Genomic DNA, 57,671 nt, shown 5'->3' with positions numbered 1-57,671 from the left:
AGCTCGATGTCGTCCTGCGTGAAGCTTAACGGCAGGCCGGCCGCAACGCGGATTTGCTCCAGCACAAGGTCCGTGCCTGTGACCATCTCCGTTACAGGATGTTCGACCTGCAACCGGGTGTTCATTTCGATGAAGTAGAATTCGCCGTCCTCGAACAGGAACTCCACGGTGCCGGCGCCGCGATATTTCAGCTTGCGCATCGCATCCGCAACGGTCGAGCCGATCTTCTGGCGCTGAGCCGCATTGAGAGCAGGCGAGGGGCTTTCTTCGAACACCTTTTGATGCCGCCGCTGCAGTGAGCAATCGCGCTCGCCCAGATGCACGGCATTGCCCTTGCCATCGCCGAACACTTGGATCTCGATGTGGCGCGGCTTCTGCAGATATTTCTCGATGTAGACGGAATCGTCGTTGAAGGCCGCCTTCGCTTCGGACCGCGCCGTCGAAAGCGCGACACCAAGGTCGGCCGCGGTCAACGCGACCTTCATGCCCCGCCCGCCGCCGCCAGCAGCGGCCTTGATGAGCACGGGAAAGCCCATCTCCTTGGCGACCTTCATCGCCTCGGTCTCACTCGTCACGGCGCCCGCGGATCCCGGAACAACCGGAATGCCGAGCTTCTTCGCGGTCTCTTTCGCCTCGATCTTGTCGCCCATGATCCGGATGTGTTCGGACGTCGGACCGATGAACGTGATCTTGTGCTCTTCGAGAATTTCCGCGAAGCGCGCATTCTCAGATAGAAAGCCATAGCCCGGATGCACAGCGTCCGCGCCGGTGATTTCACACGCCGTCACCAGCGCCGGAATGTTGAGATAGCTGTCGCGCGCAGGCGGCGGACCGATGCACACGCTCTCGTCGGCCAGACGGACGTGCATGGCGTCGGCATCTGCGGTCGAGTGGACGGCGACCGTTGCAATTCCAAGCTCGCGGCAAGCGCGCTGGACGCGAAGCGCGATTTCTCCTCGGTTGGCAATCAGGATTTTATCGAACATTTGGACTCCGGGCGCTTTTCACCGCCGTATGCGGTGCGCGCTCTATTCTATGATGATCAGCGGCTCGCCATACTCGACCGGTTGCGCGTTCTCGACGAGGATGGCTTTGACCGTGCCGGCGCGCGGCGCGGGGATCTGGTTCATGGTCTTCATCGCCTCGATGATCAGCAGCGTGTCGCCCTGATTGACCTTGGATCCGACTTCGCAGAATGCCGGTGCACCGGGCTCCGGCGAGCGATAGGCCGTGCCGACCATCGGCGATTTCACCGCGCCCGGATGCTTTGAAAAATCACTCGCACCCGTCGCCGGTTTCGCTTCGCTCGGCGTCGACGCTGCGGCTGCAACCGGCGCAGACATGTAAGCCTGCGGCGCCGCGGCCGTGATCGAGATTTTCTTGGCGACGCGGATCTTGAGGCCGCTTTTCTCGATTTCGATTTCCGTCAGACCCGTATCGTTCAAAAGCTCGGCGAGCTCGCGGATCATCTGACCTTCGGCGCTTCCCATTTTCGGCCCTTGGTCTTTTGCGCTCATCAGTCCCATGTCCTCGATATTTAGTTGGCGTGCGTCTTATAGCCTAAGCTCTGGCCGCAACGTCACGCTTTGCCTGTGGATTTGTGCAGAATGTCGGCCATTGCCTCAATCGCGAGTTCATAGCCCTTGGCACCGAGCCCGCAGATCACCCCCGTCGCTGCAAGCGAGATGTAGGAGTGCTGGCGAAACTCGTCGCGCCGGAAGATGTTGGAAAGGTGCACCTCGACGACCGGCAGGCTGACGGCCTGCAACGCATCGAGAATGGCGACCGACGTGTGCGTATAGCCCCCGGCATTGATGATGATGCCCTTGGCCTTTCCGCGCGCCTCCTGCACCCAATTGACTATTTCGCCCTCGATATTCGATTGCCGGAAGTCGATGGCGAGCCCGTTCGCCGCTGCCGCTTTTTGGGTGCGCACGCGCAGGTCGTCGAGTGTCTCGCGGCCATAGACTTCGGGCTCGCGGACGCCGAGCATATTGAGATTGGGGCCGTTAAGAACGTAAACGAGGGAGGTCATGTCAGGAGGCCGATAAGGCACCGAGCTGATGCCCGACGCCGATTGTGAAGGCCCAGGGTCTATCAGCTTTCGTCGAATGCGCAAAGTGCGCGGCGATGGCCGCGCACTGCAATGTGTCTTTGATGTTAAATGTCTGGTATGGCACGAGAATTTCCGGCCACCCTCAGCACATGTTGCAGCCGGTCTTGCGGTAGCCGCTGACGAGCGCCTCAAGCTGGTCGTGCAGGTCATCCGGCGCGCCGGGCACCGACTTGTCGCCGACCAGGAAGTGCGGGGTGCCGTTGACGCCAAGCTGCTTGGCAAGCAGTAGATCGCTCTGCAACTCGTTCTTGACGTCGTCGCCTGCCATGTCGGCCTTGACCTTATCCATGTCGAGACCGAGGGATTCCGCGATCTTCAGCGCTGAAGCTTCGTTGGCAACGCCCTTGGAGCCCAGCATCGCTTGATGGAACTCCCAGTACTTGCCCTGGCGCTTGGCGGCCAGCGCGACCTTCGCGGCCTCGATTGAGCCCGTCGACAGGATCGGCAGCTCCTTGAAGACGAAGCGAACCTTCTTGTCGTCGTGGATCAGCTTCTGCACTTCCGGCAGGCCGTGTTTGCAGTAACCGCAGTTGTAATCGAAGAACTCGACGACAGTGACGTCGCCATTGGGATCGCCGGCAACAGAGCTGTCAGGGGCGCGATAGATCTGCTTGGCGTTCTTCGCCATAAAGGCTTTGAGTTTGGATTCCTGCTCTTTTTGGGACTTCTCATCCAGAGCGTTCTGCACCTCGAACATCACTTCGGGGTTCTTGATCAGATAGTCTCGGATGATGTCGCCGAGCGCCTTTTTCTGCTCGTCAGTGAACACCTTGCCGCCCGCGGTGGGCGCAATGGTGTCGGCGCGCGCGGAGCTATTTCCGAAATTCGATGCTGCGAGTGCCGCGAATGCCAGGCACGCAAATCCGAGCGCGATGACAGAGAGCTTTTTGCCGGCGGAAGCCGCGCGCGCTCTGTTACGGTCAGGAGACTTCTGGGTCATGGATTTGATCTCATTTTTCGATAAAGCAGCCGGCTGCTCAGGTTTGCGGCTTGTAGTTAATGATGTCGTCGTTTTTCAACCACTCGGGCGAGCCTGCACGTAATTTCAGTTGGGCTCGTTTAGCGAAGACCTGTGCGTCTTTTATGTTCCCTTCGTTGAAGTAGGCCTGGGCCGTCATGGCGTCGGCTTCCGGACCCCGTCCCTGCTTATAATAGATATTTGCGAGCAGCCTGTAAGCATGGCCATTTTCCGGGTCTTCGATAAGGGATTTCCGCAATAGATCGATAGCCTCTTTTTGCGCATCGCTGCCCTTGAGGCTTTGGACCGCTGTGGCCAGTTCGACCATGATTAAAGGACTGTTAGGCGCCAGTTTCAGGGCTTGCCGCAAGCTCGGGACCGCAGGCGCGAGTTTGCCTGATCGCATAAGGAAATCGGCCCGAAGTTCGTAAAAGTACGGGTAATTTGGGTTTTCCTTGATCATGCTGTCGGTCTGCTGGACCGCCGATTCCAGCGCACCGCCGCCGCCGCGAAAGAATGTCGCGATGGCCCGCGCATAGCGCGCCGGCAGCGTCTTATTTGAGTCAGGATAGCGATTGAACACGGTCGCGGGCGATTCCAGATAGCCCGAAAGCTTCGCCCGCATCAGGTCGTGGCGAAGCTGCAGCGACGGAGGGTCTTTCTTGTTGAAATACGGACTGGTGGTTGCGAGCCTGCTGAGCCGGTCGAGGCGTTCGGCTGACAGAGGATGCGATCGAATGAACGGGTCCTGGAACTGATCTGATAGATATTCCTGTTCCTTGAACCGCTCGAACGTGTCGAGCATGCCTTTGCCCGACTGTTTCGTGGCAGTGAGATACTTGATGCCCGCCTGATCGGCCGCCGACTCCTGTGATCGCCGCTCGGCCAGAAGCCCCTTGAGAATGACGCTGCTGCCGCCCTGCAAGAGAGCAGCGCCGCCTTGTGCCGTCTCGCGTCCTCCGTCTCCGCCTGTGACGCCGCCCGCAACCATGGCGCCAATGCCGAGAACCTGCGTCAACAGAGCGCGTGTTTGATCCTTCGCGATGCGCGAGCGGAGCGCCGCCATGTGGCCGCCCGCGATATGACCGCTTTCATGCGCGATGACGCCGATCACTTCATTCGGCGTCTGGGCCTGCATCAGCGTGCCGGTATTTACGAACACATTCGCGCCGTCGAGAACGAACGCGTTGAAGGCTTCATTGTTGATGATGCGGACGGTCACGCGGCCGCCGCCGAAACCCGCCGCTTCAAAAATCGGTTTGGAATAATCCTGCAGCAACGCTTCGATCTCGGCGTCGCGGATCAGCGGCAGTCCCTGCGCTCGGGCGCCGTTGGCTAATGTCAACAGCGATGCGATGAGCGCAACGATCCAAATCGTCAAACTTCGGGCGTTGGAATGCGCCGGAAGTGACTTCCAAAATATCGGCATTCGCAGTGCCCTGATCTCGACAAGCGTTTCGAGACGCCACGCACAATCAAAGTATGCGCCAACCCTATTTGGGTCAAATGCGTTGCTACGAGGTGCTTATAAACATTCACGAGTTTAGGGCGTCAGCATGGCGGCAAGCGCTGCCGGCGGCGCTAGTCCGAAGCAAGATAGGCAAGTAGCAGCTTTGATTTTGAAAAGGGGGCCGAAGCAAGCGATGCCTCGGCCCTTCGTCTTTTATTCGCCGCCGAACTTGCGCTGCCACCAGCCCTTGCGCTGCGGTGCAGCCTGGGCTTCGGCGTCGGCAGCCGAGCCTTCATCGTCCGGTCGGACAACAACGCGCTCGATTCGCGGCTCGCTGGAGCCGATCTCGTGCCGACGACGCGGTGCCGCCGCAGGGGCTCTGTCCTCGGCGGTGGCCGGAACTTCGGCGGGCATCTCAACAGCCCGCTGAGGTTCTTCCGTCGCAACCTCGGATGCCGTGCCTTCGAGCATCACGACTTCATCCGCGTCTTGCGCCTTTGAGGGAACGTCCCAAAGCCGTTGTTGCCGGGGAACCTTGAGTTCCGGCTGTTCGATAGCCGTTGCCACATCTTCCGACGACAGCGCCTCGGTGATGTGTCCACCGTTTGACCACGTCTCCGGCTGGGCAGCCTCGGTATCGCCGTCGGCGTTCCCGCTCCCGAGTTGTTCGTGATCTTCGCCTTCGGCGACGCCGTTGGCATCATCGGCATGCATCGGGCCGCCTTCACGATTGCGGTCCCGACCGCGACGGCCACCGCGGCGTCCACGCCGGCGCCGCCGGGCGGGCTTTTCGCCGTTGGCGCCGTTTTCGCCGTGCTCACCGAGTTCCCCTTCCTCGGATGCCGGTTGGGCATCGAGGTCGTCCTCGTCAACCGGTCCTTGTTCGCCTTCATCATCGTCGTGCGGCTGCGGACCTGCCGCAAATCCATGATCGTCTTCGCCGCGCGGTTCTGAACTGAAACGCTCGCGGCTTTCGCCACGATCGCGTCCTCCGCGACCGCGACGCCGCCTGCGCCGCCCGCGACGGCCGCCGGCCTCATCGCCCTCGCCACGACCATTCTCACGGGCCACGGTATCTTCGTCGCCGTCATCGACGTGCGATACGGTTTCAATCTCGCCGCCTTCGAATGTCGGTGCTTCTTCCTCACCGTCGAAGCCCCAGTCCATATTGACGGCAGCACGTTCGACACGACGCACCGGAACGGCAGGGCCGCCGCGCTCGATCGTGAAGTTCGCACCCTGCACGCGATCGCTACCGAGTACCGTCACCGAGTAACCGTGGCGATGCTCCATGTCGGTCACGTAGGCGCGCTTGCTGTTCAGAATGTAGAGTGCAACCGGCGGCGTCGTCGTCGCGGTCAGCGGACCTGTAGCACCCGCCGTGATCGCATCCTCAAGGCCACGCAATACGGCGAGCGCGATGCTCTCCGTCGAGCGGATGATGCCAGTGCCCTGGCAGTGCGGACACTGTGACGTCGATCCTTCCAGCACGCCCGTTCTGAGACGCTGGCGCGACATTTCCATCAAGCCGAAATGCGAGATGCGGCCGAGCTGGATTCGCGCCCGGTCGAAACGAAGCGCATCCTTCAGGCGGCGCTCAACGGCGCGGTTGTTGCGCTTCTCCTCCATGTCGATGAAGTCGATCACGATGAGGCCCGCAAGGTCGCGCAACTTCAGCTGGCGCGCGATTTCGTCGGCAGCTTCGAGATTGGTCGCAAGTGCCGTTTCTTCGATCGAGAATTCGCGCGTCGATTTTCCTGAGTTGACGTCGATCGCGACGAGCGCTTCCGTCTGGTTGATGACGATGTAGCCGCCCGAACGCAGCGTCACCTGCGGCTGGAACATGGCGTTGAGCTGCCGTTCGACGCCATAGCGCGTGAACAGGGGCGTCGGCTCACGATAGGCCACGACGTTTCTCGCGTGGCTCGGCATCAGCATCTTCATGAAGTCGGCGGCTTCCTGGTGCCCCGCTTCGCCGGCAACGACGATTTCCTCGACATCCTTGTTATAGAGGTCGCGGATCGAGCGCTTGATGAGGTCGCCTTCTTCGTACACGAGGCTCGGCGCCGTGGACTGCAGCGTGAGATCACGCACGCTCTCCCAAAGGCGCAGCAGATATTCGAAGTCGCGCTTGATTTCCTGCTTCGTGCGCGCCGCACCGGCCGTGCGGATGATGAGGCCCATGCCCTCCGGAACCTCGAGTTCCTGTGCAATGGCCTTCAGGCGGCGACGGTCCTGCGGGTTGGTGATCTTGCGTGAGATGCCGCCACCACGGGCGGTGTTCGGCATCAAAACAGTGTAGCGGCCGGCAAGCGACAAGTACGTCGTCAGCGCTGCGCCCTTGTTGCCGCGCTCCTCTTTGACAACCTGCACCAGAATGATCTGGCGGCGCTTGATAACTTCCTGGATCTTGTAGCTGCGCGGACGGCGACGCTGACGTTGCGGCGCTTCCTCGTGGAACTCCGCGCCCTGCGAGTCGTCAATCTCGCCGCCATGATGGTCGTGATGGTCGTGGACATGCGGCTGCTCGGCATGGTGCTCATGCTCATCATGCTCGGAGCCATGATCGTCGTTGGCATGAACGTCCGAACCGCCTTCGCCCTCGTGGTGATGGTCGTGATCGTTGCTCTCGTCGTGCGCGTGGTCGGCGTCCGCCTCCGCGGCAGGCTCGTCCGCCGATGCGCTTGCTGCAAGATCGGGATTTGACTCGCCGTTATCTGCCGCTTCGGCTTGGACTGGTTCGGAGACGACGTCATCGTCCGGCATCGGAACGGCGACGGCCAAGACCTTGATCGGCTCTTCGTCTTCGTCGCCACCAATCTCTTCGATGTGCTCATCGTCTTCTTCGACATCGACGATGTGCGTGGATTCGCCGTCCTCAGAATCCTCTGAGGACTGTTCCGCGAAATCGTCGTTCGTCGCTTCCCCTTCAGCGTGAGGGGCGGTCGACCCACCGCCGCGTGTCGAATTTCTGCGGGCAAGCGCCTCCGCGCGCCGGTCGGCGGCGGCTTCGAGCTCGGCTTCAGCGGCAGCTTCTTCATCGAGAAGCGCCTGACGGTCGGCGACCGGAATCTGATAGTAGTCAGGATGGATTTCGTTGAAGGCGAGAAAACCGTGCCGGTTGCCGCCGTAATCGACGAAAGCCGCTTGTAGCGACGGCTCAACGCGCGTCACTTTGGCGAGATAGATGTTGCCGCGCAGCAGTTTCCGAGCGGCGCTTTCGAAATCGAATTCCTCTACCCGGCCGTTGCGTTGGACCACGACCCGAGTCTCCTCGGGATGCGTGGCATCGATGAGCATTTTCGTATTGGACATAGGTTATTTTCCTTGGCGCGCCGGGGCGGCGGCTCGCATCTCGAACCGGAATTGCCGGAACGGATCGCGAGGATCGCGCTGTGGCGCGTTCTTTTGGTTGATTGTGCTGATGGAACTGGCGGCCGAGCCGCTGTCTGCACCATCCCGTTCCCCGATGCGCGCGAGTGGCGCGCAGGGACGCATGCGAACGCCGGGTGGATCGAGATCCCGTTGGCGCTGTCTTGGATGATGCAAGCTGTCGTCATGGCCTGTCGTCTATGACCCAGCTGCGTGTCCAGAATTGGGGGACTTCAGGCTGGGGAGAAAAATCCGACACCCTGCGGCGTCGTGGTCGATCAATTTTGGGCCGCCCAGCAATTCGCGCTTTTACCCGACTGACAAACCGGGGCGACCGGCACAAAGTAAGTTCACTCCGACAATGAGCCGCCGGGGGCTCGGAAGTCAAAGCTGCGAAACCTGCTGAGCGACGTTGATACTCCCCGTGCGCTTGCCTCGAGCAGGTGCCATCCGTGCTGGCCCAATTACCTGTGAAAGCAGAGCTTTGCCCCGCAGCAGGCCGACTGGGTTCTGCAGGCGCCTATTCAACCTACGCCACTTAGGCGTGTGTCTCGGGCGCCACCGAATACATTTCAAACTTTACGAGGTCGATCCTTCGCTGGCAAGTGCTATAAAACTGGCGCGGGATCGACAACGTGAGGCGGTAATGGTCCTTTTATATAACGAATGAAAACAAAGATTTAACGGGGTATGGGGATCGGGCAGACAAGACGAGCAAGGGGGAAAATTCGGCAATGCGCCCGCCCGGGAAACCTTTGGTGAACATTCTAGCAGCAGTAGCAACCGTGCTATGCCTGTTGCTTGGGCGGCCCGCTATGGCGGCCGATGCGCTCGAAACCCACCTGACGGTGACCGGCCGCTCGACGATTTTCGAGCTGACGATGAGCGAAGGCGTGACTGCACAGGCTTTTACGCTCGCGAGCCCCTACCGTGTCGTCATAGATCTGCCCGACGTCAGTTTTCGGCTGGACCCTGCGGCAGGACAGAAAGGGGCGGGACTTATCTCGGCGTTCCGCTATGGCCTTTTCGCGTCGCATAAATCGCGCATCGTGATCGATACCAAAGGCCCCGTTGTCATCCATTCCGCCAACATGACGCGGATCAAGGGATCGTCAGCCGTAAAACTCGCCATCGCCCTTATGCCGACCGACGCAAAATCGTTTGGCGGCGGTACGGGCGCGGGAATGGCCGCGGCCTCCCAGGAGCCGAATTTCGAGAGCGCGTTTGAGGCCGCGCCCGATAAGAAGCAGCCCAACGCCAAGCCCGTCATCGTGATTGATCCGGGCCACGGCGGTATCGACCCCGGCGCCATCGGCCCCAACAATGTAAATGAGAAAACGATTGTTCTTGCTGTTGCTATGCAACTCAAGGAGGAGCTGGAGAAAACTGGCCTCTACGACGTCAAGATGACCCGCCACGACGATGTTTTCGTCTCTCTCGACGACCGCCTCAAATTTTCCCGCGCGGCCGGAGCCGATCTCTTTATCTCACTGCACGCCGATTCCATCGAGACGGCCGCCAGCAGCATTCGCGGTGCCACCATCTACACGCTGTCCAGCAAAGCGTCCGACAAAGTGGCGCGGATTGCGGCCGAAAAGGAAAATGCCTCGGATCTTTTGGCCGGCATCGAAAATCTCGACGAAGGCAAAGACGATCAGGTCAAAAGTATCCTCATCGACCTGATGAAACGTGAAACCTCGAACTTTTCCTCAGATTTCTCGCAGCTTCTGGCCAAACACCTGCGCAAAAAGATTACGATGTCGCGTGTGCCCCGCCGCTCAGCTGCGTTCAAGGTGCTGAAGCAGACGGATTCGCCGTCCGTACTCGTGGAACTGGGGTATATCAGCAATCGCAACGATGAGGAGCAGATGCTGACACCGGAATGGCAGTCGAAAGTCGCCGACGCGATCACCGGTGCGGTGCAAATTTACTTCAACAAAAGAACGGCCTCACGCCCTTGAGGATACTCGTCCATCCTCGGACGACGTGCTGCCACATTCAGTGCTAATGTGCGAATGTTCTGAGGGGATTGCCATTGCTGCGGCGCGGCAATAGACGTAACCGCCTCATTCGGAAAAATTTAAGCCAGCGACAGACTGACGGAATCTCGGATTTGATGCGCGCGCCCACGCTGCCGCCACCACCGGCGCCCAGGAGAAGGAAAAAGCGGCGCAGAAGCCTGCTGCTCAATTTTCTTGGGTTTGCGTTCGGTACCTTTGTGCTGGTTTTCATCGCCGGTTCCGCAGGTGCTGGCTTTTTGATCTGGCAGGCCTCGCGGGATCTTCCCGATTACGAGAGCCTGTCGAAATATGAGCCGCCCGTCATGACGCGCATCCACGCGCACGACGGCTCGCTGATTTCCGAGTTCGCGCGCGAGCGGCGAATCTTCGTACCGATCAACAACGTTCCGAAACTCGTGATCGGCGCGTTTCTGTCGGCGGAAGATCGTCGCTTCTACGAGCACGGCGGTATCGACATTCAGGGCGTGCTTCGCGCCGTCTTCGCGGCGGTCGAAGCGAAAATTCACGGTTCCAATCGGCGTACGCAGGGTGCTTCGACCATCACCCAGCAGGTCGCCAAGAACTTCCTGCTGACGAACGAGCGCTCGATCGAGCGTAAGATCAAGGAAGCGATCCTGGCGATCCGCATCGAGGGCGCCTACTCGAAGGACCGCATTCTCGAACTCTATCTCAACGAAATTTTCCTCGGCATGAACTCTTACGGCGTCGGCGCAGCTGCGCTGACCTATTTCAATAAAGAGCTGAAGGACCTTACCATCGAGGAGGCGGCTTATCTTGCCGCGCTTCCGAAGGGGCCGAACAACTATCATCCGTTCCGCCAGAAGGCGAAAGCGACCGAGCGTCGGAACTGGATCATCGGTCAGATGGCCGAAAACGGTTACATCACGAAAGAGCAGGCCGAAGAGGCCAGGAAGAAGCCCCTCGTCGTCAATCTGCGACCCAATACCGTTCGCATCGAGAGCGCCGAATTTTTCGCTGAAGAAGTTCGCCGCACGCTGCTTGCGAAATACGGCGAGGACAAGCTCTACGGCGGCGGCCTGTCGGTGCGCACGACACTCGATCCGCAACTGCAGAAGCTGGCGAGAACAGCTCTCGTCGATGGCCTCGTGAAGTTCGATCGTATCAAGGGGTGGCGCGGGCCGGTCTCGCACATCGATATTTCGGGCGACTGGGGTGTGGCGCTCGGCAAGATTTCGAGCCCCGGGGATATCGACCCCTGGCGTCTCGGGGTCGTCCTTGAAACGCAGAAGAAAAAAGCGATCGTCGGTTTCAAACCGCATCGTCAACAAGATTCCACGCTCGCGAAGGATCGCGAAGCTGTCGAAGTTTCGCTCGACGACATGAAGTGGGCCGCGAAGAAAGCCAACGGCAAGCGCATCACGCCCAAATCGACGGCTGACATTCTGAGCCCCGGCGACGTCGTCTACGTCTCGCCGAATGACCCGAATAACATTCAGGGTGCATGGTCCTTGATGCAGATTCCGCAGATTGGCGGCGGTCTGGTCGCCATGGACCCCTACACGGGCCGCGTGCTCGCGATCGCCGGCGGCTTCTCTTACGATTTGAGCCAGTTCGATCGCGTCACGCAGGCCAAGCGCCAGCCCGGCTCGTCGTTCAAGCCGTTCGTCTATGCATCCGCAATCGATAATGGCTACAAGCCGACGTCGATCGTCCTCGACGCGCCGATCGAGATCGACCAAGGCCCCGGTCAGGACGTCTGGAAGCCGAAGAACTATGAGACCGACGATACGGCAGGTCCGGAAACGCTGCGCTTCGGCATCGAGCATTCGCGCAACCAGATGACGGCGCGTCTCGCGCAGGATCTCGGCATGCCGATCATCACCGAATATGCGAAGCGGTTTGGCATCTACGACGATCTCTTGCCGGTTCTGTCGATGTCGCTTGGCGCTGGCGAAACGACGCTGCTGCGCATGGCGACCGGCTATTGCATGCTGGCGAACGGCGGCAAGGAAGTCACCGCCACTCTGATCGACCGTATCCAGGATCGCTATGGCCATACCATCTGGCGTCACGACGAACGCCAGTGCATGGGCTGCATGGCCGACCGTTGGGCCAATCAACCCGAGCCGCAGCTTGTCGATAGCCGCCGCCAGGTCATTGATCCGCTGACGGCCTATCAAATGACGCACATTATGGAAGGCGTCGTTCAGCGCGGTACCGGTAAGATACTGAGCGCTCTCAATCGCCCGATTGCCGGCAAGACCGGCACGACGAACGAGGAGAAGGACGTCTGGTTCATGGGCTATACGCCGACGATGGTCGTCGGCGTTTACATCGGCTACGACATCCCCAAGCCGCTTGGAAAAGGCAACACCGGTGGCGCGATTGCAGCGCCGATCTTCGGTGAGTTCGTCAAGGATGCGCTGGGTGACACGCCGCCCGCACCGTTCCGCGTTCCGCCTGGCATCAAGTTTGTGCGTGTCGATCTGAAGACCGGGCTGCGTGCCTCGGCTGACGATCCGAACACGATAATGGAAGCGTTTAAGCCCGACGAAGAACCCGACGACGCCTACTCGATGATCGGTGTTAACGGCATGACGGCAGACGCGTCTTCGTCGATGTCACCGCCGCCGGTCAGTGAACGTGTGGCGCGTCCCGCACCGCCGATGAGTCGGCCGGACAGCGGCTCTCTCACGCCGAACGGATTGTGGTAACCAAATGCGCGCCGATTGCCGCGCCGCCGAACGCGCGCGTTTACACGGCGGCGGCGCGTCACTATACGTCCGCACCTGATTTCTGAGATTGATCCACTTTGCCGGCGAGAGCCGGCGTCGGAGGCTGCCATGCGCGCAGAAGCGCAAAAACTTTCGGACGGCATCGAGGAGGCGTTCGCCCTCCTGAGGAGGTCTCTTTGACTGGGAGACGGCCGAAGACCGTCTCGCCTCGCTGAACGCGAAAGCCGAAGACCCCAATCTCTGGAGCGATGCCAAGGCTGCGCAGAAGGTCATGCGCCAGCGCAATTCGCTTGAGCGCTCCGTCTCCGAATTCAAACGTCTGCAGCGCGACTACGAAGATGCATTGACGCTGATCGAGCTTGGCGAAGCCGAGAACGACGAGGCCAGCGTCAGCGAAGGCGAGTCTGCGCTGGAACGCATCGACCACGAAGCGCAGCGCCGCTCGATCGACGCCATGCTGTCGGGCGAAGCCGATGCGATGAACACCTACATCGAAGTGCACGCCGGCGCCGGCGGTACCGAGAGCCAGGATTGGGCGTCGATGCTTGCGCGCATGTACGTGCGCTGGGCGGAGCGGCGCGGCTACAAGGTCAAGCTGATCGACGAAAGCCCGGGTGAAGAAGCCGGCATCAAGTCGGCGACCTACGAGATCGAAGGCGAGAACGCCTATGGTTGGCTGAAGACCGAGGCCGGCGTCCATCGTCTTGTGCGCATCTCGCCATACGACTCGAACGCCCGCCGCCATACGAGCTTCGCGTCGGTCACAGTTTATCCGGTCATCGACGATACGATTGACGTCGATATCAATCCTGCTGACGTCGACATTTCTTACGCGCGTTCGTCCGGCGCTGGCGGTCAGCACGTCAACCGGACGGAATCGGCTGTCCGCCTCGTGCACAAACCGTCGGGCATTGTCATTTTTGCACAGGAGCAGCGGTCGCAGCACCAGAACAAGGACATCGCGTTCAAGCGCCTTAAGGCGCGCCTGTACGAGATGGAATTGAAGCGCCGAGAGGAAAAGGCGAGCGCTGAGCAGGCGGCAAAGACCGACATCGGCTGGGGACACCAGATCCGCTCTTACGTGCTGCAGCCGTATCAGCTCGTGAAGGACCTACGCACCGGCGCCCAGTCTACCAACCCCGATGAAGTTCTGGACGGCGATATTGACCAGTTCATCGAGGCGGCGCTGTCACAGCGCATCAAAGGCGGCGGTGAAGCCGTGACGGTCGAAGATCTGGAATAACCGGATGAGCCGGAAATCCGGCTCAGTTGCGATCGCGAAGAATGGGCGTGTTGAAGGGCGAGGCGGGCTCGGCAGAGGTGCTCTGCGAGCCGGTGAAGCCGAAATTCGGCGATCCCGGTCCGTTCAGCCAATTCGTCCGCGCGCCGTCGGCATTATCCGGTGCGGACCCGGCTGAAAAATTGAAATTGCCGAAGGGTGACGACGAGGACGTCGATGGCGCGAGCGCCGCGCCCAGTTCGTCCGGATCCTTGTAATTGGCGGTCCCTGATCCCGGAGCACCACCGATAGACGTCGTTTCAAAGGCGTTAGCGCCGCTCGTCACCAAGAGCGCCGTGGCAAAAACGGCCGCCGCAATGGAACGATGAAACTGCATCAAGACCTCCGGTAACGTCCCGCCAACGCGCACCATCCTATTGTCGGCTAACGCTGATTTGCGGACGGATCTAGGCGGCGACACACTTTTCTCGAAAGTGTTGCAACCATGCCGCGCGGTGGGCGGCGTCTAGGCGCTCCGCCAGATCGCCGGCAGCCGCCGCTTCAAGCCGATCTTGGCCGCAGCCGCGTGAGAACCGCCCGTCGCCTGCGCGTCGAATTTCGCGCGCGCTGTTTCAACGGTTCGCCGATTCTCGACGGCCCAGTCGCCGAGCGGTTTCAGAATGCAGATTAGCGTCCGGCCAAGCTCGGTCAGCTCGTAATCTACCCGCGGCGGAATGGTCGGATAGACGGTCCGCGTGACGAGGCCATCGCGCTCGAGACCGCGCAGCGTCAGCGTCAGCATCCGTTGCGAGATGCTGCCCACCGCCCGGCGTATCTCATTGAAACGCATAGGACCATTCGAAAGCAGCCCGACGACGTAGACCGTCCACTTGTCGCCGATCCGAGACAGCACGTCGGAGACCGCACGGCAGTGCTCGGTTTCATGTTTGATACCGGCTTCCAAAAATGTGCCTCCTTGCGGGGTTTTTGCCAGTGAACAATTTAGCTCTGGTCACAAAATGTGACTGGCTGAGGCTCGGCTGTCAAATGGCCCGCTCCAGTCTCCGCCCAACCGTCATGGATGGAGATCCTCCTATGAAACTTTTGCATGTCGACTCGAGCATTTTGGGTCCGGGCTCGGTCAGCCGCCAGCTTTCGGCCGAGATCGTCACTGCCGAGCAGCGCTTGCACCCCGGTATCGAGGTCGTCTACCGAGACCTCGCGGTCGCCCCGGTCGGCAATTTGTCCGGTGCGCATCTCGCAGCCGCCCAGGGCGCCGCTCCGGAAACAGTTGATGTTCAACAAGATGTCGCGGCGGGCCAGGCAGCGCTAAACGAGTTCTTGGCGGCCGATATCGTGGTCGTCGGCGCTCCGATGTACAACTTCGCTATTCCGAGCCAGCTCAAGGCCTGGATCGACCGCCTCGCCGTTGCCGGTAAGACCTTCCGCTACTCCGAGAAAGGCGCTGAGGGCCTCGCAGGCGGCAAGAAAGTCATCATCGCGTCGTCGCGCGGCGGCATTTACGGCCCGCAGACACCCATCGCCTTCCTGGACCATCAGGAAACCTATCTCCGCAATATTTTCGGCTTTTTCGGCATCACGGACGTGACGTTCGTTCGCGCCGAGGGCCTGAATCTCGGCCCCGACCAGCGGGCGCAATCGATTGCCGAGGCGCAAAGCGCCATCGCTGGGCTGGCGGCCTGAATTCCCGCGCGGCGGAGGCTGCGACGGTCTCCGCCGATATCCGCCGGACGTTTGATTTCTCGACATAAGCGACAGTCGTGTTAAAGCGCGGACCCGTCTTTCTGTTCGAACCGTCCGCTGCCAATGCCACCGCCCGATCATTTGCACCTCGTCACATCCGAAGGCTTCTCCGACTACGCCCTGCTTGATTGCGGGGCGGGCCGTAAGCTTGAGCGCTTCGGCAAGGTCGTGGTCGATCGCCCCGAGCCGCAGGCGCTCTGGCAGCCAAAGCTCGCGAAGTCCGAATGGGCAAAAGCCAACGCTGTCTTTTCGGCATCCGGAGAAGACGACGAAAAAGGCAAATGGCGCATCGACAAGCCCGTGCCCGATGCGTGGCCGGTCAAACTTGCACTTGGCGATACCAACAAGAGTTCCCCTCCCGCTCGCGGGGAGGGCTTAGGGGCCGGCGGCTCCCAGCCAGTCACTATGCTCTGCAAACTCGCGGGCCTATGGCACTTAGGCCTCTTCCCCGAGCAGGAACCGCACTGGACATGGATGCTCGATCATCTCGCCAAAGTGAAAGGCGAGACGCCGCGCGTCCTGAATCTCTTTGGCTATACGGGCGCCGCGTCGTTACTTGCCGCGAAAGCCGGTGCTGAGGTGACCCACGTCGATGCCTCCAAGAAGGCGATCCAGTGGGGCAAGGAGAATCAGGAAGCCTCCAAGCTCGGCGCCGCGAAAATCCGCTGGCTGCTCGATGACGCCGCGAAGTTCGCAGCCCGCGACGTTCGCCGCGGTAAAACCTATCACATGATCCTCGTCGATCCGCCGAAGTTTGGGCGCGGCCCCGAAGGCGAAATCTGGGACCTGTTCCAGAACTTGCCGTCGCTGCTCGCCGATCTGGCGAAACTGCTCGCACCCGAGCAGGCTGCGATGGTGCTGACGATCTACGCCATTCGCGCCTCATCGCTCGCCTTTGACCAGCTGCTGCGCGAAGCATTGGCGAAGCGCGGCGGCACATTCGACAGCGGCGAGCTTGCCATTCAATCGCGTGCCGGCCCGCTCGTGCCGACATCGCTGTTCGTGCGCTGGGTTCAGACATCATGAAGCCAAACGCCAATACGCCAAAGATCATCACCAGTCTGACGAACGATCGGATCAAGGCGATCCGTGCGCTGGAGATGCGCAAGGTGCGCAAGGAAACGGGCCTGTTCGTAGCCGAAGGCACGTCGCTGCTCGTCACTGCACGCGATCATGGTTTCGCTCCCGAAACGCTCGTCTATCAAGCGGGCGCTGCGGCGGGCGGCGTCGCGCGCGGGCTGGTGAAGCATGCGCTTGAATCGGGCTCGGAAGTTCTCGAAGTCTCCGAAGCCGTGCTCGCGAAACTTGCCTCGAAAGACAATCCGCAGTCGTTGCTTGGCGTCTTCAAGCAACGCTTCGTGCCACCCCCGGATCCCGCCAAGCTCACAAACGCCGACACGTGGCTCGCGCTCGAAGAGATCCGCGATCCCGGCAACCTCGGCACGATCATTCGCACTGCGGATGCCGTCGGCCTGTCCGGCATCATCCTCGTCGGCACGACCTGCGATCCATACGCATTAGAATCTATCCGCGCCACGATGGGCTCGATCTTCGCCGTGCCGCTTGTGAAGCTCGACCGCGAAAGCTTCTTCACGCTTGCGAAGGCATGGCCCGGCGAAGTCATCGGCACGCACCTCGATGCGCGCGAAGATTTCCGTCAGACGCAATATAATGGCCGTGAACTGATCGTCATGGGCAGCGAGGGGCCGGGCCTCTCGGGCGGCGCCGCCGCAGTCTGTTCGACGCTCGTGAAAATTCCGATGGCGGGCGCGCTGGACTCTCTCAACCTCGCGATCGCGACCGCCCTGATTCTCTATCAAGTCCGCGGCCCTAGTCTGAAGCTCTGATCATGCGCATCGAATATCACCGCACACTGATCGCCGATCAGGTCCGCAACGAAGCGTTCTTCGCCGCGCTGAAGGCCGCCATCGTTCCCGGCAAATCCGTCGTCGCGGACATCGGCGCGGGAACGGGCCTGCTCGGGCTCATGGCATCGAAGCTAGGGGCCAAGGAAGTCTTTCTGTTCGAAACCGCTGAAGTCGCGGGCGTCGCCGCCGCCGTGCTCAAAGCCAACAAGGCGAAACGCTGTCATCTGATCCCATGTCACTCTACGGAGTTTCAGGACAGGCTCGCTGTCGACATCATCATCTCGGAAACGCTCGGCAACTACGCGCTCGAAGAAAACATTATCGCGACGCTGGCGGACGCTCGTCAGCGCTTTCTGAAACCGGGCGGCACTGTCATTCCCGACCACATCATTCAATACGTGGCGCCCGTCGTTACGTCACGTATCGACGCCGATCTGCGCGCCTGGGACCGCGTCGGCCACGAGCTCGATCTCTCAGTCGCGCAGACGATGTCGCTGAACAACGCTTACGTCCGCGCGTTGCAGCCCGCCGAAATCCTCGATGGCTGCCGCAGCGCCATGATCTGGGACGAAGTCGATCTGACGACGGAGACGAAATCGAAGCGCCGCGGCGAAGCGGAATGGCGTCTGCCGCGCCCGGCGAAGATCTATGGCTTCGCGACCTGGTGGAAAGTCGAGCTGGTGCCGGGCATCGGTTTTTCGACCGGTCCGCTGTCGCCGCGCACGCATTGGGAGCAGCTCTATTTCCCGCTCTCCGCGCCGATGGACGCCGACGCCAGCGATCTCATCTCTGTCGATCTTCGTTCAAGCTCGTCCGAGGAAGCGGGCACCCATCTCGCGTGGACGGCCATTCACAAGAACGCCGGCGGCAAGGTTCTGGCGCGCCAGGCGCACGATCTCGACAAGGGATATCTGCCCTAGCCGCCCCTAGGCCTTGAGCCTGGCTGGCCGCGGCCCATTTATGATGCTATCGGGGCGAGCAATTTCCAGGGGAGGGCCTATGCCATGATGGTGCTGATCGTCGGTTTGATTTTATTTCTCGGCATTCATCTGTTGCCCACATCACCCGAGCTTCGTGACGGATTGAAGGAACGCCTCGGCGAGACGACTTACAAAATCCTGTTCTCGTTGCTGTCGCTGGCCGGATTGATCGTCATCGTCCTCGGATTTCACAAGCTGCAGCTTCACCCGGGCAAGAACCCGATCCTGTGGTATCCGCCGATCTGGACGCGCCACATCGCCGTTGGATTGATGCTGCCCGCGATGATCCTGCTTGTTGCTTCGCTCATTCCTTCGCGCATTCGTACGGCGACGCGGCACCCGATGTTGATCGCTATTAAGATCTGGGCGCTGGCGCATCTTTTGGCGAACGGCGATCTCGCAGCGCTTCTGATCTTCGGATCGTTCCTCGCGTTCGCGGTTTACGACCGGATCTCGGTGAAGAAGCGCGGCGCGGCGGGTCCGCTCGGTACGGCGCGGCCCACAAGCGCATTGAACGACGTGCTCGTCGTCGTTATCGGTATTGGACTTTATGCAGCGCTACTCTTCGGCGGCCATCAGTGGCTGATCGGCGTCTCGCCGATGCCCGAGCTTGGCTGAACCGGCGCAAAGACTTTCGCTGGTATAATGCGCTTGATGACAAAGCCGATCACAAGCGCAATCCAGGTTCCGCAGCCGATGATCCAGGCGACCGGATCGACGATGTAGTCCCAGAGATTCCTGCTTGCGCCAGCCTCGAGCAGGAACCCCGCAATTCCGACGTTCAGCGCCAAGGCGGTGATGAAATATCCGCGCCATAGCGCATAGGCGATCACAATCGCGACCGCCGTCGGCAACAGATAGCCGCTATAGCCGATGACATACGGGTCCGCATTCAAAAAGCCCGTTGCGCCGGGATAGAGCGCGATGCCTGCCAGCGCCAGCATCAGTGTCGCAAAGCGATATTCCGCTGACGTTGCAACCCGCCTGCCGGTCGTTGCCGAAATCGCGAGCACGGCAAGCAGCACGAAGCCAGGAAACGATGGCCGCTCGATCGCGGAAACCATCCACGCGAAAAGCGAACGCGGCCCGGCCGAAACGCATAAACTTGCCGCGACAACAGCAAGTCCGGCACCAAAACGGAGGGGCGGTGATTTCGTGAACGCGGCGGCAAGCGCAGCCGCAACGGTAAAGAGGATGAGCGCCGCATTGGTGCTGTTCAGCAGCATGTTCAGTGTGTGAGTCATTGTTGCGCCGTGCTCTGCTGTAAGCCGTGTTCGATCCAGGCGCTCGACACGCGCACATGGTTGATCGTCTTTATCGGGCGCGAATACATCACGTCGAATTGCCCCGGTCCGGACTCGATCAGAAACGGATAGGCAACGATGTGGTCTTGTCTATCCGTATCCATGCGCGCAATGACGCCGATGCGGCGGAACGTCTTTCCATCTAGATCGGCAAGTGCCAGCGTGATGTTTCTCTCCATCTTGGCATCGTCGTTGAACGCCATCAGGATATGCGTTGCATCATACCGGATTGCCGAGATTGGGCCGCCGGGGTTGGGAAGGTTGGTGGGCTCGACTGGCGTCCATGTCTGGCCGCCGTCGGTCGTCCGGGTGATGAGAATTTCCCGCGGTCTTCGGCTCTTCAGCGGACGAACGAATGCGATGGCTGTCGACTGTCCGGTGGCCACGATCATCGGTTGGTAACCGATCTTGCCGGCCTTTCCCATGCGTCGCCGGTCGATGACATGGCCATCTGCATCGAGAACGAGCAGAACCGGGAATTTCCGGTTCATCTCCTGGTAGACAGGCAGACCGATGCGTCCGTCCGAAAACAGGAACGGCGTCGATTTCGTGAGGTGAGACATGTTGAAGAACGGCGTCGCATAGAGGCTTTCAGCCGGTCCCCACGTCGCGCCGTTGTCGAAGGAGCGTACCAATCCGATTTCGCAAGTCGCCCAGCCGCTGAGACGCGACGTTGCGAAGAACAGCCAGATTTCTTTTTCGGAACGGCGAAATGGCACAGGGTTGGCGAGCGACTTGATCCTGATTGCCAAATCGTGGCTGACGCGTGCGCTCGTCGTCACGACATGCGTCGGCGACCATTCCTTTCCGTCGAAACGCGCTGACACCAGTTCGGCATCGTTGGCGCCCTCGTAAGGCGCGCGATACCAGAACGCCTGCAAGCCGCCATTTGGCATCGCGACGGCGGAGGCGCCATGTACGAATTCGCTCTCACCCTTCGGCGTTACGATTTCGCTGCTCAGATCGAGCGGTCCTCGGACGGGTTGCTCAGGAATAGAGACGGCAAAGGTCCACGGCTCCGAGCTTGGCCGCATCTTTTGAAACAGCAGAACCATCAACGCTGCCGAGCACAGCAGTATGGCCCAGCCCACGAGGGTGCGCGTTCCGCGATCTAAAATCAAATGTGGTCACCGCCGATTGTGCGTGGCTTCGGTTGAGGGCCAAGCCGTCCCGCTTCAAGTAGCAGGTGGAACGTCGCAAGAGAGGCTGTTCCAGCGCAACTGAAAAAAAGTACCGTGCAAGTGTGGCTAACGGGTCAGCACGACAAATTCAGTACCGCTCCCGTTTTCGTGGAGCGGCAGTTCGCGGTCCGACACGATCAGCGACGAGCCCGGCCGCGCCAGCTCCGAGATTGTCTGCTGAATATCGTCCGGAATTGTAAACGCATTCAGCGCCTCATTCGCCATTTGGACGTCAAGCTGGCGCCCCTGCGCCAGTGCGGTCCGGCGGCGCTTCTTCTTACCCTCGTCGAATGCCTGGCCGGGCGAGGGTGTTTGCGCGCTAACCAGACGCCAATCGAACGTGTTCGGATCGGTGCCGTAGTTCATCGCGGTAAACACGTGTGTTCCGACCTTATGCTTGAGCGGAGCAACCTCGATCGGCGCTTCGAGCAAGGGCTCGAAGCCCTGACGCACATAGATCCTCTGAGCGCGCAGGCTGATGAGCACCGCGACGGGCTTCGAACGCAGCCGCATTTCCTTGTTGACGTCTGTCAGCGCCGCCTTCGCCGACGTCAGATCCGACTGCGCATCGCGCAAAGCATCGGCGGCGCCATCGCGCGCACTCTGTGATGACGAGTAGGCACCTTGCACGCCGGCAAAACTTAGTTCGTTCGCCGCAGCATCGGCCCGCGCCTTGTCGGCTTCGATGGTGGCGTCCAGCAGGGCATCTTCGAGATCGCTCTCCCGGTCCATGTCAGCATTTTCGCCAGCAGACGCGGACTTGCTGTTATCCGCCGCGTCCGCCATGTAGGACTCGAATGCCTTCACCGCCGCCGTCTGCTGGGCTTCTGCCGATTTGACGGCTGCTCTTAACGGTTCAATCGAACGCCGCGCGGTTTCGAATTTCTGGTTCACGTCCGTGAAGTCTTTCGCGGTCTGCTGGGCTTTTTCGTCGGCGGACTTAAGCGCGGCTTCCGCGGTTTTGACGGCCGCCCGCGCGCGATCAAGCTTTTCCTGCATGATCTGATCGGCTTCGGCCCGTGTCGTCGGCCGCCGCTGCAGATCCTTGGGCATGTCCGCGACGGCGCGCAGCAGCGCCGGAGAAATGCCGATCAACCGCACGCCTGCGCCCGCTGCCGAATGATCATCAGGCCGGTCGTTCACCGCGATGAGCTGCGGTTTCGCCAATCCGCCTTGCATCGCCGTTGCGTCGTCGAGCGGCAGCGGCTTGAACAGCTTCGGGCTGTCGAAGGCAATCGGATCGGGATCGTCATACGAAACGACCACGCGGTTGCCGATTTTGGTTAAGCCGTAGAGTTTGCGCGCAAAGCTATAGGGCAGCCGGATGCATCCGTGCGACGCGCGGTAGCCCGGCAGATCGCCGGCGTGAAACGCGATGCCCGACCATGTGATCCGCTCCTGATAAGGCATCGACGCGCCGGAATAGATATTGCTGACGTGATAGACGTTCTTCTCCAGGATCGAAAACACGCCCGTCGGTGTGTCGTGGCCCGGCTTGCCCGACGAAATTTTCGACGATGCGATTTCGCCGTTCATGTCGTACACGCGAAGGCGCTGCTTCTTGATGGAAACGACAATGAGAAGCGGTGATTTCGACTGCGCGGCGGCCGAAGCGGCGGCCTGCGATTGAAGTCTCAGCAGACCGGTTTTTGACTTCGCGTCGGCTGCGAGCGGGTATGCTGTTATCGCAGCTGCGACCGCATAAACCGCGATCGAACGCAACGCCGGAGATATTCTGCCGCTGACATTCTCTGCACGACGCACGCAACCACCCCGACGTTAAAACTAACGAAACCGTCGCAGCGACATGATCAGGCCGGAAACTGGCCCCCGATTTTTGGCGCTGATGATTGGCTAACAGACGCCAGTCAGAGCGCGCAACGAACTACCGCTCAGGCGGAGCATTCGACATTCGCGATGTTGCGCCAATTCAACGCTTTCGCGGGCTTTACAGAAATACTTGTGGACGGGACGTGGAAAAATTTACCATTCCGCCGGTTCTTCGTCGCCCCTGTGGGCACTGGCCAGAAAGCCTGGGATTTCGTAAACTCTGTTTAGCTGACCTGGGGTGACGTTGAAGCGTGCAAACCCCACATGATGACGGCTTATCGCTCGACTTGAGAGCGCCTGAACGGCCTCGGGCCGATGGAGTGAAATGTCTATTCACATCAAGCGTCGGCGGCTCATGGCGCCGGATATTGCGGGCCGCAAAGGCGGCGACCCGATTGTCGCGCTGACCTCCTATCACGCCCACACGGCGGCCATCGCCGACAACCACTGCGATTTTCTCCTCGTCGGCGACAGCCTCGGCATGGTCATGCACGGCTTCGAGACGACGGTGCCGGTTCCCCTTGAGCTGATGATCATGCACGGCCAGGCAGTCGTGCGCGGTTCGAAAAAAGCCCTTGTCGTCGTCGACATGCCGTTCGCAACCTACGAGGAAAGCCCTCAGGTCGCGTTCCGTAACGCCGCCCGTGTTATGAAAGAGACCGACTGCGGCGCCGTGAAGCTCGAAGGCGGCCGCCGCATGGCGGAAACGATCCGCTATCTCGTCGATCGCGGCATCCCGGTGATGGCGCACATTGGCTTGACGCCGCAGTCCGTGAACGTGCTGGGGGGCTTCAAGACCCAAGGCCGGACGGTCGATCAATGGGACGCCATCGAGGAAGACGCCCGCCTGGTTGCGGAAGCCGGGGCCTTCGCCGTCGTCCTCGAAGCCATGACCGCCCCTCTCGCCGAGCGCATTACCAGGGCAATCCCGATCCCGACCATCGGTATCGGCGCCTCCGCCGGCTGCGACGGGCAGATCCTTGTCATGGAAGATATGCTCGGATTGTCTCCAAACGTGCCGAAGTTTGTGAAGAAGTTCGGGGCCATAGCTTCCGCGATCGACCGTGCCATTGCGTCCTACGCCGACGAGGTCCGCGCCCGGACGTTTCCGGCCCCCGAGCACACCTACGCCCTGAAATCCCCCGATATGGAGGCGTCGGTCTCGCCGGTGCGAGCCACGAAAAAGCCGAAGACGACGAGCACTTAGCAGCTTCGGGCCTAAATTCAGGCGAGGATTGCGGCGCGAAACGCTCAGGAAACTTGCGGTCAGGGCTTGCTCGGAGCGCTTGCTCGGTTATCTATGCCCCCGAACCGGCGTGGCCGTGGGAAACCCCGCGTTCCGAGTTTCGGACTGAATGAGGTTAATGCTTTAATGGCCGAGAACGACGACAGTCTGTTTCGCGAAATCAAAGAAGAAATTCGCCGCGAGCAGATGGAGAAAATTTGGAAGCGTTACGGCGGCCTGATCCTCGGTGCTGCAGCACTGATCGTGCTTGGCGTTGCCGGCTTCCAGTATTGGCAAACGCACCGCGTTGCGTCGGAAGAGGCCGCAGGCGCTAAGTTCGCCGCCGCGGAGACGCTGAGCGACGACAAGAAGAAAGACGAAGCCGACAAGGCTTTTCAGGCGATCGCTGACGGCGGTCCGGCCGGTTATGCAGCGCTCGCAAAATTGCGCTTGGCCGGCGCCGAGGTGAAGGAAGGCAAAACCTCAGACGCCATTGCAACTTATGACGCGCTCGCCAAGCAGCCGGGTGCGGATCGTCTGTTGAAAAGCTTTGCAGAACTGCAGGCGGCATCACTGCGGATGGCCGATGCCGACTATACCGAAATCCAGAATCGCCTGACACCTCTCATGGGCGATGGCGAACCCTTCGCCAATACGGCGCGCGAATTCCTTGGAATTGCCGCTTACAAGGCCAAGAAATACGACGAGGCACGAAAGTATCTGGAGCCGCTTCTGATCGATCCGAACGCATCTGCTGACCTGCAGGAACGCGTTAAGATCATCATGGGAGAGATAGCGGCGGCTGAGGTTGCAGCGAAAAACCCGGCACCTGCAGCAACGGCTGCTCCGGTACCAGGCATTTTGGCGCCAGAAGCCACGGCACCGGCACCGGCAGCTCCTGCCGCTTCGGCGGCGCCGCTCAAACCGGCCGAGCCGGCCACGACGACGGAGGCGCAGCCCAAGACGGGAGAGGCTGCGGGAACCGACAAGAAATAAGCCGCGAAGCGGTTTGAGGGGGAGATTGGGGTTGAGATCAGGGGGAAGGCAAATGCGTTTCGGCGTCGCGTCGCTTTTGGCGGCCGCTGCCGCCGTTTTGCTCGCCGGCTGCGCCAGCGACGGGCCGACGCTTCCCAAGATCAGCGAACTCAATCCGTTCAAGACCAAGCAGACACCGCTGCCCGGACGCCGCATCCCCATCGTGGAAACGACGGAAAGCATTGGGTCCAATCTGGCGGAGGCCAACAAGCCCATCTCGCTGCCGTCACCGCGTATGAACCAGTCCTGGTCGCAACCGGGTGGCGACGCCAACAACGCCCCCGGCAATTTGGCCCTGACCGGCTCGCTGCATCAGCTCTGGAGCGCCAGTGCCGGTGAAGGATCGTCGAAGACCGGCCGCGTCACCGCCAGTCCGATCGTCTTCGGAGATCGTATCTATACGCTCGATGCCGCCGCCAACGTCGCCGCCTTCACCCTAACTGGCAGCAGCGTTTTCACCGTTTCGACCAAGCCTGAGACTACTGTCGGCCTCGGCGGTTATGGCGGCGGTCTTGCCGCTGATAACGGCCGCCTGTACGTCGCCAACGGCTACGGCGTCGTATCCGCGCTCGATCCCGGCACGGGCAAGGCGATCTGGACGAAAAACCTCGACGTGCCGGTGCGCGCTGCGCCGACCGCTGCCGGTGACCGGCTTTACGTCATCACCATCGACGGGCGCTTTTACTGCTTGAGCGGCATCGACGGCTCAGAGCTTTGGGCGGCACGTGGCCTGCCGCAGAGCGCCAGCCTCATGACTTCGACAAGTCCCGCGGTAGACGGTGATGTTGTCGTGGTTCCCTATCCGTCCGGTGACATCATGGCGTTCAAGCTGTCCGACGGCTCGACCGTCTGGACGGAAAATTTGGCCCGCACGCGCCAGACCTCGCAAATCGCCTCGATGAGCGATGTCGCGCGCCCTGCAATCGACGACGGCGTCGTCTATGCGATCGGTCACGCGGGCCGCATGGTGGCAACGCAGGCGAAGTCCGGCGATCGGGTCTGGTCGTTGAGCATTCCCGGCTCTGAGCCGCCGTGCGTGGCGGGAGACACCGTGTACGTCGTCGATACCGGCGGTCGCCTGATGGCGCTGCAGAAGTCCGACGGTAAGACCCGCTGGCTCACCCAGCTTCCGGCCGCGAAAAACTACGCCGGTCCCGTTCTGGCCGCTAATACGCTCTTCCTGGTGTCGAGCGCGGGCGAGGTGGTCAGCGTCGATCCGATGACCGGCAAGGTTGGGGGTACGATGCAAATCGGCGATAAGGTTTATATTCCCCCCATCGTCGCCCAGGGTCACATGTACGTTTTGACCGACTCCGCAAAACTCATCGCTCTCAACTGAGAATTGGGTTAGGAGGGCATGTTCGCCTTGCCGCGGTACCCCCGCGCAGGCGTTCTTCCCATGTCCCCAGGAGCCCCGGTTTCTCTTTTGTCGTCGTCCCCTGAAATGCCTGTTGTCGCAATTGTCGGCCGTCCGAATGTCGGCAAATCGACTCTGTTCAACCGCCTGACCGCGACGCGTGCCGCGCTCGTCTCCGATTTACCGGGGCTGACGCGCGACCGTCGCGAAGGTATCGCCAACCTGTTCGGCGTCGATGTCCGCCTGGTCGATACCGCAGGTCTTGAGGAGGCGCAGCGCGGCTCCATCGCTGATCGCATGCGCAAGCAATCGGAACAGGCGATCTCGGAAGCCGATCTCGTGCTCTTCGTCATCGATGCCCGCGCTGGCGTCACGTCGGCAGACACCGGCTTTGCCCGCATCGCGCGGCAGTCCGGCAAGCCCGTCGTGCTTGTCGCGAACAAGGCCGAAGGCAACAAAGGCACCGACGGCGTGCTCGATGCTTTCTCGCTCGGCCTCGGGGCGCCGATCGCGATTTCGGCTGAGCACGGCGAAGGCATCGGCGATCTCGCCGAGGACATGCTGGCCGCGCTGGGCTTGAAGTCCGCGCCGACGACGAAGAAACGGCGCAAGGGCGATGACGCCGAGGAAGAAAAGCCGCAAGAGCGCCCGGCTGTCGTCAAGCCGATCCGCGTTGCGATTGTCGGGCGTCCGAATGCCGGCAAATCGACGCTCGTCAACGCGCTGCTCGGCGAAGAACGCATGATCACCGGACCCGAGCCGGGCCTGACGCGCGACAGCGTCTCGACCGACTTCGAATGGAAGGGTCAGAAGATCCGCCTGTTCGATACGGCCGGGCTTCGCCGCAAGGCGAAAATTACTGAAACCGCCGAAAAACTCTCCGCCAGCGACGCCGTCCGCGCCATCCGCTTCGCCGAAGTCGTTGTGCTTCTGATCGACGCCGAACGTCCGTTCGAGCATCAGGATCTCACCATCGGCCATCGCGTGACGGAAGAGGGACGCGCCCTCGTCGTCGCGGTCAACAAGTGGGACCTTGTCGAAGAAAAGCAGAAAACGCTGCGTGAGCTGAAAAAGACCGTCGCCGAAAGCTTGGCGCAGGTTCCCGACGTGCCTTTCGTCGCCATTTCGGCGCGCTCCGAGAGCGGGCTCGATCAGCTCATGACGGCGATCTCCAAGATTTACGCGACCTGGAACCGCCGAGTATCGACGCCGCAACTGAACCGCTGGCTCAACGAGGCCCTGAGCCGCCATTCGCCGCCTGCTGTGCACGGCAAGCGCATCAAAATCCGCTATGTCACGCAGCCCTCGACGCGGCCGCCAACGTTCGTTGCCTTCTCGCAGCGCGCGGAAGCGCTGCCCCAGTCCTATGTGAAATATCTGACGAACTCGCTGCGCGACACGTTCGATCTGCCCGGCGTGCCGATCCGCTTCAGCCTTCGCAAAGGCGAGAACCCGTACTCAAAGAAATGATGGGCAGCATTGCGCTGTGCTTATGAGTGGCTGTGTATAGACTGCATTTATAAGGAAAAGTCGCAGCGGGAGGGGAGCAAACAGCAGCGAGAATGCTCTCGAACCGCCACGCTCCCCGCCCGCACGGGCGTCAGCCGATTAAAACTGGCGCCGCTCCGGACGGGGTTAAATAGGGTACCTTGCGCCGACGTCAAGAGGTGGCGCGAGTGTCTTGCTTTTCGCCGTTGCCTGCGCCATCCGAGACGTATGGACGTTTTTTTCTACCACCTCGAACATCAGCCGCTTGATCGTGTGCTGCCGAGCCTTCTGGAGAAGACTCTGGCGCGCGGTTGGCGTGCCGTCGTCCAAGTTGGAAACGAAGAGCGCCTGGAAGCTATCGACCATATGCTTTGGACCTACACGGACGACAGCTTTCTGCCGCATGGCACCGCGCGTATCGGCCATTCCAGCGACCAGCCCGTCTATCTGACGACGACCGACGAGACGCCCAACGGCCCGGGCGTTCGTTTTCTTGTCGATGGCGCCGAGGCGCGCGAATTTGCGGGCGCGGAACGCTTCGTCTACGTCTTCGACGGAAATGATGCGGACGCCGTCGCCCTGGCGCGCAGTCAGTGGAAAGCAGCGAAAGCAGCGGGCTGCGCTGTCACCTATTGGCAGCAGTCGCAAAGCGGGCGATGGGAGCAGAAGGCGTGAGCCTTCGTAGAAACGATCCCTAAGCATGAATTACCATCACGATTATCACGCCGGAAATTTCGCTGACGTCTTGAAGCACGTCATTATGGCGCGCGTCGTGACGTACATGAAGCAGAAGCCGAAGCCATTCCGCGTCATCGACACGCACGCTGGCGCTGGGCTCTACGATCTCGAAAGCGACGAAGCGGCGAAGACGGCCGAATGGCAGGACGGTATCGCCCGCATCTTCGACGCCGAGATGCCAATGGACGTCGCCGGCCTTCTGGAGCCTTATCTCGATGCCGTGCGCGCCGTGAACGGCGTCGGTCTCAAACACTATCCCGGCAGCCCACTGATCGCGCGCCACCTGATGCGCGATGAAGATGTGCTGGTCGTCAACGAGCTTGCAGACGTTGAATTTCGGCGGCTCAAGCAGGAATTCCGCCGCGCCAAATCGACGACCGTGCTGAACATCGACGCCCGGCATGCGGTGAAATCACTGCTGCCGCCGAAGGAGCGTCGCGGCGTCGTGCTGATCGATCCGCCATTCGAAGACAAAAACGAGTTTGCAGATCTCTCGAGCGCCATCGACGACGCACTGACGCGTTTCGCGACTGGGACCTATCTCATCTGGTATCCGCTGAAGGATGAAGCGGCCGCCGATCGGTTCGTCGCCCTCACGACCTCGAAGCCCGGATTGGAATATCTTGATGTGAGGCTCTGGGTCGCAAAGCCGTTTCCTGGCCTCGGGTTGACGGCAACCGGCATGCTCGTTCTCAATCCGCCTTTCGTCTTGAAGGCCGAGCTTGAGACGCTGCTGCCATGGCTCGAAGAGCATCTCGCAGAAGGCCCCGGCAGTCGTTTCGCGTTGCAAGCCAGCGTTCAATAATGGGTCTCGTCGTTGCTCTGCAGCATTTCGCCTTGCAAGAAGCGCGCATTTACAGGATAAATTGCCGCACGCTAAGGCGGGCCACGGCACGGGAGCTCCCGACGCGTTCGACGTGACCGGAAGCGTGTTTGTGCGATCCGGTAGGGAGGCGCTTGGAATTTTCCGGCTCCGCAGTCCGCCACGGCTGTCGATGCGAAGCTATTTTGCTTCACTCGTCGGCCGGGCTGCCAGGAGACGATGCATGCGCCAGACAGGTACCGTAAAGTTCTACAATTCCCAGAAGGGCTACGGCTTCATCAAGCCGGATGCCGGTGGCAACGACGTGTTCGTTCACGTCACCGCTGTCGAGCGATCGGGAATCGGCGAGCTCAACGAGGGAATGCGAATTTCGTTCGAGACCGAACCCGATAAACGCGGCAAGGGACCAAAAGCCGTCGATCTGCAACGCGCAGGCTGACGTTCTACGCGGCCGAGCTTGCGCACGCTGCGGCCTTCGGTTGCGGCGATAGAGAGAGTCGTGCCTGCATTTGTCGATCGTTCCACGTCGCTTTGGCCGCGGCGCCAGAACAAGCAAAAACAATTCGGCTTACGGCTGATTCGCAGCGTTTCGCGATAAAAGCGATAGATAACAAAAAGCTCGCCGGGCTTCGCCTGGCGAGCTTTCCGCATGTGAAGATGGGTCGACGCGTTACTTCGCGATGGCGCCGCGGAGAGCCCCGACGATCGCCATCAGGATGCCGCCGCCCACGCCGCCGCCAACGATTTGCGTGACGATCGAGACGGGATCGAGCGCGCCGCCCGCCACGGCCGTATGAAAGACCTGCTCGAGAATCTGGCCGCCGATGCCGCCGCCGACGATCCCGGCAATGGAATTACCGAGCGTCCCGAGGCTGATATTTTTCATCAGGCTGCCGGCGACGTTGCCGCCGACGGCACCGCTGATGAGCTGGATAAGCAACGGAAGATATTCCATGTGAGGTCTCCACGAGCTAGGTGGGACAACGGCGAGCCGTGCGTTTACCGCATCGATAAGCTGCGCACCCAGATGGGTTCCCACAAAGGGAATCGTATCATAAGACCTGCGACAGGACGTCTTTGGCCAGTGTTCATCACGGCGTATCAGGGGATGCGTGTTCGAGAAGTGACATACGGTACCGAAATAAGGCCGGAAAACTTTTCTTGAGGCAGCGCAATGATAAATATTCGTAACTTTGCGCTATATAGGATGACCACGTGAACGGCGGCGGAAAGGCCAAACCATGATGTCGAGATTGATTTCAGCCTTGATTGCGGGCGTATGCCTCATCGGGTTGGTCGCGCCGGCCTTTGCCGACCCCGAGGACAACTACTCGATCCGCCGCAAGAAGGGCGGATACTCGTACGACAAGTCCGAGTCGGTGAACACGTACGGTGGGCCACGCAAGCCAAAAAGCGCACCTCCCGGACCGCCCGACTTCCGCGATCAGACGCCGTCAGGTCCGTTCGATAACAGCTTCTTCTTCGACTCGGGCGTCGGCAGCCTCTACGGCGGTAACTCGCCGTATATGCACTAAAAAACCTGACGGTTGTGGGTTTGGGAAGATTGCAAGCCAGGGGCCGCGGTATCGCGGCCTTTCGCATATCTGTGGCTTTCGCGGCCTAGTACCAGAATCCTGTCAACTGATGCCGATGCGCCACTCGCCCTGGTGCCGCCATTGTGCTGTCAATATAAAGGCAGCCTGATCCCAGGGTGGGCTATGAGGGAGAACTTCGTTATGCGCTTCTCGGGCAAAATCTTTGCCGCATTTGGCTTGGCCGCAACCATCGCCGTTGCCTCCGCCGCGTCCGCGAACGCGGAATGCAAGCGCTACGGCTTCTCGGTGAATGACTACGGCAAGGATGGCCCGACGAACGACGCCAAGAGCCTTCTCGACAAACTGATCTCCGACAAAATGGCGGAGAAGGGTGTGAAGGACTATCACACCGGCAAGAAGAGCGTGTCTTGCGAGCTGTTCCTCAACTTCATCGTGTTCGACGAGCACACCTGCACGGCCGAAGCCACCGTTTGCTGGGGCGGCTCGAAGCTTCCTGGCGCTGAGAAAACGTCGGCCGAAGACGTCGCGCCCGCGAAGAACGACGAAACGGCGTCGGAAGAAAAGCACGCCAAGAAGAAGGCCGTGAAGGAAGCTGCGGTACACACCGAAGCCGCTCCGGTTCACAAGACGGCTGCCGCTCAGACTGTGCCTGATCCCAAGTCGCTCATTTTTCGCAAAATGAAGAAGCCCGCCGGGAGCAAAGAGGCCTCGGCAACATCGCCTGTCGAGACGGGCTCTCTCGCTGAGACAAAGCACACGACACACAAGTCTGGCGACGTCGCGCCGGTCAAGGAGACGAGTGGTGGCGAGGGCTATCCGACGCCGGAAGCGCCGGCAGGCGGCGACGCCGCGCAGTAAGCGCAGCACCACTGCACCGACCAGATAGCGCGCCGTGGCGGATCAAGCTGCGGCGCGAATTTCTTGCAGCTTTATTTCGATAATTTGCCGGTTGTACGGCTTCAGCAGGAACGTATCTGCTCCACGCGAAATCGCGCGCTGAATTTCGAACGGATCATTTTCGGTGACCATGTAGATAATGTACGGACGCGCGCTACGCGGCAGCGCTCGAATCTTTTCGAGCAGTTCGATGCTGTTGGTCTCCGGCATCCGCCAGTCGAGCAAAATATAATCCGGCGTTTCCGATCTGAGCCGCTCCATCGCTGCGATGGCGCTATCGGCTTCACTGACGCGGAAGCCGAGGCTTTCGAAAATGAGGCGCGTGTATTTCCTGATAATTTCAGAATCGTCGATGACGAAGCAATGCTGCATGTAAAGAGCTTCTCGTAAGCGAGGCGTTGCCCAACCGGCAGCAGGGCAACTGGAAACTCAAACGAATGCGTCAAAAAATGCCTCTAAACTGTTAAGGGCCTCTTAAGACGTATGGCGGAATCCGGTCATCCAGCTGAACGTCGGGCCGCTCTCAGCTTGCGGGTTTTGCCACCAGCAGAATGTCGGCGCCGTCCTTCAGGATTTCGAGCTTCATCCCGGCGGTCGGAGCGATTCGCCACGTGTAGTAGGCCTGGATGGTGATGGCATCGAGCGCCAGCGGATTGCCGGCGACGAAATCCGTCAGATACTGAGGCGGCCGCGCGCCGGTGCCCTTACAGCGAATGAGAAATGTTGGCTGCTCGAACGACCCGCCGATCGACACGTCGATCTCGCCGCCGCGCGGCAATGCCGTGACGGCCGAAGCAATGAGATTGAGAAGAAGCTTCACCTTGTCTTTGGGAACCAGACCAGGCGCGCCGCGCCACGTCAGCTTGTGTTTCCCTTGGGTGATGCCCACGAACCCACGAGAAATTTTCTCGGCCGTCGTCAAATCAATGACGCTACCTGCCGAGCCGGCGGCGCCAAAAGCGAAGCGTGCGAATTCGAGCCGGGCGGAGGCTTGCTCCGTCACGTTACGGATCACGGTCATCGCATAGCTTTTCGCCTGCTGATCGTCGTCCTCGTCAAGGATTTCCAAACCGTTGACGATCGCACCGACCGGATTGATGATATCGTGGCATATTTTGCTAGAAATCAGCGCTGCAAGTTCAAGATCGGTCGGCGGAACGCGCTGGTCCATCATTAGTCCTTCGTCGTGATCATTGTGTCGCTACGTTGCGGCAGTTTAAGCGCGACAGCGCGACGCGAATACGACGTGGCCGCTTGCGACAATGCCCTATGCTCTGATACATGCGCCGTACAACGGTTGCCAAGTCTTGTAGCCGGTGGGGTCATTGACCTCCGTTTTTCATGGAAGACATGAGTCTTGCGTGCCACGGTTTGAGCCGCGGCGCGATAATCGCATTGATGGCGCGAGCATCTCTCGCGCAAAATGATTCGGATTGAGGTTTTGAAGCGCGCGATGGTGCCGATCGACGTCAAAGACTACGACGCTCTCATTGCGGCATTGCTTCCTGCGGTTCGAGAAGCCGGGCGCCTTGAGATGGCGCACTTCAACAATGGCGTCAGTTTCGAGCAGAAAGCCGACCGCACGCCTGTCACCGTTGCCGACAAAGAGGCGGAGGCAATCATTCTTGCCGCGCTCGCACGCATTGCACCCGAGGTGCCGGTCGTGGCGGAAGAAGAAATCGCCGCGGGCAAGGTCTGCCATTACGCCAGGCGTTTCTTTCTCGTGGATGCGCTCGACGGAACGCGCCTCTTCATTCGCCGTAAGCCCGAGTTCTCGATCAATGTCGGCTACGTCGAAGACGGCAGAACCAAGTTTGGCTTGATCTACCTGCCGCCGTCCGAGCGTCTGTTTGTGACGCGCCCAGACGGCGCGTACGAAGCCCACATGCCGATCGCAGGCGACGTGCCGTTCGCGGCCTTGCGTTTCAAGCGGCTCACAACGCGAAAGCCCGATCCCAATGCACTTGTCGCCTTCAACAGCCGCGGCGCAGGGGCGGCAAGCTCGGGTCTGTTGGCGCTGCTCAAAGTGCAGGATGCCAAGCCGATCGGGTCGTCGATGAAGTTCTGCCTGATCGCGGCCGGCGAGGGCGATCTTTATGCGCGCTTCGGCGAAACCTGTGAGTGGGATACGGCAGCCGGGCAGGCGATCCTCGAAGCCGCTGGTGGCTCGGTCACGACGCTTGACGGCGCACCGCTGACCTACGGCCATTATGATCGCGCGTTCCGTAATCCCCATTTCGTCGCCTGGGCACGCCAACCGCTGTGGCGCGGAGCCGTTGCAGAATTGCCCTCCGTAGGCGCATAGACAACGCGAATTAGCCATACTTTAGCAACGAATACTCGCGATTCTGTATCCTAGGATTCGAGTGGTCCTCGGTCATGGGTGGCCTTCGCGTTCGCGCGTAGATGGCTTGGGGCGCAGTTCAATCTCGAACGCAATGAGAAGAGGGAACTCGCCGATGCGTTTCGGCTTCGAGGGAATCTCGCGAATAGCACCTGCCGTTTTTCGGGTTCGCAACTGCGTGCCGGGTCTGGCGTTGCTGGCTTGCCTGGCGTTCGGCGGTTCGAGCGCCAATGCCGTCGACGATGCTTATCGGCCGCCTGAGGACACTTATTCAGGCCAAGGTTATTCGGGCCAGGGTTATTCCGGCCAAGGCGGCAGCGATGCCTATCAGCCCGATAATGGCTATCGAGGGAACAACCCGAGCAACTATCAGGCTCCCCCGCCGGGCCCTTCCGGCGGGGCTTATCAACCGCCGCCCTATAACGGCGCGCGCGGTCCCGACAGCGATCCCGGTGGTTATGGTGCGCCCTATACGCCGCCGCCGAGCGCGAGTCGCGACTACAATTCGGGGCCGCCTCCCGGAGACGGGCCGCCGCGCGATTCATACTCGCAAGACGAAATCATCCACGCCGGCAATAAATTCTTTGGCTCCATCAGCGGCGGTCTGGCGTCGGCCATCGAATGGACGTTCCAGAAGGCGGGGCGGCCGAATGGCTACATCCTCGGCTCGGATGCGGGCGGGGCGTTCATCGGCGGCTTGGCGTACGGCGAAGGTATGCTTTACACGAAGGACGCCGGAAACTTCAAAGTTTACTGGCAGGGTCCGTCGGTCGGCTACGATTTCGGCGGTGACGGCTCCAAGGTCATGACGCTCGTCTACAACCTTCGCGATCCTTCCGACATTTACGAGCGTTTTGGCGGCGTCGAAGGCTCAGCTTATCTCGTCGGCGGTGTAAGCGTGCAACTTCAGAAAGCCGGACATGTCACACTGGCGCCGATTCGGGCAGGTGTGGGGCTGCGACTCGGTGCGAATATCGGCTATTTGAAGTATACAAGAAATCCAACTTGGAACCCGTTCTGATTGCAAGCAATGCACGCGGCACGAGTAAAATATTGCAGGGAGGCAGAAAACCGGGTTTCTCTGTCGCTTAAGGGACGTTTGGAGCGGCGGGGGCCGCGAAGTTATTCATTTCAGGACGAGTATCCGTGATCAATCTGTATGCCGCGATGCTCGTCACGTTGGGCTTTCTCGTCGCGGCCCTGATTGTCGTTGTCCTGTTGCCGGCCTACCGGCGGCGCATCGAGCGCTTTACGGCCGAAGCCCTGAAGCGGACGCTTCCCCTCACCGAAGAAGAAATACGCGCCGATAAGGACCGCCTGCGTGCCGATTTCGCGATGGAGGTCCATCGCCTGGAGTCGAAGCTGGAAGATGCCGGGCTGATGGCAGCCCGCCAGCGCGTCGAGGTCAATCGCCGCGACGCCAAGATTCAGGAACTTTCCGAAGCCATCGCCGATCAGAAAATGAGCGTCGAGGAGCACGAGAACGCCCGGCGTGTGCTGGAGCAGGCGATTCTCGATCGCCTTCCGAAAGTCGAGCAGCGCCTGTCCGAGACGCGCAAGCTGCTCGCAACCCGCGACCGCGAGATTAAGACGCTCGCAGCCACCGGCGCCAAGCAGGCGGCCGCTCTCGAAGAAGCATCCCAGCTCAACAGGCAGCGCGAGCGCGAAATCGCGCAGTTGCGCACCACGCTTGATACTCGCGCCGTTCGCAATCGCGACAGCGTGAAAGGCGCAGCCGCTGACGCCAATGTCGCCCTGCGCACCGAGCTTGAGGCTTTGCGTGAAAAAAGCCGCGAACAGGCCGCCATGATCGAGCGTCTGCAGGCCGCCGGGAAAATGGCGTCGAACAGCGAGCAGAGCGCCGAGATCAAGCGCCTGATGCTGGCCCTGGCGAAAACGGAAGCCGAGCTCAACGGGATCAAATCGGGCCTCGATGGCGACGACGCGGAGCGCATGGCCCTCGAAGACCGCATCGCCGATATTCAGGTCGCAAGCGACGCGAAGTCCACCGAGATCGCCAAATTGAAAGCCATGCTGCAGGCCTATGAGGATCGTGAGCATCCGCCGGCCGACTTCGCCCAGAAGGCGGACATGGGCGCGCTGCAAGCCGAGATCGACCACCAGCGCCAGGTCATCACCGAGCTTCGCGCCGAAATTGCCGCCGGGCAGGAGCGCCTGTCGCGGCAAGCCATCCGCTTCCATGAAGAGATGCGGCGCGTCGGCCCGGCCGGAGAAAATGGCGCTCAGGCGACGCCGCCCGAGCTTCCTCGACCATCGCTTGCCGAACGCATTTCTGCGCCCCGACCGCCGAAGCTCGCCGCCAACGATACCGAGGGCTCGGCCGCCAGCGAAAGCGCCCGTGAGCCGCGCCAGGGACCATCACCGATACGCGCCCTCAAGATGCCCTCAAACGGCGCTGGGGAAGTCCCGAAAGCGGATCTCGACGGACCGCCGCCACTTCCCGCAAGTGATGTGGAACCCGCCCAGGGAGTGCAGGCCGCCTCGCCTCGCCGTCCCCGTCTGCTTGAGCGCATCAGCGGCGTCGATAAGAGCTAGTGGCCGCGGAGGGCACAGGCGCTATTCGATTGCCCAGTGCCGCCGGATTGCGGCACCGTCTATAAACCCCATTTCAACGATGGGGATGACGTTCTCCTCCCAGGCTTGAATTTCGACTGAGCGGTAGACCATGACAACGCCACACGGTGCGCACGGTGATCACGACCACAGCGGTCATGACCACGCGGGCCATACCCATGACGGCCACGGCCACGGTGGGCTTGGTCACAGCCACGCGCCGAAGGATTTCGGGCCTGCATTCGCGCTGGGAACGGCGTTGAACGTCGCGTTCGTCGTTGTTGAAGTCATCGCAGGCTTCATGGCGAACTCGATGGCGCTCGTCGCCGATGCCGGACATAACCTGGGAGACGTGCTCGGACTGCTGATGGCTTGGGGCGCCAGCATTCTCGTCAAGCGCCGCGCGACCTTCAACTTCACCTACGGCTTCGGTTCATCGACTATTCTCGCCGCGCTCGCCAACGCCGTGCTCCTGCTTGTTGCGGTCGGCGCTATAGCCCTCGAAGCGGTTCAACGTCTGATCGAACCGGCGCCCGTCGTCGGCAGCACCATGATCATCGTCGCGTCGATTGGCATTCTGATCAACGGCTTTACAGCGTGGCTGTTCATGTCCGGCCGCGAGCGTGATGTGAATATCCGCGGCGCTTATCTACACATGGTCGCCGACACTGCCGTCTCGTTCGGCGTCGTCCTGGTCGGCATCGCGGTGCTGCTTACCGGGTGGGACTGGCTCGACCCGCTCGTCAGTCTCGTCGTCGGCGGTATCATCGTTTGGGGCACATGGGGCCTGCTGCGCGATTCCATTCGCCTCGCAATGCAGGGCGTTCCGGTGAATATCGATCCCAGTAAAGTGCAGGCTCGTCTCGCTGCGCTGCCGGGCGTCGCGAGCATTCACGACCTGCACATCTGGCCGATGAGCACCACGGAAACTGCGCTCACCTGCCATTTGGTCATGCCCGGTGGACATCCAGGTGACGCCTTCATCGCGACGGCCGCCAAGATGCTGCACGACGAATTCGAAATCCGCCATTCGACGCTGCAGTTTGAGGTCAGCGCCGATGCACCTTGCGGTCTGGGTCATGGCTGCGCGCCAGCACTCGAACCGATGCCCCACGGCCATTAAGGGCCAATTACAGCCTAAAATTGCATAATGATCGCATCGCCCCCTTATTTTTAGTGGGCGAGGCGATATATTGCCGACCGATCAATAAAGAAAATCGATTGAAACCAGCGGGGCTTTGCGTTGGAATGGCTTAAAGGAGAACGTCATGCTGCGGCAGATTTCGGAAGGAGAAAATCATGCCGCCCGCCATCCAAGCTGACGTTACCGTCGCTTCAACAGAAGCTCCCTCGATAGAAAACCGGCATCCTCGAAAGAAGCCGGCATTTCACGCGATTTACACGCAAGGCGTATGGCCCGGTCTTTTTCTCACGGCGACGATAGCAGGCTTCGCATACTGTCTCCGCGAGCTCCCCGGTGTCGGCACATTCAGCCCGATGATCCTTTCGATCATCATCGGCATCGCATTCCACAATATCGTCGGCACCCCGCGCCGCGCCAAAGAAGGCGTGACGTTCTCGCTCCGCCGCATCCTGCGCTTCGCCATCATCCTGCTGGGCTTCCAGCTGACCGCACAACAGATCGTCGAAGTCGGACCGATCGGATTTGCCGTTATCGTCGCGACGCTCGTTGCCACCTTCGCCTTTACAACCTGGCTGGGTCACATGATGGGCGTTGATCGTAAGCTGACGCAGCTCATCGCCGCCGGGACGTCGATCTGCGGCGCATCCGCCGTCATCGCCACCAACACGGTGACGAAGGGACACGACGAAGACGTTGCCTATGCCGTTGCGTGCGTGACCATCTTCGGCTCGATTGCCATGTTCACGTATCCGCTGTTCCCGGCAATCTTCCATCTTGATCCGCAGGCTTTCGGTCTCTGGGCCGGTGCATCGATCCACGAGATCGCGCAGGTCGTCGCTGCATCGTTTCAGGACGGTCAGGCATCGGGCGAATACGGCACGATCGCCAAGCTCAGTCGCGTGATGCTGCTGGCGCCTGTTGTCATTACGCTCGGATTAACGACGGTACGTCGCCAGCAGCCCCACCATCATCACGGCGCGGCGAACGTCTCCGGCAAGGCGCCGATGCCCTGGTTCCTCGTCGGCTTCATCGCGCTCGTCGGCTTAAACAGCCTCGTCGTAATCCCTCCGGACATGAAGCACGTCATCGTGCCAGTGACGACATTCCTGCTCTCCGTGTCGCTCGCCGCCATGGGGCTCGAAACCGACATCATGAAGCTCAAGGCCAAGGGACTGCGTCCGCTGTTGCTCGGTGCAGCTTCATCGCTCTTCATCGCCGGTTTCAGCTTGGGCTTGATCAAGGTAATCGTTTGAGAAGAACGCGAGGATGACATGACGCTTGAACAACTTCGCATTTTCGTCGCCGTCGCCGAAAAGCAGCACGTGACGCAGGCCGCCCACGAAATCAACATCACGCAGTCGGCGGCCAGTTCCGCCATTGCGACCCTTGAAGAACGTTACGCTGTAAAGCTGTTCGACCGCATCGGCCGCCGTATTGAATTGACCGATGCCGGCCGCGTCTTCCTCGTCGAGGCTCGCGGCGTCCTTGCGCGCGCGGCAACTGCGGAAAAGGCGCTTGCCGACCTCGCCGGATTGAAGCGCGGCTCGCTGTCGATCTATGCCAGCCAGACCATCGTAAATTATTGGCTGCCGCCGTTCCTCGCGATCTTCAACCGGCGTTATCCCGAAATTCAGCTGAAGCTCAAGGCAGGTAATACCCAGCAAGTGGCGATTGCGACGCACGATGGCATCGCCGACATCGGCTTTATCGAAGGAACGATCGACGATCCGCATCTTTCGGTCCGGACGGTCGAGGGGGATCGGCTCGTCATCGTCGTCTCCCCGAACCATCCGTTCGCCGGCAAGGAGAAACTCGAACCCGCCGACATCAAAGCCATGACTTGGGTGATGCGTGAGCAAGGATCTGGCACCCGTGGCGAATTCGAGACCGCACTCAAGGATCATAGTGTTGAGACAGCGGATCTCAATGTCGTCCTTGAGTTGCCGTCGAACGAAGCCGTGTGCGCGGCCGTCGAAGCGGGCGTCGGTGCCACCGCAATCTCAAACCTCGTCGCCGAGGCCGGGCTGCTCGCGGGCAAGCTCGTGGCGCTCGAATTCCCGCTTCCACAGCGCTCGTTCTACATTCTGCATCACAAGGAGCGCTACGCGAGCCAAGCCGAGCTGGCGCTTCTGGAACTCATGGGAGCGACAGGCAGGCCATCCGTCCGCCGCCGCGAAAAAGCAGTGTGAGAGAGGCGGTTCCGGCTCACAAGCCACGCGCAAGCCGAAGCAGAAACAGATCGAACTGCTAGGCTTGGCGGGTGGTAGGGAGCGGCCATGAAAATTCTTCTCGTGGGGCATGGCTATGTGGGGTCGTTCCTCCTCTCTGCGCTGACGAATGCCGGTCACGATGTTTCTGTCTGCGATCAGAACGTCGACCGCCTTGTCGGTGTCCGCAACGCCATGCGCTGCCGCTACCAGGAACTGACGATCGCCGATCTCGCTGACTTCGGCGTGATCCTTTGGTTCGCAGGTCATTCCAGCGTGCCGATGTCCTTGCGCGATCCGGACGGCGCACTTGCAAACAACTGTCTCGATTTGCTCCATTTTGCCCGCCGCAAGCAGCTCAACGCCCGGCTGATCTATGCAAGCACCGCAAGCGTTTATTCCGTGATGCAGGCCGAGGACGGTACGCCGCCATCCCCGCTCGATGAAACGGAGACGCGTCTCGATCCGGTCAATCCCTATGATTGCTCCAAGATCTCGATGGATGCGCTCGCCCGCTGCTTCGCCAACGCCATCACCGGCCTTCGCCTTGGTACGGTTTGTGGTACGAGCCCTTATTTGCGCGGCGAATTGATCTTTAACGCCATGAACCTCGCGGCCATGCGCGATGGTTTCGTGCAGGTCCGCAACCGCCAGTCTTATCGCAACATCCTCTTCCTGGAGGACCTCGCGCACTACGTTCTGCGCCTGATCGAGCTGTCAGACACCCTGCCGCCGATCCTGAATACCGGCTCGCTCAATATCGGCATCGGCGATCTGGCCGAGCAAATCGCCGCGTTCCACGGCGTGCCCGTCGTCGATAACGGCAACTCCGTGACGTATTCTTTCCAGATGAACTGCGCACACATTCAATCCCTGTGCGGCGCCCCCCGTCCGATGACCATCGCAGAGCGCTGTGCGCGTTTCCGCGAACAATTCCGGCCCGAGCTGCAAGTGGCATCATGAGTGCAATCTGCGAACTCCAACGCTCCTGCATCGTCTGCGGAAGCGATGTCACGTCATTACTCGATCTCGACGTGCAGCCACCGGCGAATCTGCTTCTCGAAAAGCCCGGCGACGCCTACGAGGCATTTCCGCTCGGATTTGCGAACTGCCCGTCATGCACGCACGGCCAGCTGACGTATTTCGTCGATCCCGCCAAGCTCTTTAAGCACTATCTCTACGCCAGCGGCACGAGTGGAACGCTCAAGGCCTATTTCGAGTGGTTCTCCGACACCCTGCGGCGCGCCTGCAAACCGGGTGCACGCGTGCTCGACATCGCGTCCAACGACGGCAGCTTGCTCGGCATTCTGGAATCCCGCGGTTTTGAAGCCATTGGCGTCGACCCAGCGGAAAATCTCAACAAGGTTGCGATCGCTGCGGGACGAAAGGTCGTTACCGGTTTCTTTCCGGCGGCGAGGCCCGAAGGGCTATTTGACATCATCATAGCGATGAACGTCGCCGCGCACACGCCCGATCCGTCGACCTTCATGAAGGGCGTGCGCGAGTGTCTCGCGCCGGGTGGCGTCGCGATCATTCAGACCAGTCAGGCAATGATGATCGCCAACGGTGAGTTCGACACCGTCTATCACGAGCACTATTCGTTCTACACGGTCGCGTCGATGGCGCGGCTTGCGGAAAAGAGCGGCCTGCGAGTCGAGGCATCACGGCTGACGTCCGTTCACGGTACAAGCCTGCTTTCGTTTCTGCGCCGCGCCGATGAGGATGTAGAATCGTTCGCGTTTGAAGAAAGCGCGCCATTCAGTGTGACGTGGCCATCTCCGACGCCGCCCTTCCTTCTGCCCGAACTTACACTCTCCGAGGCTGATGCGGCCTATGCAAAGTTCGCCGACGGCGCGAAAGGCGCAATGCAATCGGCCGCCGAAGCCGTCGCACGCCATCGCGCGTCCGGCCGCAAGATCGCGCTGGTCGGCGTTGCCGCGAAAGCTTTGACCTTCATTCGCGCCGCCGGCATCGAGCCCGATGTCTATCTCGACGAAGCCGCGCTGAAAGTCGGGCTTACAATTCCCGGAACGTCCCGGCCGATCGAGCCGTTGCAGAACGCAGGCGCGATGGCAACGGATACGACGTTCCTCATCGGGGCCTGGAACTTCGCCGACGAATTGATGCGGAAAATTCGCAACGTCAGCGGCCCCACGACCCCGAAATTTATCATTTACTTCCCCACGCTCACGGAAATCGGATAGCGCCGCAATGGCACAAAGGGTCGTCATTTCGCACTTCTTCAATGAGGCCTATCTGCTGCCGTGGTGGCTTCGCCATCACCGCGAAATCTTCGATCATGGCGTGCTGATCGATTATCATTCGACGGACGCCTCCGTCGAAATCTGTCGTGAACTCGTGCCGCATTGGGAAATCGTCCCCTCGGAAAACGCGACGTTCGCTGCACTTCTTTGCGATTTCGAGGTCATGAAGCACGAGCAGCGTTTTCCCAACGCCTGGAAGCTTGCGCTCAACACCACGGAATTTTTCGTGGCGCCCGGGCTTACGAAAATGGAACGCCTGATGCTGCAGCACGATCTTGTCGGCGCGCGCCTGCCGGGCGCCGTCATGGTCGATACCGATCCCGATAATCCTCCGGACCCCGATAAGCCGCTGGTCGATCAGAAGGCGATGGGTATCTGGGAAGATGAAATGGACTTCAAGCGCCTCGCCATTCCCGGACTCACATTTCCGACGCGCAGCAGGCTTTATCATCGCTATGCCATCGGCGCCTACACGCCGGGTAGGCACAGTTCGCATCTCCCGCGCCAATGCAACGGCAGCCGCGACCTGGCCTCGATCCGCTGGTATGGTTTCAGCCCATGGTCGAACGCTTTCAAGGTGCGCAAGCTGCAGATCTCGACGAAGCGCGATTCATTCGATGTAAAGAACGGCTTCGGCGCTCAGCACCAAGCCGATATCGCCGAGCTTGATGGCCGTTGGGCCAAGCTCGCACCGATGAGTGCCGCGCTACGCAGCGCGGCCTGATGAGGCATCACCTTTAGGCAGCAGCTTCAGGAAGCATCGTGGCTGCGATGGTGTCGCGCAGAATTTTTACCTGATCGCGCCGGACGAACGTCGCAAATGCCTGACGCTCCAACTCGCGCCGCCGCGACTCGTCGCGCACGAGCATAACGCAAGCCTGCACGAGATCTTCATAAGGCACGGCGAACATCGAATGTCGGATGTCTTCGTCAATTTCGGTTTTCGGTCCGCACTCGGAGACGACGGCCTTGCTGTTGGCAAGCAGATATGACGTGCGGACGATCTCGTGAATGCTGTCCTCATAGAAGTGCACGTTGAGGACGACCTTGGCTTCCGCAATCGCCTGATCGCGCTCGCTGCCGTACACGCTGAACATATGCTTGACGTTGAGCCCGGCCTTTGCGAGCCCCTGCAGAACCGCGATGCGGCGTGGATTGGTGCTGCCGTAGAACAGGACGTCGACCGGCTGTTCAAATGACGGAATGCGGCGCGTCATCTCCGGAACGTATCCGACGCTGAAATGGCGAATCAGCGGGTTCTGCGTCAAACGCCGAAGTTCAACGATGTTGCGGACGCTATAATCCCAGATGGCCAGCCGCTTCAGAAGGCTGAAATAAGCGGGCCGTCCTTTAACGTCGAAACCCGTCACCTGTTCGAGATTGACGACGACGGTGTTCGCCGGAACGCTGTCGGCCTCATCTTGCGAAGCGAGCAGATGGGCGCCGAACAGAATGTTGATGCCGGTCTCAGCGAACGAATTGATCCTTCGGCTCACTGAAACGCCCAAAGCCCGAAGCGCGCTTTCGAAACCCAGCACAAGATCATCGAATGCGGCCGAGTGCGGGTTGCCCGCGGGAACGATGGTGACAATGCTGACCGATTGCCACGCAGGCGGAACAGGATCGGCGCTCAGGAACTCGGATCCGAAAATATCCGCCTCGGCCTTCGAGTGGGAAGCGGTTCCCAAAGCCTTTGACCGCAACCCGCGAACCCGCGCCGCTTCAAGCTTGTATTCCAATTCCGTTGATGTCGGCTCGAGATCGAGCGCAGTCTTAAAGGCGTCCGCCGCATCGTCGAACTTGCGAAGGCTCACCAGCATTTCGCCGAGCATGTCCCACGACTGGGCAGAATTATAGCCAAGGCTGATCGCCTTCGCCTTGGCACGGCTGGCAAACTCGATCTTGCCGAGCGGGACGAGGACCGTCGCCAGCGCTTCGTAGGCCTCGGCCGATTCCGGATCCTTTAGGATAGCTTTCGCGAAAATTTCCGCAGCGTCGTCGAAGCCGCCCGACCGGGCAATCCGCAACCCAGCAAACAACAGCTCCGACACGGAAGCGGTTTCTGGATCGAAGGCGGCCGTCGTTTCGGATACAATCTCAGCCTCGTCCGGAAGATCAGCAAGCGAGGGCCACTGTTGGTTCATTGCCATCGAGATCTCCGAAACGGCGCAAACGATCAGAAGCCGGACGCTGGTGCGGACCGGCCCAATCTTTCACCTAACGGTTTAACCCTGCGCGAGACTGGCAATGGAAACCAACCAAGGTCCATGGGATGCCCCACGTCCGGCGCGCGTCCCGGCTCAACTTCTGGCGCGGTCCTTGGCGAGAGATACGAGAGCCAGCGTCCTGGTGCGTTCGATGGCGCGCGCCTGCTCAAGCAGAAAGGTGTAAGCAGGGTGATCGTCCGTCAAAGGCTCCAAAAGCTTCACGCCCGCCTTGTGCCAGACGGACCAGGCAATCTGTCCTTCTATGATCAACGCGGGCGCCAGTGAAATGTGCACCGGGTCGCCGGTCGCAAGTCCCTTGATGCTGTCCAGGCGAACGCCGGAGGCGGAAAAATCGATAACTCTGACCTTTTGGGTCGCGCCGCGGCATTCGACGATTGCAGGCAGCATGACCCGCCGCCGCTCGTCGCGTCGTCGCAAATAATTTCTCGATAAAATAGTTGCTGCCATCTCGCCTCCGAATGTCTCGCTTTTACGTGAGAGAAGCGCTGCGGAAACATTGAGCGCACAAAAGGGTATCCGCGCGCCTAACTCGGGCATTTTTGATCAATAAGTACTATAATCAAATTGTTCGTATCCTCAGTGGATCGAGAAAACTTCCCGAACATCTTGGATTCGCTCGGTATCCGATTTCCGTCTCGTGGGCCTCGACGGATGGGTCATTGCGTTTTACATATAGGACTAGTTAACTAGGGCTAGTCATATATGATTCTAGGAGAATGCGATGCGGCCCGAACTCGAAGCTGTTCTGGAAGCCTACCGGCAGGATGCAGCACTTGAAGAGCAGTTGATCCAGGAAATCTTGACCGTCCTTGCCGTTACCGGAGCGGCGCGAAAGCGGACTGTTCAGGAATTGTCTCAGATCGTCAGTCGTCACACGATGAAGGCCGCCGAAGAGCGCGACTATCGGCAAAGCTCAGAGGATTTGGCGCGTTTCGATTTTCATCAGCCGCTACGGCAGATGTAGTCGGGCGCGGAAAGCCTGCGTGTCGCGTTTCATTCCGCCAATGTATGGGATCGGCACGCGTGTGCGACGCGCTGCAGGACCACTGAAGATCTGCCCAGACATCGACAGCTAATCCACTCATGATGAATCTTTTATCGCGCATGCGTCGGTTGCACACGAAGATCGCGTTTCCGCGGCATGGCGGCTTGAAAACGCATGACCGTGAGAACTGGTCCATCCTGCCGCTACGAATTTTCCGAAAAGTGAATAAAGCTTCCATTCCACAGGGCGAAATAGCATGTGCCACACAGCGGCACATGCCCCGCCGGCCACAAAAATTTGGAGTGCCGTCCAGCCAGTCCGCAACGAGCGACGCGCAGGAAAAGTCGGATGTCGAAGCTTTTCGTTCCGATCTTGAATTGATGTTGGCGTCAATGTCTGCCGCCCTCTCACCCAATCAGTGGCGGAGCGATGGCATCGACAGTCACATCTCTGATCCGGATTCGACCTTGGAAAGTGATGTCGCCGATGCTGTTCGGCAGCTTTCTATTCGCGCACTCGGTGTTTGACGCGCCCGTTCCGTCGCGTCTGTCGCTTCGTATTTAAAGTGCTCCGGAAGACCGCCTTCGGAGACCGTTCTGCGACTGTCGCACGGTAGCGCTGCCGCCGTCGCGCGGCCTCTCCCTGGTCGCTATGCTCTCCTGATGAAATTGCGCCACAGCGGCTACCAATAAGCCATCCCGCCGACCGAGATGCTGTGCGCGACCGGATCTTGGTGCGAGGGATCGCTTTTAATGGTACTACTCATGTAGTACCTAATAACTACAACTCGCGATTCGCGGTGACGGTCTCGCCGCTCTGACCACCTTCAACGGAAAAAGCGCCAGCTTTTCCGAACGCGGAGTTGCGTGTGCTGCGTCAAAACACTGGGGAAACTTCGCATGGGCAGCAAACGCGCTCCTACGCTCCACCTCTTCCGCAACGGCGGGACTAAAAATATTGGTCGTCGTGCATGGTCGCATCGGCGAGACGGCTACGGCCCCTCATTTGCGCCACCGCCAAGTTTTGTTTCAGCGTTGGCGCTCGGCATGATTATCGGCAGCGGGAGCGTCCTGTCAGAACCTGCGGGCAGTTGCAACGCAACCGCCAATAGCCTGACCTGCACCGGTTCCGTGACCAACCCGAGTGCGTTCTCGCCAACCGGCGATTTCACCGTTGATATCGGAACGACGACGCCAACAGATACGCCTGCGCACATTGAGCAAAGCAATGGCTTTGCAGGCATCAAGATCAACGCCGGAGATTTTGGCGGCACCATTTCGATGACGACCGGTTCGACCATATCGGTCGCTGCAGGCCCCGGCACCAGTCGCAACGGCATGGTCGTCGCAAGCTATAGTGGAGGGCCCAGCCGGACATATGCGCTCGATATCGATGGCACGATCACGTCGAACGCCACCGATGGCGATGCGCTCCGCTTGGAAGGATCGAGCAGCGTCATTTTCAACGCGACGATCGGCCGGGCAGGGCACCTCGGCGGCGGCACAGGCGATGATGCCGTCATCGTCACGGGCGCCCAAAGCCTGTTGCTGACCAACTACGGCGTTCTCGAAGGTGGCAGCGCGCATCCCGATTCAGGAGGCGAGGGCATCAACATCGGCAATGTCAACGGCTCCGGTGAGCGTATCGCAGCAGATGGCGTGACCATCAACAACTACGGAACGATCAAAGGCACCGGAAATGCCGGGATTTCCGGCGGTCAGGGCATCATCGCATTTGGCGCCGGTGATGTAACCATTAACAACGGTCGGCGCGGCGACATCATCGGCGCGAGCGAGGGCATCCGCGTCGTCGCCGACGGTGATGTCAGCATCACGAATGATGGTGACATCAAAGGTAATTCATCAGCCGGCGTTGAAATCGCTGATGCAAGTACGGCCGACGTCACCAACAGGAGCCGCCATTCCATCGTCGGCGCGACTGACGGTCTCGACATTCATGACGTCGATATCGCAAATGTCGACAATGATCGCGGCCATATTATTGGTCAGGACGGCGATGGTGTTCACATCAACGACGTCACCGACGACGTGACTATCAAGAACAGGTTCGGCACACGAAGAAACGCGGCGACAATAGAGGGATCTGCCAACGGCCTTTCGATTGCGGAGGTTGGCGGCGACATTGCCATCGATAATCGCTTCGGAGGAAAAATCGTCGGCCATGACGATGACGGCATTCACATACGCGACGCCGGAAGCGACGTTGCAATAAACAATTCCTTCGGTGGCAGTGTCTCAGGTCATGACGACGGCGTGAACATCAGAGACGTCGACGACGACGTTGCTCTTGACAACAGCTTTGGCGGCCGCATCGCAGGTTGGCGCGATGATGGCGTCGATGTCAGCGACGTTCGCGGCGATGTTGCGGTATCCAATAATTTCGTCGGGACGATTGCAGGGCGGGACAACGGCGTACAGATCGATCATGTCCGAGACAATGTTGAGATATCGAATGCCTTCGGTGGAAAAATTTCCGGCCGAAACGGCGACGGCATCAATGTCGATCGCGTCCGGGACAACGTCGCAATCGCCAATGTCGCCGGCGAGATCAATGGCGGCGACGACGGCATGGACGTTGCCGATGTCGGCGATGATCTGCGCATCGCAAACCTCGCCGGCGGAAAGATTTTGGGTCGCAACGGAGACGGCATACAGGCCGACGACATTGATGGAAAAATCGCTGTAACCAACGGAGGCATCAGCGGCATATCCGGCCGCCGCGATGGCGTGCATATTCGCGATGCAGATGACGACGTATCGATAAAGAATAGCTTCGGAAGCCAGATTGCCGGCCGTTACGACGACGGCATCGACGTCAGCAAAGCGGACGATGATGTCGAAATCGTCAACCAGTTCGGCAGCAGCATCTCCGGTCGTGACAATGGCGTCCAGGTTGATGACGTCCGCGACGATGTGACGATCTCCAACAGCTTCGGAAGCACAATCTCCGGCCAGCGTGGAAACGGCGTCGATGTCCGAAACGTTCGCGATGACGTGGAAATTGCGAATGGATTTGGCGGCAACATCTCAGGCGGCGACAACGGCGTAGAAGTGCAAGATGTTCGCGACAACGTCACAGTCACGAATGTCGCAGCGTCGATTTCGGGTCGCCGCGACAACGGCGTCGACATCTCCAACGTGAGAGGAGATGTCGAAGTCGCGAACGTCTACGGTTCCATTCGCGGCAATGACGCCGGCGTCCGGGGCGATGATGTTCGCGGCGACGTCGCGCTTCATAACTGGGGCGGTGAGATCAAGGGACGTGATGACGGCATTCACATCCGAGACGTCGATGACGATGTCGAAATCAGCAATAGCTTCGGTGGCGAGATTTCCGGCCACCGCGGCGATGGCGTCGATGCTCGCGATGTCAATGACGATGTCGAGATTGCAAATGCCTTTGGGGGCACCATTCGTGGGCGCGACAATGGTATTCAGGTCGAGAACGTCGACGATGATGTCGAGATAGACAACCATTTCGGCAGCAGTATCAGCGGCCGACGCGGCGACGGCATTTCGCTAAGCGACGTTAACGGCACCGTTCGTATCGACAATCGCTTCGGCGGTGCTGTTTCCGGCGGGGACGAGGGCATTAAGGTCGATGACGTCGATGGCAACGTCACAGTCGAGAACGACTACGGCAGCATTCGCGGACGCCGCGATGCCGGCATCGATATCGAGGGGGACGGCGCCGTTACCATTAACAATGGCGCCGGTACGATCAAGGGGCGCACAAACGCCATCGCAATCGACGCGGACACCGCAAAAATTAATTCGTCCGGTCTAATTCGAGGTTCTGGCTGGTCTGCGCCCGTCATAGCGCTCGCAACGGCATCCGGCGCTACAATCAACAACAATGATGGCGGTGTTATCCGAGGATTTGCCAGTTCGCCACAAGCGCTCGCAATAGAGGCCGGCGGTGGCGCCATTACGATCAACAACGCCGGTACCATTTTCGGCCGCGTCGATCTTTCTGCCGCGGGAGATACCAGTACTCCAAACACGTTCAACAACAGCAGCAACAATAGCTGGCACGTCACCGGAACGAGCGAGCTTGGCAATGGTCTTGCGGACGACTTCAATAATACGGGAACAATCTTCACCACCGAGCCCGCCAATCCTGCTCTTAATAACGTAACGGTGCTGGCAGGTGTCGAACGCTTCGATAACGGTGCTCCGGGCGCCACGGGCACAATTGATCTTCAGGACGGACACACGGGCGACACCTTCACACTGAGCCCGACAAGCGGTGGCTCGCTGACGTTCAACGGTACGCCGGGTCGAAGCCTGCTGAAGGTCGATAGCTTCCTCGGAACAGTTCCGGGATCGAGTTCGGATTCACTCGTGATCGATGGCAGCGTGACGGGTGCGACTGCAATTCAGGTCAACAACGTCAATGGCGGTTTTGGTAGCTTCAATCCGGTGGGCATCAATGTCGTCACTGCGACGGGCTCGTCGCCGCCGAACAGCTTCTATCTCGCGAGTGGGCCGATCGACACCGGCATGTTCACGTACGATCTCTACCGCAAAGGACCGGATGAGTGGGTGCTGGCGAGCGCGCCGAACCATGCTTTCTTCGAGCTCCCAAGTCTCACGTCGGCGGCTCAGTCGATCTGGCATAGTACAGCCGGCGCCTGGCTCGGCCGAACGGCAGACCTGCGCACGGCGTTGGAAGGCACGTGCGAAATCGGCAGTCTCAAAGATCCTAAAGCCAGTTGCGAGCGTCCGACATCGGGTGCCTGGGTCAAGGTGCTCGGTTCGTCTGAGTCGCGCTCGCGTGATCATTCCTTCACGGTGCTAAATACGACGCAAAAATCGTCCGTAGACACGCAGTTGGAGGGCGGCGGTGTCATCGGGGGCTACGACCTCATTCGTAGCATGGACGATGGCGCGGGCATCTGGTTGGCGGGCGTCATGGGCGGATATCTCCGCTCTAACCTCGATTTCGACTCGTCACCAACGGGTGCGAAATTCGAAGGCGGCGCAGTCGGCGGCTATCTGACGTATCTCAGCGGTGGCTGGTTCCTCGATGGTCAGGTTCTGGCGAACATCGGCAACGTCGACTACTCGGGAAGCTTCTTGCAAAAGGATCACGCCAACGTCACGTCCATCGGTGGCGTCCTCGACACCGGCTACCGCATGGCGTACGGCACGACGTTTATCGAACCGGGCGCCACGCTCTCTTACGTCAACTCCGATATCGACGATCTGGCGCTCTACGGCACGACCGTCAACTTCAGCAACGGCGACAGCTTGCGTGGTCGCATCGGCGTGCGCCTGGGAACGACCATCGTCAAGGAGCAAGCGAAATATGAGCCCTTCATCGGCGTCAGCGGGCTGTACGAGTTCCTTGGCGACAACAAAGCCGGCATATCGAGCGGCGGCTATGAACTGCAGACGACGGACAATCTGACCGGTGCGCTTGGCGAAGTTTCTGGCGGCGTGAATGTCTTCAGCCTCGCCGGGGACGGCCTCAGTGCTTTCGCGAAAGGCGGCGTGCAGTTCGGCAAAGACGATTACGTCGGCTATGGCGGAACCCTTGGCGTGAGAGTCGACTGGTGAACGGCAAGGAACGGGCAGGAGCGCGAAATTCTCCCTTCGCATTCCTGCCCGCATTGGGTTGCGGCGAACGAACGCCGCGTCGGATTGGAGTTCTCGCAATGACAAGATTTTTAGTTCTCACGGTCTTAATCGCTTTGTCGATACTCGGTAGCAAGCACGTACACGCCGAAGCGTCGCGGCAGGTCATCGGGGATTGGGTCGTGACATGCACGCCGCCAATCTCTGGGCATAAGTCCTGCATGATGACCCAGGCGCTTGCCAGCGGGAAGCTCGGCCAGACCGTGAGCGTATTCACCATTGGTCGCGATCGCGCCGGAACGCTCAAGGCATCGATCCGTGTTCCGGTTGGTGTCTCGCTGCCGGACGGCGTCATCGTCGGCATCGAAAACGGCGACCGCTTTAAAGTTCCCTATAGCGCGTGCCATCGCATTGGATGCTTCGCGCCGTTCGATCTGACCGAGCCGTTGCTCGGGAAAATGCGCAAGGCGACGAAGATTTCAGCTGTCGCGCAAAGCGTTTCACAGCGACCGCTGGCGTTGAATTTTTCCGTGCGCGGTTTTCCAGCCGCTTACGAGCGATACGTCAACGAAAGTCGGTGACGCGGCGATGAGCGTAGGCACGCGTAGCTCGCAGAGATCAGTTCAGGAAAGCCCAGACATGTCCGCCAAATCAAATGGCAAGGTCGTCGTCATTCCGTCCGCCCATACGGTTGCGGGGGAACGGATTACCGATGGTTTGCAGGCGAACGAATATCGCTTGGCTCTCGGCGCGACACCGGCGCATTTTCAGACACTCGATGCTAGGATCGACGGCCGCGAGAATGCATATTGCCAGCCGGTCGATCTGGATCGGCCTGAATCCGTTAATACGTTTTTCCAGATTGCGTTCTCTCAAGTTGGCCAGCCGGACATCATCGCGCTTGAAGCGCTGCCGATAAATGGGCGCCGACTGCAGCCGGAGAGGACCGTCGAAATCGCAACGCGCCGGTTGCTGCATTGCCTCGATGCAGCGCTTCCGTATCTCGGCGAGACATTACATTTCTTGTTTATTGCACCGGCTTATGGTCCCGCAGCGATCCCGATTGCAACGGCATTTCTCGGCGCTCAGGCCGCGGCGAACGGCAAGACCTCTATACCGAAAGTTCGGATGTCCGTGGTGTCACCGCCGCCGGCCTATCCATGCGATGACGCTGCATTTGCACGGACGATTGTTCACCTGATCGAGGAGCCGCAATATCCCGATGTCACCGAGGCGCTGCTTTCGACGAAACGAAAGTCGCGCCCGCGAGGCACACGCAGCGATGTCAACGCGCGCACCCGCATCGACGCGTGATGTCGTGGGACGCAATTTGCGGTCAGTCGTTACCTTCAGAGGCCAATTGATGCGCAATCATTGCCGCACGTGTTCTGTTGGGCAGCCGCAACTTCTGCAAGACGGCTGTTACGTGCCTTTTCACCGTATTCAAGGAACACGCAAGCTCCTCGGCAATTTCCGCGTTGCTCTTTCCAGCGCCCAACAGCATCAGCACTTCGCGCTGTCGCGGGCTGAGTGTATCGACGTCCGGATGCAACGGCGCCTGCGCAGGTGCTTCACCGAACCCCGGTCCGAACTGCTGGAAGAGGGCTTTTGCAATCGTATCCTGGATGAGGCCCGGATTAAGCGACGTCGGCGGCTTCGGCGTTTTCTGAGTGGCGGTACCATCCTTCGTCTCGGGGATCCAATCCGCGATGTCGACGTGCATCAGAACGGCTCCGCTCCCGATATCCGCGCTGACCGGCACGCCGATGACGACGAACCACTGCTTCTGCTTCGGCGGCTGAGAGGGAAGCACAAACGAAATGAGACTGCGCTTGCGCTTCAAAAGCTGCTGCACGGCAGCAACGTGGTCGGCGTCGTCGCAATGATCGAAATAGGATTCGCCAAGCGGATAGAGCGACAGCGCCGCCTTGCTGTTTCCATCCGAACGCCCGGATTTGATGCTCACATCCAGAATGATCCCGCGGTTATCTACGAGAACGACGTGGACGGGAGGTTCGCGCAAAGCGGGAGCTTTCATAACGTTTCCTGAGGTGAGGCAGCCGGCCGGGACGAGCGCACAGGATTCGTCCTCAGTGCGCCAGACGCGAGGTCAGATATCCAACGTTTCGGCTGCAGGCCACCCACCGAACCAAGCAAATTGGTGGCAATTCTCTCTGCACGGCCAATTTTAATGATTATGCGCAACCAGTAATGGTGAGATATTTTGGACTATCCGCAAAGATTGCAGGACTAGGCCGTTCAGGCGGCGGAATCGGTTCCAGCGATTCGCTGCGGGAAGAAGGCCAGGACCTCGTGCGCCGGTATGGCAGGGCTGAAGAAGAAACCCTGCATCGCGCTGCAGCCTTCCTCTTTGACGATTGCGAACTGCTCGGCAGTTTCGACACCCTCGGCGGTGGTATGCATCCCGAGTGTGTTTGCAAGCTTGACGATCATCGTCAAAATGGCGCGTGCTTCGAGGCTGGTCGTCAGGTCTTGAATAAAGGCGCGGTCGATTTTTAAGCGATCAAAGGGGGAGTTCCGCAAACAGCCTAGAGACGAATAGCCGGTTCCGAAATCATCCATCGCGATTTCCACTCCGAGCGCGCGCAGTTCATCGAGCAGAACGTTCGCGCGGTCCGGGTTGGCCATAACGGTCGTCTCGGTGATTTCGAGCTGCAGGCGGCAGGCCGGAAGACCCGCCGCGGCCAGCGCCGCTTCGAGACGGCTCTTGGCGTCCGGAAGCTCGAATTGCGCGCGCGAGAAATTCACCGACACCTTGACGTCAACCGGCCATCGCGCGGCATCGCGGCAAGCTTGTCGAAGCACCACGTCTCCGATGGCGGCGATAAGCCCCAATTCTTCCGCAACCGGAATGAATTCAGCCGGAGAGACGAGCCCTCGCGTCGCGTGTCGCCATCGAACGAGCGCCTCGAAGGCAACCACCTCGTTCGTCGCAAGATGAACGACAGGCTGATAGTGAACCTCGAACGTCTGCTCGGCGAGGGCTTGGCGAAGATCCTGATCGAGCACTTGTCGCCGCCGGAGAGGAACGTCCATTTGCGCTTCAAATATCTTGGAGCATCCGCATCCCGCCGCTTTGGCCGCGTTGAGCGCAACACCGGCGCGCCGCAAGAATTCACCGGCGATATCGATGTTTTCCTGCCATGAGGCGACACCGATGCTTGCGCCGATGCGAATGTCCTGCTGGCCGAGCCTGATCGGCGCATTGATGGCTTCCAAGACGGACTGCGCAGCACTTTCAACCGCGGATCGCCATCGTGCATCGCTCAAGATGATTGCAAACTCGTCTCCGCTGAGTCGCGCAACGATATCGCCGGGTTGGACGCAGCCGCGCAGTCGGTCCAGAATGATCGCCAAGACCTCGTCGCCCGCCCCATGCCCGAGCGTAGCGTTGACAAACTTGAAATTATCGATGTCGACGCTGAGTAAAGCAATTGCGCCATGGCCTACGCGCGAGACCGCGTCGATCCGTTCGACGAGTTGCTTGCGGCCGACAAGGCCGCAGACAGATGAAGGCGCCGCGCCACCGGTGTCGCGAGTGCCGGCCATCGTCGCCAATAGGTTGACGGGCATCCGCTCTTGACGACGGAGCAGAAGACAGGCTGCAGCGATCGCAACCGAATTGGCAAATGCAAATGCCAGCACGCCGACGAGCTGTTGTCCTGTGCCGACGCCAATAGAAAGAAAAGTCAGCGCGGCAATTGCAGCAACGATAATGCGGAGAACCATTCCGCCAGACAGTAGGATGGCCGCGGTCAGGACGGCATATGTGGGCAGCATCAGGAAGAAGGCCGCGGTTGAATTCGCGACGGCAAGAAAAACCGCTATTCCGACTGTCAGCGAGCGGATCGCCGGCAGCAAGATCTGTTTGAGCGCAGAGTTGAGCGGCATAGGATTTTTCCTGAGCGCACGGAAATCCGTGGGGTCGGCTTGTACGGGAAGGATTTCCTTATAATAACACTAAAGTGTTATTTACACATTAATCCGCGATGGGCTCATGCAACTCTTTTGTGGGATAATACGATTGCCGCGCTGAAGCGCGGCTTCCACCCCGTGTCTGGCAAAGGCAAAAACAGAAATGCCGTCAGCATCGCTGAAACGCTCGCCATGGCGGTGGTGCGTAACGGATAGTCGACCAGGGAATGCGCGAGCAGGAGCGCGAGCGCGATGGCTGCGGCGCGGCGAAGCGACAGATCGATTCCGGTCTTGGCTTCATCGTTCCACAGAGCAAGGGAACGGTGAAGCAGCCAAGAACAAACGATCGCGACCAGGATCAGACCAACGACGCCTGTCTCGAGCCACACCTCAAGCAGATCGTTGTGGGCATGGTTCGCATACGTCAGTCCGATTTCCGGAGTAGGCTCGAAAAGCTGATAGACCGGGACGAATGAGCCAAGGCCGGATCCCCATGGCATATAGGTCATCGCAGCGGAGATCGTATTGCGAGCAAAAGGAATGCGCAGGTTGTCTGCGGAGTCCGCTCCGAAGCGATCGAGAATGCGATAGATTGCGAGCGGCGATAGGAAAGCCGGGATTGCGATCGCGGTTCCAATTGCAGCGCTCGTAATGCCTGGGCGGAGCATCTTCAGGCGCGAATCTCCTCTTGCCAAGCTAACGCTTCCCAGCAATGCGATAAACATCAGAAGCAATCCGGCGCGAGACCGCGCCATCATCGCGCCAGCCATCACAATGACGAGCACTGTAAGCCACCCAACGAGTGGCGCCAAAAAGTTGGCATCAATCCGCTTGCTGTGCATCGTTCTTGCGACCGCAAGCGTTTCGAGCAGATGCACACCGATTAAAAGCGCTGAAATGTAGAGTAAAGCGGCGAGGTGATTCCGATTGGCGAAAAAGCCGACGGCTTCGGTTCTGTTCGTGATGTCATAGAATCGTAGCGCGCTGTGGGGGCCTTGGATAAGCTGCAGCAATCCGAGAAAAACGCTGGCAACGGCCATCGCGATAACTAGAAGACTGAGATATCGCCGCTCCACGTTGCTGAGCGTCAGAACGCCGAGAAATACAGCAATAGGAGGCAATAACGACAGTCCGCTGAGCCACGTTGCGGTCGGCGTAAGCGTCATAGGCGAAGGCGGTTGATCCCGCTCGATCAATATATATGTTTCAGCAATGACGGAGCGACCGGGCAAATGCTTCCACAACTCCAAGGGCATCGGGACGAGTTGGAGCACCGGAATAAGCACAGCCGCAGCAATGAAGAGCAGAGGCCATTTGAACTGTCCTAAGGCCTGTCGCAAGACGATCTCGCGGAGCACTGCAATCAGAACGAAAGCGGACAGCAATTGCAGAAAGACATCGCCCAGGGCGCCGCTTCGCGTCGCGCCACCGAAGACCAACGAAGCGCATAGGGTTGCGCTCGTCAGCCAATAAACCGCGTGATCGAAAAATATAGCTCGCGACGGCAGCCGAAAATGACCGCGGCATCGAATGGGTGTCGTTCGGCTTGCGGGCCGCAATCTCGGCCGGGAAGACATCAAAATGAAACCAGCCTGTGGCGCGTGAGGTTCGCTGGCGTCTCGCATCATTGGCGACGGACTTTCTGCGACGGCTACGTCCGGTACGCTCAGGGGCTTGCCGGTGGGCTGCCTCCGCCGCCGCTAAGGGCGAACGCTGCGGCCGTGATTCCGCCGATCGCTGTAGCTCCCACGAGATAGGGCAGGGCGTCGAACTGGGAGGCCTCTGGCGCAACTGCCGTCTGCGTCACGGCAGACCAGTCTTGCGTCGCCAACGCCGACGTCTCGGAAAAGCCCCCACTTGCAGATGGAGACGCTGCGGAAGCAGCGCTGGCATCGTCGCATAGCGTTTCTGCTGGAACGCTAAATACGATGCCGATTCCCAAACGAATGGTGCAACCATTTTTGAACGTCACTTTCGCCGAGCTTCCGGCCCTCGCGACGACGGTATCTCCGGGAAAAAGATCGGCTGCATCGCGCACGCTTTCATATCCGTCTCCATGGCTGACGAGCGCGTCACCCTTCATCACCGTCAGGCGCGCGGCGTGGGCCGACGTCGCGGACGACAAAGCTGCGACAAGCGCCAAGAGCGTGCGCACCATCTGAGGTTCCTTTTTGAATAGTCCATTAGGATCATAGTTCATCCTCAAGAAATCCGGAAGCAGGAGCCGCACAAAATTCTCATTCTCCCCGGTTTATCGTTGTTTGTGAGCCACAGAGCGCCGAGCGTGTCCAGCGAAGCCTTGACAGCGTGGATCAATTGGAGGGATAGGACTATGTGTAGTCCGTAATTATTATAATGGGGCGCTTTCGCGGATGATCGACATCCATTGCCATCTTCTGCCGGGTCTCGATGATGGTGCCGTGGACCTCGCGATGTCGCTGCGAATGGCCCGCGCGCTCATCGATGACGGCGTCGAGGCCGTCGTCTGCACGCCGCACATTCTGCCCGGTC

52 protein-coding genes (2 of these 52 only partly in view) are annotated in these 57,671 nt (G+C 60.0%); 32 read left to right on the top strand and 20 right to left on the bottom strand.

Features of this window, described 5'->3' with window-relative positions; all coding sequences use genetic code 11:
- From accC to ACLB1Z_RS16635, 6 genes are all read right to left on the bottom strand, one after another.
- Positions 1-986, bottom strand: partial view of an acetyl-CoA carboxylase biotin carboxylase subunit gene (accC, locus tag ACLB1Z_RS16660; RefSeq protein WP_013948814.1) — the 5' portion only. Its footprint begins 355 nt before the window's first position; only the first 986 of its 1,341 coding nucleotides appear in the window; it begins with the start codon at positions 984-986; its stop codon lies off the left edge, out of view.
- Between the two features lie 42 nt (positions 987-1,028).
- A complete protein-coding gene (accB, locus tag ACLB1Z_RS16655; protein WP_409560837.1) occupies positions 1,029-1,517 on the bottom strand; it encodes an acetyl-CoA carboxylase biotin carboxyl carrier protein in 489 nt (162 codons plus the stop codon).
- 62 nt (positions 1,518-1,579) lie between these two features.
- Entirely contained in the window at positions 1,580-2,035 is a 456-nt protein-coding gene (gene aroQ, locus ACLB1Z_RS16650) for a type II 3-dehydroquinate dehydratase (RefSeq protein WP_409560836.1), read from the bottom strand.
- Positions 2,036-2,198: 163 nt separating this feature from the next.
- Positions 2,199-3,056: a DsbA family protein gene (locus ACLB1Z_RS16645; protein ID WP_409560835.1), complete on the bottom strand. Its 858-nt coding sequence runs from the start codon at positions 3,054-3,056 to the stop codon at positions 2,199-2,201.
- A gap of 37 nt (positions 3,057-3,093) precedes the next feature.
- The gene (locus tag ACLB1Z_RS16640) at positions 3,094-4,503 is read right to left on the bottom strand and encodes a M48 family metalloprotease (RefSeq protein WP_409560834.1); all 1,410 of its coding nucleotides are present in this window, start codon (positions 4,501-4,503) and stop codon (positions 3,094-3,096) included.
- 234 nt (positions 4,504-4,737) lie between these two features.
- On the bottom strand, positions 4,738-7,839 hold the full coding sequence (locus ACLB1Z_RS16635) for an Rne/Rng family ribonuclease (protein ID WP_409560833.1): 3,102 nt from the start codon (positions 7,837-7,839) through the stop codon (positions 4,738-4,740).
- 815 nt (positions 7,840-8,654) lie between these two features.
- Here ACLB1Z_RS16635 and ACLB1Z_RS16630 point away from each other — a divergent pair.
- The 3 genes from ACLB1Z_RS16630 (at position 8,655) to prfB (ending at position 13,856) form a co-directional block, all read left to right on the top strand.
- Positions 8,655-9,857 (top strand): N-acetylmuramoyl-L-alanine amidase, encoded by a 1,203-nt coding sequence (locus tag ACLB1Z_RS16630; protein ID WP_409560832.1) that lies wholly within the window; start codon positions 8,655-8,657, stop codon positions 9,855-9,857.
- A gap of 155 nt (positions 9,858-10,012) precedes the next feature.
- On the top strand, positions 10,013-12,592 hold the full coding sequence (locus ACLB1Z_RS16625) for a penicillin-binding protein 1A (protein WP_409560831.1): 2,580 nt from the start codon (positions 10,013-10,015) through the stop codon (positions 12,590-12,592).
- A 129-nt stretch (positions 12,593-12,721) separates the two neighbouring features.
- A protein-coding gene (gene prfB, locus ACLB1Z_RS16620) for a peptide chain release factor 2 (protein WP_409560830.1) occupies positions 12,722-13,856 on the top strand; the annotation gives its coding sequence in 2 pieces (ribosomal slippage) (positions 12,722-12,790 and positions 12,792-13,856; 1,134 coding nt in all).
- A gap of 22 nt (positions 13,857-13,878) precedes the next feature.
- Here the strand turns inward: prfB and ACLB1Z_RS16615 are convergent.
- Positions 13,879-14,229: a hypothetical protein gene (locus ACLB1Z_RS16615; RefSeq protein ID WP_409560829.1), complete on the bottom strand. Its 351-nt coding sequence runs from the start codon at positions 14,227-14,229 to the stop codon at positions 13,879-13,881.
- A 129-nt stretch (positions 14,230-14,358) separates the two neighbouring features.
- Positions 14,359-14,796: a winged helix-turn-helix transcriptional regulator gene (locus tag ACLB1Z_RS16610; RefSeq protein WP_409560828.1), complete on the bottom strand. Its 438-nt coding sequence runs from the start codon at positions 14,794-14,796 to the stop codon at positions 14,359-14,361.
- A 131-nt stretch (positions 14,797-14,927) separates the two neighbouring features.
- On the opposite strand from ACLB1Z_RS16610, the gene ACLB1Z_RS16605 reads away from it, so the two are divergent.
- The 5 genes from ACLB1Z_RS16605 to ACLB1Z_RS16585 all read left to right on the top strand — a co-directional run bounded on the left by ACLB1Z_RS16605 (position 14,928) and on the right by ACLB1Z_RS16585 (position 19,062).
- Positions 14,928-15,536 (top strand): FMN-dependent NADH-azoreductase, encoded by a 609-nt coding sequence (locus ACLB1Z_RS16605; protein WP_409560827.1) that lies wholly within the window; start codon positions 14,928-14,930, stop codon positions 15,534-15,536.
- Positions 15,537-15,659: 123 nt separating this feature from the next.
- Positions 15,660-16,622, top strand: a complete 963-nt coding sequence (locus ACLB1Z_RS16600; protein ID WP_409560826.1) for a class I SAM-dependent methyltransferase — start codon at positions 15,660-15,662, stop codon at positions 16,620-16,622.
- Positions 16,619-17,443 (top strand): TrmH family RNA methyltransferase, encoded by an 825-nt coding sequence (locus ACLB1Z_RS16595; RefSeq protein ID WP_409560825.1) that lies wholly within the window; start codon positions 16,619-16,621, stop codon positions 17,441-17,443. Before ACLB1Z_RS16600 ends, ACLB1Z_RS16595 begins: the two co-directional genes overlap by 4 nt.
- A 2-nt stretch (positions 17,444-17,445) precedes the next feature.
- A complete protein-coding gene (locus ACLB1Z_RS16590; protein WP_409560824.1) occupies positions 17,446-18,384 on the top strand; it encodes a 50S ribosomal protein L11 methyltransferase in 939 nt (312 codons plus the stop codon).
- A gap of 84 nt (positions 18,385-18,468) precedes the next feature.
- Positions 18,469-19,062, top strand: a complete 594-nt coding sequence (locus tag ACLB1Z_RS16585; protein WP_409560823.1) for an NnrU family protein — start codon at positions 18,469-18,471, stop codon at positions 19,060-19,062.
- Here ACLB1Z_RS16585 and ACLB1Z_RS16580 read toward each other — a convergent pair.
- The 3 genes from ACLB1Z_RS16580 to ACLB1Z_RS16570 form a co-directional block, all read right to left on the bottom strand.
- Positions 19,020-19,688, bottom strand: a complete 669-nt coding sequence (locus ACLB1Z_RS16580; RefSeq protein WP_409560822.1) for a hypothetical protein — start codon at positions 19,686-19,688, stop codon at positions 19,020-19,022. The genes ACLB1Z_RS16585 and ACLB1Z_RS16580 overlap by 43 nt on opposite strands.
- Entirely contained in the window at positions 19,685-20,839 is a 1,155-nt protein-coding gene (locus ACLB1Z_RS16575; protein ID WP_409560821.1) for a sialidase family protein, read from the bottom strand. Before ACLB1Z_RS16575 ends, ACLB1Z_RS16580 begins: the two co-directional genes overlap by 4 nt.
- A gap of 156 nt (positions 20,840-20,995) precedes the next feature.
- Positions 20,996-22,693, bottom strand: coding sequence for a L,D-transpeptidase family protein (locus tag ACLB1Z_RS16570; protein WP_409560820.1), 1,698 nt, complete (start codon positions 22,691-22,693; stop codon positions 20,996-20,998).
- 391 nt (positions 22,694-23,084) lie between these two features.
- Between ACLB1Z_RS16570 and panB the strand changes: the two genes are divergently transcribed.
- The 7 genes from panB (at position 23,085) to ACLB1Z_RS16535 (ending at position 29,864) form a co-directional block, all read left to right on the top strand.
- Positions 23,085-23,966 carry a 3-methyl-2-oxobutanoate hydroxymethyltransferase gene (panB, locus tag ACLB1Z_RS16565; protein WP_409560819.1) on the top strand — a complete coding sequence of 294 codons (882 nt, stop codon included), beginning with the start codon at positions 23,085-23,087 and terminating at the stop codon, positions 23,964-23,966.
- 165 nt (positions 23,967-24,131) lie between these two features.
- Positions 24,132-24,980 carry a tetratricopeptide repeat protein gene (locus tag ACLB1Z_RS16560; protein WP_409560818.1) on the top strand — a complete coding sequence of 283 codons (849 nt, stop codon included), beginning with the start codon at positions 24,132-24,134 and terminating at the stop codon, positions 24,978-24,980.
- Positions 24,981-25,032: 52 nt separating this feature from the next.
- Complete coding sequence (locus ACLB1Z_RS16555) at positions 25,033-26,358, top strand: PQQ-binding-like beta-propeller repeat protein (protein ID WP_409560817.1); 1,326 nt, start codon at positions 25,033-25,035, stop codon at positions 26,356-26,358.
- A 60-nt stretch (positions 26,359-26,418) separates the two neighbouring features.
- Entirely contained in the window at positions 26,419-27,846 is a 1,428-nt protein-coding gene (der, locus tag ACLB1Z_RS16550) for a ribosome biogenesis GTPase Der (RefSeq protein ID WP_409560816.1), read from the top strand.
- Between the two features lie 246 nt (positions 27,847-28,092).
- Positions 28,093-28,539, top strand: a complete 447-nt coding sequence (locus tag ACLB1Z_RS16545; RefSeq protein ID WP_409560815.1) for a DNA polymerase III subunit chi — start codon at positions 28,093-28,095, stop codon at positions 28,537-28,539.
- 25 nt (positions 28,540-28,564) lie between these two features.
- Positions 28,565-29,407 carry a 23S rRNA (adenine(2030)-N(6))-methyltransferase RlmJ gene (locus tag ACLB1Z_RS16540; protein ID WP_409560814.1) on the top strand — a complete coding sequence of 281 codons (843 nt, stop codon included), beginning with the start codon at positions 28,565-28,567 and terminating at the stop codon, positions 29,405-29,407.
- Between the two features lie 241 nt (positions 29,408-29,648).
- Complete coding sequence (locus ACLB1Z_RS16535; RefSeq protein WP_013948788.1) at positions 29,649-29,864, top strand: cold-shock protein; 216 nt, start codon at positions 29,649-29,651, stop codon at positions 29,862-29,864.
- A 231-nt stretch (positions 29,865-30,095) separates the two neighbouring features.
- Here ACLB1Z_RS16535 and ACLB1Z_RS16530 read toward each other — a convergent pair whose 3' ends face one another.
- Positions 30,096-30,380: a hypothetical protein gene (locus ACLB1Z_RS16530; protein WP_409560813.1), complete on the bottom strand. Its 285-nt coding sequence runs from the start codon at positions 30,378-30,380 to the stop codon at positions 30,096-30,098.
- 286 nt (positions 30,381-30,666) lie between these two features.
- Between ACLB1Z_RS16530 and ACLB1Z_RS16525 the strand changes: the two genes are divergently transcribed.
- The gene (locus tag ACLB1Z_RS16525) at positions 30,667-30,960 is read left to right on the top strand and encodes a hypothetical protein (protein WP_013948786.1); all 294 of its coding nucleotides are present in this window, start codon (positions 30,667-30,669) and stop codon (positions 30,958-30,960) included.
- A gap of 201 nt (positions 30,961-31,161) precedes the next feature.
- Complete coding sequence (locus tag ACLB1Z_RS16520; protein ID WP_409560812.1) at positions 31,162-31,839, top strand: hypothetical protein; 678 nt, start codon at positions 31,162-31,164, stop codon at positions 31,837-31,839.
- Positions 31,840-31,881: 42 nt separating this feature from the next.
- Here the strand turns inward: ACLB1Z_RS16520 and ACLB1Z_RS16515 are convergent, their stop codons facing one another.
- Together ACLB1Z_RS16515 and ACLB1Z_RS16510 are read right to left on the bottom strand one after the other, a co-directional pair.
- On the bottom strand, positions 31,882-32,250 hold the full coding sequence (locus ACLB1Z_RS16515; RefSeq protein ID WP_013948784.1) for a response regulator: 369 nt from the start codon (positions 32,248-32,250) through the stop codon (positions 31,882-31,884).
- Positions 32,251-32,401: 151 nt separating this feature from the next.
- Positions 32,402-33,049, bottom strand: a complete 648-nt coding sequence (locus ACLB1Z_RS16510; RefSeq protein WP_013948783.1) for a histidine phosphotransferase family protein — start codon at positions 33,047-33,049, stop codon at positions 32,402-32,404.
- 252 nt (positions 33,050-33,301) lie between these two features.
- On the opposite strand from ACLB1Z_RS16510, the gene ACLB1Z_RS16505 reads away from it, so the two are divergent.
- From ACLB1Z_RS16505 to ACLB1Z_RS16465, 9 genes are all read left to right on the top strand, one after another.
- Positions 33,302-34,183 carry a 3'(2'),5'-bisphosphate nucleotidase CysQ gene (locus tag ACLB1Z_RS16505; protein ID WP_409560811.1) on the top strand — a complete coding sequence of 294 codons (882 nt, stop codon included), beginning with the start codon at positions 33,302-33,304 and terminating at the stop codon, positions 34,181-34,183.
- A 154-nt stretch (positions 34,184-34,337) separates the two neighbouring features.
- The gene (locus ACLB1Z_RS16500; RefSeq protein WP_409560810.1) at positions 34,338-35,243 is read left to right on the top strand and encodes a DUF1134 domain-containing protein; all 906 of its coding nucleotides are present in this window, start codon (positions 34,338-34,340) and stop codon (positions 35,241-35,243) included.
- A 125-nt stretch (positions 35,244-35,368) separates the two neighbouring features.
- Complete coding sequence (locus ACLB1Z_RS16495) at positions 35,369-36,778, top strand: hypothetical protein (RefSeq protein ID WP_409560809.1); 1,410 nt, start codon at positions 35,369-35,371, stop codon at positions 36,776-36,778.
- Between the two features lie 130 nt (positions 36,779-36,908).
- A complete protein-coding gene (locus ACLB1Z_RS16490; protein ID WP_409560808.1) occupies positions 36,909-37,919 on the top strand; it encodes a cation diffusion facilitator family transporter in 1,011 nt (336 codons plus the stop codon).
- A gap of 176 nt (positions 37,920-38,095) precedes the next feature.
- A complete protein-coding gene (locus ACLB1Z_RS16485; RefSeq protein ID WP_409560807.1) occupies positions 38,096-39,193 on the top strand; it encodes a YeiH family protein in 1,098 nt (365 codons plus the stop codon).
- Positions 39,194-39,211: 18 nt separating this feature from the next.
- The gene (locus ACLB1Z_RS16480) at positions 39,212-40,129 is read left to right on the top strand and encodes a LysR substrate-binding domain-containing protein (RefSeq protein ID WP_409560806.1); all 918 of its coding nucleotides are present in this window, start codon (positions 39,212-39,214) and stop codon (positions 40,127-40,129) included.
- An 87-nt stretch (positions 40,130-40,216) separates the two neighbouring features.
- Entirely contained in the window at positions 40,217-41,110 is an 894-nt protein-coding gene (locus tag ACLB1Z_RS16475; protein ID WP_013948774.1) for an NAD-dependent epimerase/dehydratase family protein, read from the top strand.
- On the top strand, positions 41,107-42,351 hold the full coding sequence (locus tag ACLB1Z_RS16470; protein WP_409560805.1) for a class I SAM-dependent methyltransferase: 1,245 nt from the start codon (positions 41,107-41,109) through the stop codon (positions 42,349-42,351). Before ACLB1Z_RS16475 ends, ACLB1Z_RS16470 begins: the two co-directional genes overlap by 4 nt.
- Positions 42,352-42,358: 7 nt before the next feature.
- A complete protein-coding gene (locus ACLB1Z_RS16465) occupies positions 42,359-43,135 on the top strand; it encodes a glycosyltransferase family 2 protein (RefSeq protein ID WP_409560804.1) in 777 nt (258 codons plus the stop codon).
- A 13-nt stretch (positions 43,136-43,148) separates the two neighbouring features.
- On the opposite strand, the gene ACLB1Z_RS16460 is transcribed toward ACLB1Z_RS16465, so the two are convergent.
- Together ACLB1Z_RS16460 and ACLB1Z_RS16455 are read right to left on the bottom strand one after the other, a co-directional pair.
- Positions 43,149-44,561, bottom strand: coding sequence for a tetratricopeptide repeat protein (locus ACLB1Z_RS16460; RefSeq protein WP_409560803.1), 1,413 nt, complete (start codon positions 44,559-44,561; stop codon positions 43,149-43,151).
- A 150-nt stretch (positions 44,562-44,711) separates the two neighbouring features.
- Complete coding sequence (locus ACLB1Z_RS16455) at positions 44,712-45,086, bottom strand: PilZ domain-containing protein (protein ID WP_409560802.1); 375 nt, start codon at positions 45,084-45,086, stop codon at positions 44,712-44,714.
- 274 nt (positions 45,087-45,360) lie between these two features.
- Here ACLB1Z_RS16455 and ACLB1Z_RS16450 point away from each other — a divergent pair, with 274 nt between their 5' ends.
- The 5 genes from ACLB1Z_RS16450 to ACLB1Z_RS16430 all read left to right on the top strand — a co-directional run bounded on the left by ACLB1Z_RS16450 (position 45,361) and on the right by ACLB1Z_RS16430 (position 52,538).
- Positions 45,361-45,603 (top strand): hypothetical protein, encoded by a 243-nt coding sequence (locus tag ACLB1Z_RS16450; RefSeq protein WP_013948768.1) that lies wholly within the window; start codon positions 45,361-45,363, stop codon positions 45,601-45,603.
- A gap of 149 nt (positions 45,604-45,752) precedes the next feature.
- Positions 45,753-46,151, top strand: coding sequence for a hypothetical protein (locus tag ACLB1Z_RS16445; RefSeq protein WP_409560801.1), 399 nt, complete (start codon positions 45,753-45,755; stop codon positions 46,149-46,151).
- A 519-nt stretch (positions 46,152-46,670) separates the two neighbouring features.
- Complete coding sequence (locus ACLB1Z_RS16440) at positions 46,671-51,206, top strand: autotransporter domain-containing protein (RefSeq protein ID WP_409560800.1); 4,536 nt, start codon at positions 46,671-46,673, stop codon at positions 51,204-51,206.
- 98 nt (positions 51,207-51,304) lie between these two features.
- A complete protein-coding gene (locus tag ACLB1Z_RS16435; RefSeq protein ID WP_409560799.1) occupies positions 51,305-51,805 on the top strand; it encodes an invasion associated locus B family protein in 501 nt (166 codons plus the stop codon).
- Between the two features lie 58 nt (positions 51,806-51,863).
- A complete protein-coding gene (locus ACLB1Z_RS16430) occupies positions 51,864-52,538 on the top strand; it encodes a hypothetical protein (protein ID WP_409560798.1) in 675 nt (224 codons plus the stop codon).
- Between the two features lie 22 nt (positions 52,539-52,560).
- Here the strand turns inward: ACLB1Z_RS16430 and ACLB1Z_RS16425 are convergent, their stop codons facing one another.
- The 4 genes from ACLB1Z_RS16425 to ACLB1Z_RS16410 form a co-directional block, all read right to left on the bottom strand.
- Entirely contained in the window at positions 52,561-53,262 is a 702-nt protein-coding gene (locus ACLB1Z_RS16425) for a response regulator transcription factor (RefSeq protein WP_409560797.1), read from the bottom strand.
- 221 nt (positions 53,263-53,483) lie between these two features.
- Positions 53,484-55,136, bottom strand: a complete 1,653-nt coding sequence (locus ACLB1Z_RS16420; RefSeq protein WP_409560796.1) for a putative bifunctional diguanylate cyclase/phosphodiesterase — start codon at positions 55,134-55,136, stop codon at positions 53,484-53,486.
- A gap of 104 nt (positions 55,137-55,240) precedes the next feature.
- The gene (locus ACLB1Z_RS16415; protein WP_409560795.1) at positions 55,241-56,326 is read right to left on the bottom strand and encodes an O-antigen ligase family protein; all 1,086 of its coding nucleotides are present in this window, start codon (positions 56,324-56,326) and stop codon (positions 55,241-55,243) included.
- 500 nt (positions 56,327-56,826) lie between these two features.
- On the bottom strand, positions 56,827-57,360 hold the full coding sequence (locus tag ACLB1Z_RS16410) for a hypothetical protein (protein ID WP_409560794.1): 534 nt from the start codon (positions 57,358-57,360) through the stop codon (positions 56,827-56,829).
- 172 nt (positions 57,361-57,532) lie between these two features.
- Here ACLB1Z_RS16410 and ACLB1Z_RS16405 point away from each other — a divergent pair, with 172 nt between their 5' ends.
- Positions 57,533-57,671, top strand: the start of a protein-coding gene (locus ACLB1Z_RS16405; RefSeq protein WP_409560793.1) for a tyrosine-protein phosphatase. The gene runs 632 nt beyond the window's last position; only the first 139 of its 771 coding nucleotides appear in the window; the start codon lies at positions 57,533-57,535; its stop codon lies beyond the right edge, outside the window.

Source organism: Hyphomicrobium sp. MC8b (genome assembly GCF_905067615.1).
Lineage (GTDB): Bacteria > Pseudomonadota > Alphaproteobacteria > Rhizobiales > Hyphomicrobiaceae > Hyphomicrobium_B.
This window is presented reverse-complemented; position numbering and strand designations above follow the sequence as displayed.

Coding starts and splice junctions, on each gene's coding strand:
- ACLB1Z_RS16430 (WP_409560798.1), top strand. CDS start 51,864: ATGTCCGCCAAATCAAATGGCAAGGTCGTCGTCATTCCGTCCGCCCAT.
- ACLB1Z_RS16465 (WP_409560804.1), top strand. CDS start 42,359: ATGGCACAAAGGGTCGTCATTTCGCACTTCTTCAATGAGGCCTATCTG.
- ACLB1Z_RS16425 (WP_409560797.1), bottom strand. CDS start 53,262: ATGAAAGCTCCCGCTTTGCGCGAACCTCCCGTCCACGTCGTTCTCGTA.
- ACLB1Z_RS16590 (WP_409560824.1), top strand. CDS start 17,446: ATGCGCATCGAATATCACCGCACACTGATCGCCGATCAGGTCCGCAAC.
- ACLB1Z_RS16510 (WP_013948783.1), bottom strand. CDS start 33,049: ATGGACCAGCGCGTTCCGCCGACCGATCTTGAACTTGCAGCGCTGATT.
- ACLB1Z_RS16600 (WP_409560826.1), top strand. CDS start 15,660: ATGCCACCGCCCGATCATTTGCACCTCGTCACATCCGAAGGCTTCTCC.
- ACLB1Z_RS16530 (WP_409560813.1), bottom strand. CDS start 30,380: ATGGAATATCTTCCGTTGCTTATCCAGCTCATCAGCGGTGCCGTCGGC.
- ACLB1Z_RS16490 (WP_409560808.1), top strand. CDS start 36,909: ATGACAACGCCACACGGTGCGCACGGTGATCACGACCACAGCGGTCAT.
- ACLB1Z_RS16545 (WP_409560815.1), top strand. CDS start 28,093: ATGGACGTTTTTTTCTACCACCTCGAACATCAGCCGCTTGATCGTGTG.
- ACLB1Z_RS16640 (WP_409560834.1), bottom strand. CDS start 4,503: ATGCCGATATTTTGGAAGTCACTTCCGGCGCATTCCAACGCCCGAAGT.
- ACLB1Z_RS16500 (WP_409560810.1), top strand. CDS start 34,338: ATGCGTTTCGGCTTCGAGGGAATCTCGCGAATAGCACCTGCCGTTTTT.
- panB (WP_409560819.1), top strand. CDS start 23,085: ATGTCTATTCACATCAAGCGTCGGCGGCTCATGGCGCCGGATATTGCG.
- ACLB1Z_RS16525 (WP_013948786.1), top strand. CDS start 30,667: ATGATGTCGAGATTGATTTCAGCCTTGATTGCGGGCGTATGCCTCATC.
- ACLB1Z_RS16415 (WP_409560795.1), bottom strand. CDS start 56,326: ATGACGCTTACGCCGACCGCAACGTGGCTCAGCGGACTGTCGTTATTG.
- ACLB1Z_RS16505 (WP_409560811.1), top strand. CDS start 33,302: ATGATTCGGATTGAGGTTTTGAAGCGCGCGATGGTGCCGATCGACGTC.
- der (WP_409560816.1), top strand. CDS start 26,419: ATGTCCCCAGGAGCCCCGGTTTCTCTTTTGTCGTCGTCCCCTGAAATG.
- ACLB1Z_RS16535 (WP_013948788.1), top strand. CDS start 29,649: ATGCGCCAGACAGGTACCGTAAAGTTCTACAATTCCCAGAAGGGCTAC.
- ACLB1Z_RS16595 (WP_409560825.1), top strand. CDS start 16,619: ATGAAGCCAAACGCCAATACGCCAAAGATCATCACCAGTCTGACGAAC.
- ACLB1Z_RS16480 (WP_409560806.1), top strand. CDS start 39,212: ATGACGCTTGAACAACTTCGCATTTTCGTCGCCGTCGCCGAAAAGCAG.
- ACLB1Z_RS16410 (WP_409560794.1), bottom strand. CDS start 57,360: ATGAACTATGATCCTAATGGACTATTCAAAAAGGAACCTCAGATGGTG.
- ACLB1Z_RS16440 (WP_409560800.1), top strand. CDS start 46,671: ATGATTATCGGCAGCGGGAGCGTCCTGTCAGAACCTGCGGGCAGTTGC.
- ACLB1Z_RS16420 (WP_409560796.1), bottom strand. CDS start 55,136: ATGCCGCTCAACTCTGCGCTCAAACAGATCTTGCTGCCGGCGATCCGC.
- ACLB1Z_RS16450 (WP_013948768.1), top strand. CDS start 45,361: ATGCGGCCCGAACTCGAAGCTGTTCTGGAAGCCTACCGGCAGGATGCA.
- ACLB1Z_RS16585 (WP_409560823.1), top strand. CDS start 18,469: ATGATGGTGCTGATCGTCGGTTTGATTTTATTTCTCGGCATTCATCTG.
- ACLB1Z_RS16555 (WP_409560817.1), top strand. CDS start 25,033: ATGCGTTTCGGCGTCGCGTCGCTTTTGGCGGCCGCTGCCGCCGTTTTG.
- ACLB1Z_RS16435 (WP_409560799.1), top strand. CDS start 51,305: ATGACAAGATTTTTAGTTCTCACGGTCTTAATCGCTTTGTCGATACTC.
- aroQ (WP_409560836.1), bottom strand. CDS start 2,035: ATGACCTCCCTCGTTTACGTTCTTAACGGCCCCAATCTCAATATGCTC.
- ACLB1Z_RS16460 (WP_409560803.1), bottom strand. CDS start 44,561: ATGGCAATGAACCAACAGTGGCCCTCGCTTGCTGATCTTCCGGACGAG.
- ACLB1Z_RS16645 (WP_409560835.1), bottom strand. CDS start 3,056: ATGACCCAGAAGTCTCCTGACCGTAACAGAGCGCGCGCGGCTTCCGCC.
- ACLB1Z_RS16580 (WP_409560822.1), bottom strand. CDS start 19,688: ATGACTCACACACTGAACATGCTGCTGAACAGCACCAATGCGGCGCTC.
- ACLB1Z_RS16485 (WP_409560807.1), top strand. CDS start 38,096: ATGCCGCCCGCCATCCAAGCTGACGTTACCGTCGCTTCAACAGAAGCT.
- ACLB1Z_RS16615 (WP_409560829.1), bottom strand. CDS start 14,229: ATGCAGTTTCATCGTTCCATTGCGGCGGCCGTTTTTGCCACGGCGCTC.
- ACLB1Z_RS16635 (WP_409560833.1), bottom strand. CDS start 7,839: ATGTCCAATACGAAAATGCTCATCGATGCCACGCATCCCGAGGAGACT.
- ACLB1Z_RS16470 (WP_409560805.1), top strand. CDS start 41,107: ATGAGTGCAATCTGCGAACTCCAACGCTCCTGCATCGTCTGCGGAAGC.
- ACLB1Z_RS16475 (WP_013948774.1), top strand. CDS start 40,217: ATGAAAATTCTTCTCGTGGGGCATGGCTATGTGGGGTCGTTCCTCCTC.
- ACLB1Z_RS16625 (WP_409560831.1), top strand. CDS start 10,013: ATGCGCGCGCCCACGCTGCCGCCACCACCGGCGCCCAGGAGAAGGAAA.
- ACLB1Z_RS16455 (WP_409560802.1), bottom strand. CDS start 45,086: ATGGCAGCAACTATTTTATCGAGAAATTATTTGCGACGACGCGACGAG.
- ACLB1Z_RS16560 (WP_409560818.1), top strand. CDS start 24,132: ATGGCCGAGAACGACGACAGTCTGTTTCGCGAAATCAAAGAAGAAATT.
- ACLB1Z_RS16540 (WP_409560814.1), top strand. CDS start 28,565: ATGAATTACCATCACGATTATCACGCCGGAAATTTCGCTGACGTCTTG.
- ACLB1Z_RS16520 (WP_409560812.1), top strand. CDS start 31,162: ATGCGCTTCTCGGGCAAAATCTTTGCCGCATTTGGCTTGGCCGCAACC.
- accB (WP_409560837.1), bottom strand. CDS start 1,517: ATGAGCGCAAAAGACCAAGGGCCGAAAATGGGAAGCGCCGAAGGTCAG.
- ACLB1Z_RS16605 (WP_409560827.1), top strand. CDS start 14,928: ATGAAACTTTTGCATGTCGACTCGAGCATTTTGGGTCCGGGCTCGGTC.
- ACLB1Z_RS16515 (WP_013948784.1), bottom strand. CDS start 32,250: ATGCAGCATTGCTTCGTCATCGACGATTCTGAAATTATCAGGAAATAC.